Source organism: Anabaena sp. FACHB-1237 (genome assembly GCF_014696225.1).
Classification (GTDB): domain Bacteria; phylum Cyanobacteriota; class Cyanobacteriia; order Cyanobacteriales; family Nostocaceae; genus FACHB-1237.
In genome coordinates this window covers 1-43,039 of the sequence record NZ_JACJPV010000034.1, presented here as the reverse complement: position 1 = coordinate 43,039, position 43,039 = coordinate 1, and the positions used below count along the sequence as shown (strand labels likewise).

Below are 43,039 nucleotides of genomic sequence, written 5' to 3'. Positions count from 1 at the left end.
ATAGGGATCTAAATGCCGCAATTAATTTATCGCGTCTGGCTAAGGCGTGTAAGTCTACTGAGGGATAACCGCTCCCATGCTCCCATTGAAGTAGAAAGTAAAGTCTAGTTTTGTCTAGGTTTTATATGGCAGATAATGAATGTGATTACTCATAATGCACAAACCGTATAATTTAAAGTTGTATTTTTCAATTGCTTTTTTAATCGCGTAAACTAGAACTTGACGACATTCTAATTTAGTTAAGCGAAACTCACGGTTATTACATCTCACGGTAACGTGATAAGAATATTCTGGTTGTAAAATTCTAGATTTTCGAGACATTAAAAAAGTCACAAATCAGGATACCCAGGATTAAAGGATGTACAGGATAGTAATTTATAGATGGTTTATAATCATTTACATACAATCATTTAATAATATCCTAAAAATCCCCAACATCCCCACAAACAAATTTTAAATAACATCATAAAAATCATCAAATCATACAAAAAATTATCAAATAATATCCTGTAAATCCTAACATCCTGGGTATCCTGATTCATAAATTAAAATTATCAAATCCTACAAAAATTATCAAATAACATCCTGTAAATCCTAAAATCCTGGGTATCCTGATTCTGACAAAGATTGTTATAATAAAATTACCAACAAGTAGAGATAAACAATAAAATTATGACATTAGATAACTATTTTGAATTTCTTGCACCAAATGATATTCGCATTAAAGGTCATAGAATAGGTATTGAAACTATTTTACACGAATATCTGTTTAAAGCTAAAACTGCTGAAGAAATCGCTCAAACCTATAAAACCTTAACCCTAGAACAAATTTATGCCACAATTCTTTATTATCTACAAAATCAGGAATCAGTCAATCAATATATAGAAAATTGGTTAAATTGGAGTCATGAACAATGAGAACAACAACGTTTACATCCTTCCCCCATAGTGCAAAAACTGAAACAATATAAAGCTGAAAAATTAAAACAATTACAAGAAAATGCCCATTAAATATTTAATAGATGAAAATGTTGATCCCATCTATACTCTACAATTACGCAAAAGAAAACCTGATTTAACGGTGCGTGCAGTTGGTGAATTAGGAACTCCTCCTAAAAGCACCTTAGATCCTGAAATTCTTTTATGGTGTGAGGAGGAGGAGTATGATTTTATTTTAGTAACAAATAATCGCTCATCTATGCCTGTACATTTAGCAGATCATATTGCTAATAATCAACATATACCAGGTATTCTGATTTTAAATGCTGATTTTAGTATTGGACAAAACTTAGAAGAATTAATTTTGATTGCTGAATTTGCTTTTGCAGCAGAATATCAAGATCAAATCGTCTTTTTGCCTATCTCTTAGCGATTTTTTGAAAGTTCATAGTTCGTAATTGGTAGAATGTGTTAGGAGCGCGAAAAGATGATAAGATATACAAATAAATGAAATACAGGACGTAACGCACCATTGATATTGTCACAAATTAGGATGTCCAGGATTAAAGAATGTACAGGATTAGCTATATTATGACTATTGCTGACCAAATTTACTCACTCGTAAAAACACTACCCCCTGCACAAGCAGCAGAAATTCTCAACTTTGCCGAATTTATCCGTAATAAACACCTCCATACTAATCAAAATATCAATGATTCTCAAAACCTTTCTTGGGAAGAATTAGTTTATTCACTAGCTGGAAGTTGGAAAGATGATTTTCCCAGTTTAGAAGAAATTCGCAGCAGTACAGGAGAAGATGTTTTAAGGGAGAGTTTCTAAAATGTATGTTTTAGATACGAACACTTTAATTTACTATTTTAAAGGTCAAGGAAAAATTGCTGCAAATTTTGCTAAAATACCAAACCAAGAAATTTTAATTCCTACAATTGTTCTCTTTGAATTACAATTAGGAATTGCTAAATCAAATTCACCCGCAAAACGTACCCAACAACTGCAACAACTTTTAAACCGCATTAATTTAGTTGATTTTGATAGAGATGCTGCTTTTACTGCGGCTAAAATTCGCGCTGACTTAGAACAAAAAGGAACTTCAATCGGTCCAATGGATGTTTTAATTGCAGGAATAGCTGTAACATTACAAGCAACTCTTGTTACTCACAATGTTAATGAATTTTCCAGAGTTTCAGGACTGACAATTGTGGACTGGTATTAACTATAATCAATGGTAATTTTTAGATAGTTTGTTTGGTGATGTAAATTTTATTTGTCAGAATCAGGATATCCACTTTCACATTTAAAATATCAGAGTTAAATCATCAACTCCCCACCACAAATCATTCAATAACATCCTGTAAATCCTTACATCCTGGTTATCCTGATTCAGATAAAAAATACTTTTTAGAAAACTTTTTGAAAACCTGACTATGAATGAGCGCACAGATTCCCACCATACCAATACTATAACCGAAACTCGGAAATTTGTCAACAGGTTTTTCAACTTTTTTGCAACTTTTAATCATACCGCATTGGCAATATTTACTTAATGATGTAAACTAAATTATGTAAACTTTATATCTCACGGTGCGTTACCCTTCGCTCAATACTTATGGTGTGTAAATGGTGCGTTACGCTTCGCTAACGCACCCTACGTTTATCAAAAATTGAAAAGTAAAACAATCATGAATAATTATTATGCAATCTACTATTACTCTCACAATTACCACAGGTAAATTATCTGGTAAACAATATATTTTCGATAGTCCTACCACTTGTTTAATTGGTAGAAATGATGAGTGTTATTTATCCATTCCCGATGAAATTGATAAACGGGTTTCTCGCTATCATTGTTTATTAGATATTAACCCACCCCAAATCAAAATTAAAGATTTAGGAAGTTTAAACGGAACTTTTATTAATAATACTAAAATTGGTGGGAGAAAATCTGGCCAAAACCCAGAACAAGCTAGTAAGTTGAATTTTCCTGAATATGATTTACAAGATGGTGATTTCATTACCATTGGTGATACTATTTTCAAAATTAATATTATCATTCCTATAATTAAAACTCCCGAACCTATAACTCCTCACATAATTAAACCAGAAATAAATAAGAAAGTTAATTTATTTAATATTGTCAAAAACTTAATTCAATTAGCAATAGAAGGAAAAAAAGAATTACAAAGATTACGCAATTATCAAATTATTAAATCTATTGGTAAAGGTGGTTTTGGAGAGGTTTATTTAGCCCAAAATTCCCAAAATCATCAATGTGTAGCTTTAAAAGTCATGTTACCAGAAAAAGCCCAAGATGAAAATTATATCCAAATGTTTATCAGAGAAATTGAAAATCTTAAAGCCTTAAATCATCCTCATGTGGTGAAATTATTAGATAATGACTATGCAGAAAATATGTTTTTCTTAGTTATGGAATATTACGAAGCTGGTAATGTTGATGATTTAATAAAACAATTAGGAGGAAAGTTACCTGTAGATATGGCTGTAGATATTATCTTACAGGTTTTAGATGGTTTAATCTACACTCATAATGCCGAAATTCCCTATGTAAAATTAAAAGATGGAGGTTATGGAAAAGGTAAAGGTTTAGTTCATCGTGATTTAAAACCCAGTAATATTTTCCTCTGTAATATTAATGGTAAATTAACTGCTAAAATAGGTGATTATGGTTTAGCCAAATCTTTCGATTTAGCAGGTTTAAGTGGACAAACTTTAACTAAAAGTATTGGAGGAACACCTGGTTTTATTCCTCGTCAACAGGCGTTAAAATTTAAAGAATGTAACCCAGAAGTTGATGTTTGGGCAGCAGCAGCTTGTTTATATAATATGTTAACAGGATATGTTCCCCGGAATTTTTGCAGAGATCCTTTTATGGATGTTATCGAAAATGATCCTATACCCATTTTACAACGTAATCCTCATATTCCTCCAAAATTAGCTAAGGTGATAGATTTAGCATTGGTTGAAAAGCCAGAAATTCATTTTAAAAATGCTGATGATTTTAAAAAAGTCCTGCTTTCAATTTAAAATTAAGACTGACAATTAATCAACAATTAATCAACAATTAAAACCTACCATTTATGATTTCTTTGGCGTTACTAACCCAATATATTCGCCAATTATGGCAACCTAGAAGCGGTTTAGCTATAGCAGAAGCATCTGTGATTGGTATTGTAGCAGCTTTATCTGCTGTATTACTTAAAGAAGCCGTCGGTTGGTTGGGAACATGGCGAGTTCATAGCACACATATATTACCTGCTTGGCTAATCTTACCTATGATTGCTACAAGTTTAGGTTTTTTTGCGGGTTGGTTAGTCCAAAGATTTGCACCAGAAGCAGTAGGTAGCGGTATTCCCCAAGTAAAAGCCACTTTAGCCAACGTACCATTGAAACTATCATGGCGCGTGGCCATAGTCAAATTAATTGCCACCATTATTACATTAGGTTCAGGTTTGACATTAGGTAGACAAGGACCGACAGTACAAATAGGAGCTAGTTTAGCGGCGGGTATGAGTCGTTTAGTTCCTACTTCTCCAGAACATCGTCGACAAATGATCGCTGCTGGTGCAGGTGCGGGTTTAGCGGCTGCTTTTAATGCTCCTTTGGCGGGAGTATTATTTATTATTGAAGAATTATTACAAGACTTATCGGGTTTAACTTTAGGCACAGCTATTATAGCGGCTTTTATTGGGGGGGTAATTTCACGGTGGTTAAGTGGCCGCAGTTTGCAATTAGATTTACAATTAATTAATTATTCTACAAGTTTTTCATTATTAGAAATTCCCGGTTTTTTAATATTAGGAATATTTGCAGGAATTTTAGCTGCGTTATTTACTAAAGGTTTAATTTTCACTATTAAAATTTATCAGCAATTACATATTAGTTTACCGTTAAAAGTAGCTTTAGCTGGGTTTATTTCCAGTATTTTTATTGCTTTATTACCAGAATCTTTTCGAGATAATGCTGGTTTGCGAGAATATATGATCGCTAGTGAACATAATATTAGTTTAGCAGCGATCGCTTTTATTGCCCAGTTTATTTTAACATTAATTGCCTTTGGTTCAGGGGCACCAGGAGGATTATTTGCACCTAGTTTAATTTTAGGTTCTTGCTTAGGCCATATTATTGGTGTGACTCAATTTATCATATTTGATATTGGTTCTCCTATTACCTACACTTTAGCAGGAATGGGAGGTTTTTTTAGTGCTGTTTCAAAAGTTCCTATTACCGCTATTGTGATTATTTTTGAAATGACCACAGATTTTAATTTAGTGTTACCATTAATGATTGTATGTGTCACTTCTTATTTAGTAGCGGAGAAAATTGTACCAGGTTCTTTATATACAAAATTGCTAAATCTCAAGGGTATCACTTTAGAAAAAAATGATGCAATGGTAGGTTTATTATCTCAATTAACTGCTGATAATGTCATGCAAAAACAGGTACAAACCTTAAATTGTGATTTAACATTAGCGGATGTGATGCAAGTTTTTTATCGTTCTCATCATCACGGTTTTCCAGTGGTAGAAAATAATCAATTAGTAGGGTTAATTTGTCAGTCAGACTTACAGAGAGTTAGGAGAAATTTTACTCCTGAAAATACCTTATTAAAGAATATTATGACTACTCAACCAATTACGGTAAAACCTGAAGATAAATTAACTCATGTTCTCTACTTATTAAACCGTTATCATATTAGTCATTTACCTGTAATAGATGGCAAAAAATTAATTGGTATTATTACTTATGCAGATATTATTAAAGCTGAAGCAGATCATATTAATGGTGAAAATAATAGTAATCAAAAAATTACAGGTTTTATCAATGAACCATCTTATATAGTATATCAAACTCGTTCTCCTAGTATTGGTAAAGGGAGAATATTAGTAACCCTTGCTAACCCAGAAACCGCAGAAAATTTATTAGAAATTGCTGTGAATATTGCCAGCGATCGCCATTATGAAATAGAATGTTTACAAGTAATATTAGTATCTCGTTATACTTCCCCCTCGGAAAGTGCGGTAAAAACGGCTAAAAGTCGGCGTTTATTAAGAAAAGCAGAATCTTTAGCTAAGAGATTTAATATTCCTATTCATACCCAAATTCGTGTTTCTCATGATCTTACTCAAGCAATTTTAGAAACCATTAATGAACGACATATCAACTTAATTTTAATGGGTTGGAAAGGAAATACATCTACACCAGGGAGAATTTTTGGTAATGTAGTTGATATGATCATTCATCAAGCGATGTGTGATGTAATTTTAGTTAAATTTGGTGATAATTTCCAATCTCTTCAGCAAACAAAGAGATGGTTAGTACCCATGTCAGGCGGACCAAATGCACCCCTAGCAGTGAATTTATTACCTTCATTAATTACAGCATCTTCTGATACAGAAAATATGGAAATTTGTTTAATCCAAATATATAAACCTTTCATAAATAACCCAGATACCACAGTATTAGAAACTGCAATTTCTCAATTACTATGTTATCCTCAATTGGAAAATGCGGTTATTTATCAATGTTTACAAGCTGACTCTGTGGTAGAAGAAATTATCAATTTAGTCAATATTGAAAATTATGAAATTGTCATTTTAGGTGCTTCCTGTGAAGGTTTATTACAACAAACAATACAAGGAAATATTCCCGAAGCAATAGCTTCTAGTGTTGACAGTACAGTAATTTTAGTCAGAGGGAAAATGAGAGATAATATGGTATAATCTTGTCACCATCATCCTACAGCGATTTTCATTTAGTTCAGCCAGAAAATTTAGAATCCCTAAATGAAGCGATGACAATCGCAGTTAATTATATTACAGAAGATGATGCCGTCAACTGGTTCAACCACTGTAGCTTATTTACATGAAAACTGCTATAATTACGAAAAAATACCGATCATTGTGTAAATTCTTGTTAATAGTATAGTTGTGAACTATTGGTAGGGACAATTCATGAATTGTCCCTACATCTTTTTCACAAGATGTCTAATAGCTGACTCCTGAATTCTTGGGCAACCACAGAGGGTTTGCCGCTACCGACATTAAAATTTATAACTCAAAGTTTGAATTTCTGTAGTTTCTGGTAAACTTTTAGCATTAATCACCATAGTATCAGTATTATTGCGATTAACTTTAATATTAGGCATTAAATTAATAAAATCATCTACTGGAGTAATATCACATTTAGCCTTATCCTTATCAGCCGCTTGAGTGCGATAATGGGTAGGAATGATGATTTTTGGGTTTAATGCTTGAATGTTTTGTTTTGCTTCTTGAGCATTATAGGCTTTAGCACTACCACCTACAGGAATAAATACTACATCAGGAGTACTCATAAGTATCTTTTGTTCTAAAGTAATAGGTGCTGCTATTCCCCCTAAATGCAATAGGTTGACTCCTCCCATAGTAAATTTCCATACTATGTTTTTACCAAATTTTTTGCCATTATAACGATCATGATCAGTTGCAATACCCTCAATTTTCATACTGCGAAATTCGTAAACTCCTGGCTGATATACTAGTTTAGGATTTCCTGGTAATTTTTCAACGAAACCTTCATCTAATAATTGACTACTAATTAATACTAAGTCTGCTTGTACTTTAATAGGACGATATCCTGCGGTACAACCAATGGTTTTAAAGGGGTTGATGAGAACCTTTGTATTATCAGCAGTTAGTAAAAAACAAGTATGGCCTAACCATTGAATTAATACATTGTTTTTTTGAGCTTTTGTTTGACCATTAACTGGTTGATTCCCTGTAAAATTGGCGAGGATCACTGTCGTTAAACCTGCACCTGTATAGCCTATTAATTCACGTCGCTTCATTATATACTTACACCTAATTATGCCAATTGTACTAGAAAGTTTCTGAGTAAGTCTTTACCCAAAGAAGTTAATACGCTTTCTGGATGAAATTGGACTCCTTGAATATGGGGGTAGTTCCGATGTCTCACACCCATGATTGTACCATCTTCTACCCAAGCTGTAATTTCTAATATTTCTGGACAGGTTTCTTTTTCTATGACTAAACTATGATATCGGGTAGCAGTGAAAGGACTTTTTAATCCTTGAAATACTCCCACTCCAGTATGATAAACTGGAGAGGTTTTACCGTGCATTAATTCTGGGGCTGAGATAATATTACCTCCGAATATTTGTCCAATGCTTTGATGTCCTAAACATACTCCCAGTATAGCTATTTGTGATCCTAATTGAGCGATCGCTGCTAAGGAAACTCCCGCATCTTCAGGACGGCCAGGACCTGGTGAAATTACTATAGCATCAGGTTGTAATTGTTTAATTTCTTCTACAGTAATTTTATCATTACGAAATACTTGTATATCTTGAGCAATAGGAAAATCTCTGGCTAATTCTCCTAAATATTGCACGATATTATACGTAAAACTATCATAATTATCAATGACTAAAATCACAATTTTTACCTAATTTTATTGTAGTTGTCAGGAGTCAGGAGAATATTTTACCAATTACTAAGCTAATGTGCAGCACTCACTGTATAATTAAAAAACCTGAAGTTACAGTAGCACAAGCATCTTGCTTGTATTAATTATTCAAGTTAAAGGTACAACAGCTTATATCCCCAACGGGAGGCTACCGCCAACACGAATTACCAATCACCAATAGGAAAGAATTAAAGTAGCTAAAGGTGGTAATAATAGAATACCTCCTACTAATAATGCTGCCATAGCGGAAATGAGTACAGCACCCGCAGCGCAATCTTTAGCAATTTTGGCTAATTCATGATAAGACTGTTTCACAGTTAAATCTACTATAGACTCTATAGCAGTATTTAATAGTTCTAAAGTCATAACTAAACCGCTAGTAATAGCAATTATGGCTATTTTTACTGTTTGCAAATGCAGCAATACACTTAAACCAATGGCTACAATACACATCACTACATGAATGCGAAAATTCCGTTGTGTCTGTAAACCATAGACAATACCCGCCCAAGCATATTTAAAACTAAGAAATAAGTTAGTGGCTATTTGCCAGGAAAGTCGTCTATCGTTAGACATAACTTTTGCTAGGTTATTTGGCAAGTCACTAGTTGTATGTGGTGTGGAAACTTTCTGGGACATAGAGAAAAGTATAACTATGTGGGGAAGACAAAGCGCGGTATGATCATCAATATAGCAGGGAATAATTGAGAATTGACAATTGATAGTTGATGTTTGACACAATTGTAACAATTGCAGTCATAACAATTACTACATTTACAAATTACAGATCATTCCCAAAGCTGAATACTGAAAGCTGACGGCTAACTACTATAAGTCAATAATAATACTAACTCCTTTGAGGAGGGTAACTTGTTGATTGAGCATTGACAAGAGTCTTTCTTCATCGGGATGGTCCCAACCCAGAAGATGTAATAAGCCATGAGCCGCTAACCATGCTAATTCTGTAGATAGGCTATGTCCCTGTTGTTGAGCTTGACGTTTTGCTGTATCTATAGAAATGATGATATCTCCTAAATATAAGGGTAGAGAGCTACGCATTTCCTCATTTTGTGGTAAGTCTGTTTCTAGGGATGCAAAAGCTAAAACGTCTGTAGGCTGATCAATAAGACGATATTGAGCATTTAAGATTTGAATGTCTGAGTCATCGGTTAAGCGCAAACTCAGTTCATAACTAGGTGCCGGTGGTAAATCGTTATTAAGCATTTCTAACCACTGATTAAACCATTCTTGCCAAGTTTTATCAGTTATTGTTTGCTGTTTTTGATTGTCTATTAAATTATCCAGGTATAATTCTAATTCTATTGGCACTATTTTTCCTCGGTTAACGGGTAAGGTAGGCCAAAGCAACTAGGACTGTTAATAGTCCTATAGTGGTAAGTCCAAAGTGTAGCAGTGATTTACTACCTTTTCTGACCATGTTTCGCATTGCTAGTTTAACATAGCTAGGTTGTGGTTCTGGACGACTGGGTGTATTTTCCATAGTTTCTGGGTAGTTTATTGGTGATGGATAATATAATAAGTCATTGCTAATTTTTTCAAGGCAGGACTTATACAACTAGTACAGCTTGGCGTAAATAAACAAACCATTCTAAATCGTCCAAAAGCCTATACTGTCTTGGTTTTGAACCCATGATTTTTGAATGCACGACTTCCACCCTGCGGTACTAGCGCGTTGGTAGCTTGCGTCAGACATCAAGAATCTGTTTATTTGCATGGTTTATGGTTTCTAACCTACCCTACAACAGATTTTTAGTGTAAGACTTGCGTAAGTCCTGAAAATCATTCTAGCATATAAATGATACGGATTATAAAATTATTGATGGTTATTATAGTTGGTTAATTACACAAGGATTTAATAACTGTGGAAAATGATTTACAAAAATTGGATATTAGTAACAGTGAATTGGTAGAAATTACTAATTTACCTGTGAATAATAAATTGATTATTATTACTGCTCATCTACAAAAAATGCTTAATAAGCTAGTCGCTAAAGCTAAAAATACAGAAATTACTACCATAGCTTTTGTGGGACTATCTATAATGGTTGTTGTTTATTTGTTTTTGAAATTGATATCAATATTTTTTCCTGTGCATCCACTAATTTTATTAATTATTATTCTTTTTTGGGTGGGAGGAATGACTCAAACTATCTTATATATTTTCTGGATGATGCGAAATAAAACGTTGAAAGAAAATAGCAGTAATTCTTTAAGAATTTTACTAGCTGAAGTAGAAAAGTATAATGCTATTATTAAAGCCATAGATATTAATGATCAAATTGAATCTGTGGGCAACCCAACGGTGGCAATTCAAGAAAGAGAAAAAGTAATTATGGCTTTAAAAATGACTAGAGATGATCTAATTCGCGCCCTGAAAACTGAAAGAATTATTCGAGAAAATAAGAATTTTATTATTACTAATTCTGAGTTATTTGTTAGTAATTTGGCTTCTTTAGCAGCTATGCAGGTAACGGAACAGGCGACGGAACATGGTAGGTTACTCAATGAAGCGTTACAAATTTCTCTGGATGTGCAAAATGAGATGAAACAATTACATTAGGACTTACGCAAGTGTCACACTAAAAAATCTGTTGAGTGGGTGTGTCAGATATCAACAATTTGGTTATTTACATGATTTATACTGTCTGACGTGGTTGGTAAGCTTGTGGAACCACACCCTACCAATGTGCTGGATGTGCAAAATGAGATGAAATAATTACATAATTAATTGAGAGTTGAGAATTGGTGATTGATTGGTGTTGGCGGTAGCCTCCGGTTAGGGATATGGTGATTGGGTAAAATATAATTCTCCTGATAATTCTCCTGACTCCTAACATGAGCCAGGGAATGAATTCTCTGTCTAAAAGCTAAAGTCGCTTAAAACCGACTAATTTTACTAATTATCAACTTCCAACTCCTGACTCCTGACTCCTAAAAATTATGAACTGGAAAGAAATTAGAGGTAACTGGGTTCTTATTCCTCGTCATCCTATCGGTATTATTCACTTTTTGGGTGGTGCTTTTGTCGCTACTGTGCCTCATGTTACCTATCGTTGGTTATTGGAACATCTGGCGGATGCTGGTTATGTGATTATTGCTACTCCTTTTTTGAATAATTTAGATCATATAGCGATCGCTAAATCTGTGTTAATTAACTTTGAACGTACTTTGGAAAAACTACAAGACTCCACTAGCTTAGGGGAACTATACCTCCCCATCTATGGAGTAGGACATAGTATGGGTTGTAAACTGCATTTACTCATTGGTAGTCTTTTTTCTGTAAAACGCGCTGGTAATATTTTCATATCCTTTAATAATTTTGCTGTGAATGAGGCTATACCCTTAGTAGAACAGTTTAATTCTAATTTAGATATTGAATTTACACCTACACCCACACAAACCAATGATATGATCTATGAAAGTTATCAAATTCGGCGCAATTTAATTATAAAATTTAATAATGATACTCTGGATCAATCAGTAGAATTAAAAGAAATATTGGAGGATATCTTCCCAAATATGGTGACATTAAAAATTTTACCAGGTAACCATACTACACCCTTGGGACAAGATATAAAATGGCAACCAGGAACATCTTTCAGTGCTATTGATGCTGTGGGACAATGGTTTAAACAAGAAATATATCGTGATTTAAGGCGACTTAAACAAGTCCTATTATTTTGGTTGAATCCAGTTTCATAATCCTGATTATCATTGATCATAATTCTAAATTATAGAGAATTATGATCCAAGTGGTAAACCACAAGAATTACAATTGATGCAAATTAAAATTTATCAAATTTGTCTGTTTGTTTATTGTACTTCACTGATATTAAATTTGATATTAAATTTTGTCCTATGTCTTGCAAGTTCTGAATATAAATTATTTTTCTTATGATTGAAATCTTAGTAGTTGATGATGATAGATCAATCCAAGTATTTTTGAAAAGAATATTAGAAAAACAGGGTTATCAAGTTATTAGTGCGAGTACAGGAGAAGAGGGAATTTTAAGAATATTAGATTCACCACCTGCTTTGATTATTTGTGATTGGATGATGCCGGGTTTGAGTGGCTTAGAAGTTTGTGATATTATTAAGAAAAATCCTCAATTATCCACAACATTTTTCATTTTATTAACATCTCTTGATTCTACAGCAGATCGAGTTAAAGGACTAGATGCTGGTGCTGATGATTTTATTAGCAAACCTATTGAACAAAATGAATTACAAGCAAGGGTAAGGGCAGGTTTACGTTTACATCAATTAAGTGAAGATTTACAAAGGCAAAAGAAACTATTAGAAGCAGAATTAGCAGAGGCTACAGAATATGTCATATCCCTTTTACCACCTCCGCTACAACAACCTTTAAATATTAATTTTAAATTTTTGCCTTCTCGACAATTAGGAGGAGATTGTTTTGATTATTATTGGTTAGACGAAAACTCTATTGCTATCTACTTATTAGATACAGCAGGCCATGGACTGAAAGCTACTCTCCCGGCAATTTCTGTATTAAATTTATTACGTTCTCGTGCTCTTAAAGAACTTAATTATTATCGGCCTAGTGAAGTTTTAGCAGCTTTAAATAACACCTTTCAAATGAATTATGAAAATGATAAATATTTTACTATTTGGTATGGAGTTTATAATATAGTTAATCGCCAATTAATTTATTCTAGTGGTGGCCATCCACCTGCGATATTATTATCAGGAGATTCGATCATTAATACTCAAGTACAAAAGTTAAAAACTCCTGGTATGCCAGTAGGTATGTTTCCTCAAACTAAATATGTGGATGCCATTTGTCAAATTCCATCTTTTAGTACCTTGTACATTTTTAGTGATGGTAGTTATGAAATTACCCTAGCAGATGGTAGTCTTTGGAGTTTAGATAAGTTTATTGAGATTCTTGTGAGTTTACAATATTCTGTTGATTCTCAATTAGATTTTATTCTTAACTATTTAATTAGTTTAAACTCTAAAGATACGTTTGATGATGATTTATCTATTTTGCAAGTTAAGTTAGATTAGTGCTTTGATTAATTCATATAGCGGTATGCACGCTATATGAGATACAACAAGTTGAGAAAAAACCTAGATTATAAAGTCTGTACAAAATTTTACATTTTAATGACAGTAGCTCTGTGTAATAATGTGCCATTTTGCATATAACCAACTCGACGAACTTTAACTAGTTCTCCAACTTGAGCATTTCCCTCCACTAATTGATGTAATTGCGGATTATAAGATATTTCTGCACCCACAGCTCCAATTTTTGTGACTTCCCAAGCTTGTAATAGTTTTTCTAAGGACTGAGTTACTAAAGGTAATATTTTTATAGCTGTTAATTCAGGATTTTCACTAACTTTATAAACTACCGTTGGCCATTGTAATAATAAGGACTCTAGTATTTGTAAACTAGATTGTTGGAATTGTTGCTGTAATACTTCTTGTTGTTGTGATAATGTTAATGAAATACGTTGATACTCCTTTTTCATTTCTTCAATTTGTTGTGATAAATACTTTTGAGATTTGGCAGCGTGTTCATCAGAGGAGAAAATTAGCAATAATTCATCTAGGGATATTTGTAATGCTCGTGATATATTTAATAATACTGATAGTCTAATTTTAGCAATATTGCCTTGGCGTAATTGGGAGATTTGCCATTGGGAAACACCAGCGACACGACTAAGAGATTTAAAGCTAGGGATATTAACTTTGTGCATGAGGTCTTGTAATTTTTGGGTAAACATATATAAATAACAAAATAGGAGCAAGAAAATAGGGAATAATCAGCATTTTACCAAGATTTTAGGCAACAAATAAGGACTAATTATCTCATAGGTAGTTAAAACCTGACTAGAATAGACAAAAGGTAAGTATAATCAAGTATCTATGAAAATATTTTTTTGGCGCTTCTGTTACAGATTAATGACACCATTATGTTTATTGGGGTTGACTGCTGCATCAGAACCAGTAAGTAAAGATCAGGATGTGGAATTACAAATTGGTATAATACAAAGATTTGGAACTAGATCTAACAGTAAAGTGGAATTATCTGCCACCAAGAGCGATCGCTTAACATTAAAATTTACCACAGGTCAACAGCAAAAAACACTAATTACTGATCAACCAGTGCAATTAGAGCCAACAATGGAAAACTTACCTCAAGCGCAATTGGAAGAGGTATTAGTTTTAGGTGATTTTCGCACTTTTGAAACCGCAGAATATAATGCTAATAAATGGCGTTATCAAGGTATAGAAGTAGAAATAGCTCAACCAGAACGTTGGCAAGTATGGGCAAAAAGGGATGTGTATAACACTCCTTTATTGAGAAGATTACTATTACAAACTATTAAAAACTCGGGTAATCTCAAGCCTTATTTAGATACTAAAATACAGCAACAAAAACCGAAAATCACCTGGAAGATAGATGGGAAAAACTACACTCCTGATTATGTAGAAATTAGCACATTTAAAGATTTAATTAGAGTCAATCAAACGGATGTTTCCCCAGAACAAAACCAGAAAGCAAGTCAACGAAAATATCTTTATCCTGGTAAACTTACTTTTCAACCTAATGCTTATGGAACATATACTTTAGTAAATAAAGTACCATTAGAAATCTATTTGCGAGGAGTTGTACCCCATGAAATTGGCATCAATGCTCCTCAAGCATCTTTAGAATCTCAAGCGATTATTGCTCGTACCTATGCTTTAAAAAATATCCGCAGATTTGCTGTGGATAATTATCAATTATGTGCAGATACTCATTGTCAAGTTTATCAAGGATTAACTGGTACTGCCAAAAATACTGATCAGGCAATTACAGCAACAAAAGGCATGGTACTAAGTTATAAAAATGAATTGGTGGATGCTTTGTATTCTTCCACTACAGGAGGAGTAACTGCTAATTTTAGTGATGTATGGGATGGGGAGGATCGTCCATATTTAAAACCAGTAATAGATAGTCCTAATAATATTTGGAATTTAGCAAGTCAGGATTTAAGTCAGGAGGAAAATTTACAAAAGTTTCTCAGTCTCAAAGATGGATTTAATGAAACTGGTTGGGATGTATTTCGTTGGAATAAAGAAACCGATATAGAGCGAATTACTAAAGATTTGCAGAAGTTTTTACGCTCTACTAAAAATTCCTATGCTAATTTTCAAAAAATTATCGCTATGTCTGTAATTAAACGCAGTGCTAGTGGCAGAATTTTAAAGTTAGCAGTGAAAACAGATATTGGTACTGTAATTTTAGAAAAAAATGATGTTCGTAGTGCTTTTTATGCTCCTGTGAGTACATTATTTTATATTAGACCTTTGAATAAAGGTGGTAAAGATATTTGGGGATATGCTTTTATTGGTGGAGGTTTAGGACATGGTGTGGGTTTAAGTCAAACTGGAGCGCAGAATTTGGCTAAATTGGGTTGGAATTATCACAAGATTTTACAATTTTATTATCCCGGAACTGAGGTGAAGGTTTTGAATCAAAACATCAAGTAATGGACAGTTAATGACTGATAAGCTAATGTGCAGCACTCACTGTATAATTAAAAAACCTGAAGTTACAGTAGCACAAGCATCTTGCTTGTATTAATTATTCAAGTTAAAGGCACAACAGCTTATCTGACTCCTGACTGCCGTAAACAAAATACACTCGTAGATATTTATGCGCTTAACTACGAGTGTACAAGTCTATCAACAATATTGTTAAAGTAGAAGATTTATTTAGTAGAGTTCTTCTTCTTTGTGAGTTTGGATAGTAACATCAGAAGTTGGAGAAGCTATACAGGTTAATACATATCCAGCTTCAATTTGATCATCATCTAAGAAAGATTGCTCAGATTGATCCACAGTACCAGAAACAATTTTACCTGCACAGGTGGAACAAGCACCTGCACGACAGGAGTAAGGTAGGTCTAAACCAGCATCTTCTGCCGCATCTAAGATATAGGTATCATCAGAAACTTCAAGAGTTGTATTTAATCCTTCAGTTTCGTTAATGAGTGTGACTTTATAAGTAGCCATTTATTATTCCTCTATTGTGTACTCGGCAGTATAAGTAAGTTATCCTAAAGCAAAGCATACAGTCATCTTAACGGGATTAACTGTTGATTGCGATTTACTTCAATTCTGATACTAAAGGAAAAGTTAAAATTTATAACAAAAAATTCATCACGATTAGTAATGAAATTTAGTTATGTATTAACAATAAGTTTTAGTTATATAAAATCTCTATTCAGGGAGATGTCAAGGGGATATGGGAAAGTATTGGTAATGATCTCTATTGGTAAACCTGATAATTGGTGATCTTTTATGTCTAGTTATAAGTTACCTGTGTCTATAAGAACTATTGGTGTGGGTTTGGTGGGTACTGGTTATGCTGCTAAACTTAGGGCTGAAGCAGTAAAGGCTGATCCCCGTGCCAATTTGCTGGCCATAGCTGGCCATGATCCCCAAAGAACTGCTAATCTAGCATTACAATATACCACCCAAGCCATGAGTTCTTGGCAAGAGTTGGTACAACGTCCAGATTTAGATTTGGTGATTATTTCCACGATTAATCAAGATCATGGTAAAATTGCCCAGGCAGCTTTGAATCATGGTAAGCACGTAGTTGTGGAGTATCCTTTATCTTTAGATGTGGACGAAGCTAAACAATTAATTGCTTTGGCCAAAACTGTCAATAAGTTACTTCATGTGGAACATATTGAACTTTTAGGAGGTTGGCATCAAACTGTTAAAGAATATTTGCAGCAACTTGGGGACTTATTTTATATCCGCTACAAAACGGTTAATCGTCAAAACCCAGCACCTCGCAAATGGAGTTATAACCATGATCAGTTTGGTTTTCCCCTGATAGGTGCTTTATCTCGATTACATCGCGTTATAGATGTATTTGGTGAAGTTTTTAGTGTGAACTGTCATCAAAGATATTGGGAAGTAGAGTCAAATTATTATCAAACTTGTATATGTACGGCAGAATTATGTTTTAGTAGTGGTTTATTAGCACAAGTTGTTTATGGTAAGGGTGAAACTTTATGGCAGTCAGAACGTAAATTAGAGATTCATGGACATAGCGGGGGGTTAATTTTAGATGGGGATAAGGGAATTTTATTACAAGGTGAAGAATCTCAATTAATTGAGGTTGGTACTCGTAGAGGACTATTTAATAAGGATACAAGTATGGTTTTAGATCATCTATTTGATGATCACCCTTTGTATGTTACGCCGGAACAAAGTTTGTACACTTTACAAGTGGCAGATGCCGCACGTAGAGCAGCAGAAACGGGATTAACAGTATTTTTAACAAAAGAGTAGAAAAGAGTTAATGAAACCTGAAACAATTGTCATTCTATCACAAAGAGAAATAGCAAAGATGCGCCGGGCTGGTAGTCTAGCGGCTCAGTTGTTACAGCATTTAGAACCGTTGGTACAGCCAGGTGTAAGTACCTTAGAACTGAATGATGAAGCGGAAAGATGGACTAAAGCGCATAATGCTAAAAGCGCACCTTTAGGTTATAAAGGTTTTCCTAAATCTATTTGTACTAGTGTTAATGAAGTAATTTGTCATGGTATCCCTAACGCAAAACAGATTCTTAAAGATGGGGATATTATTAATATTGATGTAACACCAATTGTAGATGGTTATCATGGGGATACGTCAAAGACTTTTATTGTGGGTAATGCTCCGCCAAAGGTGCAAAAATTAGTGGAAGTTACGGAGAAGTGTTTGTATTTGGGTATTGCAGAAGTCAAACCAGGGGCAAAAATAGGGGATATTGGGGCTGCTATTCAAGAATATGCGGAGTCTTTTGGTTTCTCTGTGGTGCGGGAGTTTGTGGGTCATGGTATTAGCAATGTATTCCACACTGCACCGGATATTCCGCACTTTGGCGTTAGGGGTAAAGGTAAAAAATTACGCCCAGGTATGGTTTTTACTATTGAACCGATGATCAATGAGGGAACTCATGAGTCTAAAATGTTAGCAGATGGATGGACTGCGGTAACGCGCGATCGCAAACTTTCGGCACAATTTGAACATACCGTGGCAGTTACGGAGGATGGTGTAGAAATTTTGACTCTTCCGTAGTGGAGTGCGGAGTGCGGAGTGAAAATTCTGACTCCTGACTCCTGACTCGGTGACAACTTAGACTAATGCTTTTAATAAAGCCTGTAATTTTAATTGTACTTCAGCAAATTCCTTTTCCGGATCAGAACCAGCAACGATACCAGCACCAGCATATAATCTAGCGCGATCGCCGTCAATTAAAGCCGAACGAATACCCACGATAAATTCACAATTTCCTTCGCTATCTACCCAACCTAAAGGACCTGCATATAAACCTCTTTCAAAACTTTCATAGTTAGGAATTTCTGCACAAGCAATTTCTCTATTTTCTCCTGCTACTGCGGGAGTTGGATGTAACTGATCAACAATTTGTAAAGGATGAATATGGGAAGGAACTACTGCGTTAATTGGTGTCCACAAATGTTGTATATTGGCTAATTGTCTAAGTCTTGGAGTTAATACTTGCGGAATTAAACCTAGTTGAGATAAATGTTGAGTAATAAAGTCTAATACTAATTTATGTTCGTGTTTTTCCTTGTGACTATTTAATAAGATATTGGCTTTTTCTGCATCTTCCCTAGCAGTTTTTCCTCGTGGTGCTGAACCTGCTAAAGCATCAGTAATTAATTGTTGTTTATGAATGCTAATTAGTCTTTCTGGACTTGCACCTATAAAATTTTGTCCTTGACCATTACTGGTGGAAAAAATATAACAATTGGGATGTAATTGTCGCAGATTATGTAAAGATTGTACTAGGCTAAAATCATGATGACAACTAACATCAAGAATATCCGCTAATACAATCTTTCTGATATAATTTGTATGAATTATTTCTAATGCTGATAAAACTGAAGTGGGAAATTTATTAGTATTTTTAGTAATTATATGATAGATTTTGTTGGAAAAATTATCAATCTTAATTGTTTGATTTTGTAAAGATGTAACAATTTGTAAATGTCGTTGTAAATCTTCTAAAATTCTGGTAATATTAGCATGGCAATTAATCACTACATTCATTGTTAATAAACAACGATTATTTTTGACAGATATTTGCCAAACTGGTAAAAAAACGGTAGCTGGGGGGAAAGGATAATCAGATTTTTGATACTGATCAAAAAAACTAAAGGAACAAAAAAAACGAGGTAAGGAAGAAAGATGATCACAATGAGGAAGAGTAATGATATTTTGCAGACAATTGTTAATAAATGCCTCAGCTTGAGTAAATCTATTTTTACCACTTATTTGTAACTTATCAATAGTATCAACTCCAACAATAATTTCACCTTTATCTCTATTTTCAAAGTAAAAGTTTATGCTATGAGAATGAGTGAATTTGTTCAAAACCAGTAAAGGATCAATTAAAGGAGTTTCTACAGGAATACTGACTATTTTACTATGATGATGAATGAGACAATTCTCTTGAATCTCTAATAGTAATTGATGGAGGTATTTGTAGTCTACAAAGGTATTAATGGTACATGGTGAAATTGTCATGGATGTATAAGTTAATTTTTTTTAAGTTATCTTTATCAAAGGTAATAAACTATGGTGATATTTAATAGGTAACATATTTAGTCACCATTGACCAACAAAAGACTTAACTAAGTTTTGGGTTTATCCCAAATGTAGATAGGTCGGGTTTTGTTTTGTCCATTTGCAAAGAAAAGAGTAGTTTCATGTAATGTACCATTGTTAAGTGTGATGTAAAAGTTATATTGTAGATAATGTTGTATAAATTACAATAAAATGTTAAAAAACAGAAATATAAGTCTGTAAATTTGTCTTTGCTTTGATAATCTATTACTAATCAATCATCATTGACTTTGGTAAAGTTATAATATGATTTGATGAAAGCTGATGAGGATAGCTGAATGCTGAATAATTTTTAGAATAATTTTTAGAATAATTTTTATAATTGGTATGATTTACTAGTGTTGAAAAACTGATAAATTATGATAACTTAATTGAGATAAAGTAGATGGATGAACAAAGATGATAAAAACTAATATAAACGATGTTTCAGAAACTAAAATTAATCAAGTTAGTAAAGCAAAATTATGGATGTCCGCTATTAAACCACCAATGTATAGCGTTGCTATTATGCCGATATGGGTAGGAAGTGCAGTAGCATTTGCAGAAAATCATACCTTGAATTGGCAAATATTTACATTGTTTATGAGTGCAGCAATTTTAATTTTAGCATGGGAGAATATTGCTAATGATGTTTTTGATTCAGAAACAGGAATTGATAAAAATAAACATCATTCTATTGTGAATTTAACTGGAAATAAGTCGTTAATGTTTTGGTTAGGAAATGTGTTTTTAGGGTTAGGTTTATTAGGAATATTAGCGATCGCTTTTTGGCAAAAAGATCCTACAGTAATAATTATGATTTCACTATGCTGCTTTTTAGGATATATGTATCAAGGTCCTCCCTTTAGATTAGGATATCAGGGTTTAGGGGAAATTTTGTGTTTTTTTGCCTTTGGACCATTGGGAATGAGTGCAGTATATTATAGTCAAACTCAAACATGGTCAATTACTAATTTAGCAGCTTCGGTAATTTTAGGAATTGTCACTAGTTTAATTTTATTTTGTTCACATTTTCATCAAGTTGTGGATGATATTGCTGCGGGAAAGCGATCGCCTATAGTGCGTTTGGGAACAGAAAGAGGTGCTAAAATTTTATTGTGGTTTACTATTAGCATTTATCCATTAACCCTCTTATTTATCATTTGGAAAATGTTTCCAATTTGGACATTATTAACCTATCTTAGTTTACCTTATGCCTATAAATTATGTCGTCATGTTTTAGAAAATCATAGCATACCAGATAAAGTGAGTAATTCTAAATTTATTGCTGTTGCTGTGCATTTTTTCAGTTGTTTATTTTTAGGAATTGGATTTATTATTTAGTGAAAAGCAAAGATACCGGACTTCTTTAAGAAGTCCGGTATCTGAATCAGAATATAATATGATTTATCAATTTGATTTTAGGTTATTTTCCCAAAAATTCACTCATCCAATTATTACTAATTATGGAATTTGGGAAACTCGTGAAAGTATCATTATTCGCTTAATTGATGAAGATCATAATATCACTTGGGGAGAAATCTCTCCATTGTCTTGGTTTGGTTCTGAAACCATCACACAAGCAGAAAGTTTTTGTATTCAATTACCTAAAAAAATCACTAAAGATATCATTTTGAATATACCAGATAATTTACCTAGTTGTCAATTTGCTTTTGAATCTGCTTTACAAAAATTTCCTGATGAGATAATATTAAATTTGGCATACAGTGGTTTATTACCCACAGGAAAAAAAGCATTATCACAATTAACAAATCTTTATGAAAAAGGATACAAAACCTTTAAATGGAAAATAGCAGTTAATGATATCAATGAAGAATTAGAAATTTTAAAAACACTGGTTTCTCAGCTACCAACAGCAGCAAAATTAAGGTTAGATGCTAACGGAGGTTTAACCTATTCCCAAGCTAAATTATGGCTAGAAGCCTGTGATCATTATTTAGATAAAGTTGAATTTATAGAACAACCTTTAGGAGTAGATAGATTTTTAGAAATGCAGGAATTAAGTAATAATTATTATACAGCGATCGCCCTGGATGAATCAATAGCAAACCTCAAACAAATAGAACATTGTGTTCAGCAAGGGTGGCCAGGAATATTTGTCATTAAACCTGCTATAATTGGTTCACCTTGCAAATTACGTCAATTTATTAAACAACATCCTATTGATGTGGTATTTTCATCAGTTTTTGAAACTAATATTGGTAGAAATGCAGCTTTACAATTAGCATCAGAAGTATATCAAAACCTACCTAAACATCGGGCAGTTGGTTTTGGTACTCATCACTTTTTTCAGCAGGAACAAAATTGGTTACAAATGTTATGGAACAATTAATAAAAAATCTACCAATACCTGTAAATTATGATTGGTTAATTTGTGAAAATAGCGATAAACTATCACAAATTATCGCAGAATTATCTTTACAATTAGCGAAGTTAAATAACCCGAAAATTATCATTGCAGAAAAAGAACCAGTAAGGTTTTTAGCAAGTTTTATCGCAGCATATAACATACCATCTCATATTTTTTTGTGTAACCCAGACTGGGGTAAAAAAGAATGGCAAGAAGTGTTTAATGTACTACAACCAGATATAGTTTGGGGTTTAGAAAAACAATATCAATATCAATATAATAATTCAACTTCTGAAACTTGGCAAATTAATGATTTAGCAAATAAACACAAAAATTTAATTATGATTCCCACAGGAGGTTCATCTGGTAAAATTAAATTTACCATTCATACTTGGAAAACATTAACCGCATCTGTACAAGGGATGAAAGAATATTTTGCATTAGATAAAATTAACTCTTTTTGTATTTTACCCTTATATCATGTAAGTGGTTTTATGCAATTTTTCCGATCATTTACCACAGGAGGTAAATTAGTCATTACATCATTTAAAGAATTAGAAAACATAAAAATTAATAATATTCAATCACAAATTAAAGCCGAGGAATTTTTCATATCATTAGTTCCTACCCAATTACAAAAAATCTTAGAAAATGACAAATTAACACAATGGTTATCTCAGTTTAACACAGTTTTGCTAGGAGGTGCGCCAGCATGGCAAGAATTATTAATAAAAGCGCGATATTATCAAATTAGATTAGCACTTACTTATGGTATGACAGAAACAGCTTCACAAATTGCAACACTCAAAGCAGAGGAATTTTTGCAAGGTAAGAATAACAATGGTCAAATTTTACCCCATGCAGAAATTACCATTAATGAAAATACAGGAAATATCAATATCAAATCTCAATCTTTAACATTAGGTTACTATCCGCAAATATGGGAAAATACAGATACTTTATTAGTAGATGACATTGGTTATTTAGATGAAGAGAATTATTTATATATTATTGGTAGAAATAGCGATAAAATTATTACTGGAGGTGAAAATGTTTATCCTGGAGAAATAGAAGCAGCAATAAGAAAAACCAACTTAGTGATAGATGTTTGTGTAATTGGTATGGATGATAAAATTTGGGGACAAGCAATTACAGCAATATATATTCCTCAAGATAAAAATATTGATGAGATTGAGATAAAAAATCAAATTAAAAATCAACTACAACAAGAAATTAGTAAGTTTAAAATTCCCAAATATTGGATTTCTGTACCAGAATTATCTAGGAATATTCAAGGTAAAATAAATCGTCAAGAATTGCAGAAAATAGCACAGGAATATATAATGTTAGATCCCGGACTTCTTTAATAAGTCCGGGATCTGAAAATTGGAAGAAAATATGATCAAAAACAAATTAAAAGCTATAGAATTATTTGCGGGTATTGGTGGTTTTCATTTAGGTTTGAAAAATGCCAATATTGAAACTATTTGGGCTAATGATATTAATGAATTAAGCTGTCATAGGATATCATCTATTAATATTCGTATACGAAAAAGTTGATAATCATAGTTCTTTAACTGCTAATCTAAAATTTCAGAATGTTGTTTTTGTATCCAAGGAACGTACTGGAGATTATCAAACTAGTTATGGCATAATAGAAATCTTAGGTCGTCATGGTAATAAAGATGATTTAATAGCTTTTTTAGAAGAACGCAATTTTCCATTAGATGAAATTGGACGTGAAGCACTAGCAGAAAAAATTCTAGGAATAATGTTTCATAAACCAATATTTAATATTTGATAGATTTTAGTAACTAGTAAATAAGATCCCCGACTTCTTTAAGAAGTCGGGGATCTGAACCCTTTGATATAATAACTATTAACCTGATTAACCTTGCCAACCATTAGCAAGTGCTAACAATATCACTATACCAAAAGCTAATCTATACCAAACAAACACAAAAGTATCCTTAGTTTGTAAGTAACGCATCAAAAAAGCAATGGAAAGATAGGAAAAAATGAAACTAGAAATAATTCCCACAATTAACAATATCACAAGAGTATGATCCTGTGAAAACAACTTAACTATTTTCAAACTTTTGTATAAAGTCGCTATAGTTAGAGTGGGAAAACCTAATAAGAAAGAAAACTTAGCTGCTGCATCTCTTTCTAACCCTAAAAATAAAGCCGTTGTTAATGTTGAACCAGAACGAGAAGCACCAGGTAATAATGCTATTGTTTGTCCTAAACCTACTAATAAACCATCTTTAATTTCTAAACTATCAAACCCCTTTTTCCTACTCCCAAATTTTTCTGCCAACCCTAATAACACAGACATTACTAAAGACATAATACCAATAACTAAGGCATTTTCAGGAATAGCATCTTTAAATAAAAATCCCAAAATTAAAGCTGGTAATGTACCCACAATAATACCTACTGTAATCTTCCATTCTTCTATTGTCCAATCTTTCGTTTTTACAGCCTTAATTGCCCCTTTAATTAAACCTGAAATTACTGACCAGAAATAAATTACAATAGCAATTACACTACCAAATTGAATCGCATCTACAAAATCTTTAGAACCTAATTCTTGCCATGCAAATATTTTCGTAAATATCAATAAATGCGCTGTACTACTAATAGGTAAAAACTCTGTAATACCTTGAACAATTCCTAAGATGAAAGATTGAATTAAGCCTTGTAATAAACTAACTTGATTCTCCACTCCTAATATTTGATTCCACACCAATAACAGCATATCTGTATGGTATGAATTACTGTATAAATTAAAGTTTTCAATTACTATCATTAAATTATACTCCTACTATAGATTCATAAGTAGGACTTAAGCAAGTGTCACACTAAAAATCTGTTGAGTGGGTGTGTCAGATATGAACAATTTGGTTATTTATATGATTTCTACTGTCTGACGTGGTTGGTGTGCTTGTCGAACCACACCCTACCAATGTGCCAGTTGCGTAAGTCCTGATAAGTTAAGCCATAAGTCAAGTAATAAGTTCCGGTAAGTTCAGCAAATTATTCAACTTAATTGTCTAATCATCCACCTTATTATCACAATTTATAGAGTTTACACAGCAATTCATCATTATTTTACCTCCGCCTACACCTTAACCGTGTAGGGGTAAGGCCCAATGCTAAACCCCTATAGAACTTCCAGCATCCTATTTATTCCCAAAATCATGTATAATCAAATATGCCCCCCAGGGGGATTTTCCACTGTGATATTGTAAATTAAGTAAAGTTTCGTAACAAAATATTAAAAACTTTGATTAACCAAACATTACCCTCCTATAAACAAACTAACGCTACGCTTTTTATCGCTAACACGTCCTGCAATAAAAGATGGTTAGTATTCGCAGCAGCTGTATTTCTCGTATCCGTACCAGTGTTCATAGAGGCTCCGTTAGTCCGTAGTTTACCTATCCTCAGCCTACTATTAACAGTGTTTTGGCTGTGGTTAAGTATTAAATTAATGTCATGTTCGCCCACTAATTCCCCAACCAATTCCCAGACTTATATCTGGGGAGACTTATTATTTGGGTTTAGTTGGACTTGGTTGACAGGATCAATATATTGGGGCTGGTTAAGATTTGAACCAATGTGGCATTTACCCATAGAAGCTATAGGTCTTCCCTTTGCACTATGGGGTTTAGCCAAAAATTGGGGAAAAATAGGCAATTGGTTTTATTTAGGTTCATTATCAGGAACAGTTGTCACTGATATTTATTTCTACTTAGTAAATTTAATACCTGATTGGCGACAAATCATGACTAGTGATCCCACCTTAGCTTCACAAATCTTACAAAATGCCTTAACAAAAGTACAAACTCCTTGGGGGCAAAGCTGGGCAGTCATTTTAGCCTTATTACTTATGACTTTGGGAGTAGTTCCCCTTGTGCAGAAACAATCCCATTGGTATGCCTTTAGTGGAGCAGTTTTGAGTACAATCTTAGTGGATAGCCTATTTTTAATAGCAGCAACCATAGCCTAAAATTCCTATCCTGCATACAAAATAGGAAGAAAACCAAAGCAAAAAAGCTACTAGGGAAGATATTTAACAAAATTTCATCAAACCTAACAGTAGTAAATATTGTGGATATTGATACGCTGTATATTAGTTTCTTATAGTCTAGCGTGACGGAGACTATTGACTTTTTTAGGCTGATACCGATAGCGTAGCTTGGCGCAAGCCATAAACTTCGGTAACACAAAGGCATATAATTTGCTATTACACGAAAATAAATGTGTGATTGTAATTTACAATAGCCTATTTCGCTTATTTATATAACCGTTGTCTTGGAAAGAGGTAAAAATCGTGAAAAAATTGGTGCGTTTATTAACAGTGTTCACATTGTTGCTAGGTTGCTGGGGATGGTTGGGAAATACCGCCCAAGCAATGAGTTTAAATAGCTTTATGGGCGTTCAAGGTTCTGTATTAGCAGTTTCTCAACTAAATAAAGCGGATGCAAAATTAGCAACAGAATTTGGCAAAAAAATTGATTTGAATAACACCAATATTGCTGCTTTCCAACAATATCCAGGTTTTTATCCCACTTTAGCTAAAAAAATTATCGCTAATGCTCCTTACAAACAAGTAGAAGATGTATTCAGCATACCTGATTTAAGCGATCATCAAAAAGAACTCTTACAGGCGAACTTAGGAAATTTCACTGTGACAGAGTTTGAACCCAACTTTAATGAGGGAGACGATCGCATTAATAACGGTATTTACAGATAACCGCAAACTAGCGATATTTCATTAAAATCAGCAGTAGGAGATGATATAATTCAATATATTTCTCCTCTGCTTGCCTATTATTATTCCCTTACTACCCACACCCCACCTTGTCTGACATTCCTCCTCAATTTGATATTTTAATTGTCGGTGCTGGTGCGGCTGGATTATACACAGCCCTCTGTTTACCCGCATCTTTAAAAGTCGGCTTAATTACGAAAAAAACCGTTACTCTCTCTGCAAGCGATTGGGCCCAGGGAGGTATTGCGGCAGCGGTTGCTAAAGAAGATTCTCCTACTTTACATATTGAAGATACGTTAAAGGCTGGTGCAGGTTTATGTGATATTCATGCTGTACAGTTTTTAGCAGAACAAGCTCCTAAATGTATTCAGTCATTGGTAAATTTAGGCGTAGCATTTGATCGCCAAGGCGATCGCCTAGCTTTAACCTTAGAAGCAGCCCATTCCCGTCCTCGCGTTCTCCATGCAGCTGATACCACGGGCCGGGAAGTTACCACTACCCTGACATCCCAGGTTTTACAACGGGACAATATTACCATTATTCAGCAGGCGTTAGCTTTAAGTTTATGGATAGAAACAGATAGTGGTCGCTGTCAAGGGATCAGTTTATTTTACCAGGGTAATGTTAGCTGGATTCACGCTAAGGCAGTAATTTTAGCCACTGGCGGGGGTGGACAGGTTTTTGCCCAAACCACTAACCCAGCCGTGAGTACAGGGGATGGTGTGGCTATAGCGTGGCGTTCCAGGGCTATTTTGCGGGACTTGGAATTTGTGCAATTTCATCCTACCGCTTTAAGTCGGCCAGGAAGATTTCTTATTAGCGAAGCTGTACGAGGCGAAGGAGCACATTTAGTAGATGATACAGGAAGAAGATTTGCTTTTGATTATCATCCATCAGGAGAATTAGCACCGCGAGATGTAGTGAGTAGGGCAATATTTAGCCATTTACAAAAAACCACAACCGATATGTCTACTGCTAATGTGTGGTTAGATATGCGTCCCATACCAGAGGAGAAAATTCGTCATCGTTTTCCTAATATTATTAAAGTGTGTGAATATTGGGGAATTGATGTTTTTAATCAGCCTATTCCTGTATCTCCTGCTGCCCATTATTGGATGGGAGGAATACTCACAGATTTATATAATAGAACAAATATTCCGGGATTATATGCCTTAGGAGAAACTGCTAGTACGGGAGTACACGGGGCAAATCGTTTAGCGAGTAATTCTTTGTTAGAATGTATTGTATTTGGTTCACAAATGGCCAAAATAGATCCAGAAATTTCACATCTAAAAAATCCAGATATGGATAATTCCCGTGTTGAGAAAATTGTGAATTTTACTTTGAGTGTAGAACAGTGGGAAAAACAACAAATTAGTTTAGAAGAAATAAGAGAACAATTACCGCGTGTAGTGTGGAAAAGTGCGGGAATATGCCGAGAAAAGGAGATATTAGAACAAGCGATCGCCCAAATTAAAACCTGGAAAACACAATTTAATCATTTACCATTAAGCCAATTTTTACTACAATTACAACCACAAGAAACAGTAAAATTTGCCGGAGATACGGGAGATAATTATCAGGAAGAAATAGAAAAACAAGTTAAATTATGGGCAGAAACTCGTAACTTATTAGATATAGGATATTTAATTATTAAAAGTGCGGCTTTTAGAACAGAAAGCAGAGGAGGACATTACCGTTCCGACTATCCAGAAACAGATAAAAACTGGCAACTACATACATTAGTGAAAAATGATGATTGGTGGAAAGAATGAAGTAATAAATATGTTTGTGGGAAAATATGAAGATTAATATATCTTTTGTGTGTTATCAATGATAAATGGCGATTATCTACCGTCCATAGTTAAAACTATCCACACAGATAAAGAAGATTTCTATCAGAGGAAGTAAATGATTAGGGTGTGTACTACGAGAATCTAAAATAATAAAATAATTCTCAAAATTTTATCTATGAAATTCTGCTGGTAAGGTAGATTTTTATCGGCTGTGATAAAAGCATAAAAAGGATGTTTTATGGTTTAAGTTTTTGTGGTTTAGGACTTACGCCATTGGCATATTGGTAGGTTCTGGTTCGACAACCTCACCAACCACATCAGACAGTATAAATCATGTAAATAAGCAAATTGTAGTGCGGGCATCTTGCCCGCTAATCCTGTACATCAATCATGTAGATAGAATGTGTTGTATTATCGGAAATAACGGAAATTTTGTGGACCTGTGTAATTAGTAATTTTTGCTAATTCACTCAGATTTTGCACACCGCTATAAATTTCACCATTAATAATCCAACTGGGAAACCCTTGAATTTTGGCTGCAACACACAATTCTGGCTTACCTTTAGGACTTTCCTTACCACATTCTACACCAATATTATCACTAATGATTTTATAGGCTTCTTTGCCAAAAAGTAACTTTTGTTCATGACAATGGGGACACCAATAAGCTACATATTCCTTAGCACCAACTTTAACTAAATGTTCGGCTAAAGCTATTTCTGCAGGTCCTGATTTTGTGGTTATTTCCCAACCAAATTCCGGGTTAGGTTGTACTTTAGGCGTAAAACTAATTTGTACAGGTTTACCATTTATTGGTTCAGCAATTTTATCAGAAATATTAACTCTAGAATAAACTCCTAAAGCACCAATTAATGTCACCATTCCCACAATTAAAGCTGTAAATAAAAGTTGTCCAATATCTTCCCAATCTCTTCCAATTACTGTTAAAGTGAGCATGGTAAAAGCGAAAGTAGCTGATGCAATACAATACCAACAAATTGCTTTTATTTCAAATGCCAGAATATACATTAAATAACTACTAAAAACTGACATTGACACCGCCAAAACAAATAATAATAACCAGGTCAAATTGACGATTTGTTTGTAGTTTTTATTAGTTGTTTCCGAAATTGCTAGAGGCGATAAAGACAAAATAAACATACTCAAATAAGCCAACAAACCAAATAAAGCTAAAGGTTGGCCAAATACCGTACCCCAAGGACTAGAAAGTACATCTACACAACCTTTAACACCTTCAGGAGTGGTACAAATAGGACTACCACCAATGAGTTTTTCAAACAAGAGATAACCTGTGTTTAGAATACCTAAACCAGCGATCGCCCCAATTAAAGGACGGGACCATTTATGAATCCAAGGAGTAGAACGACGACGTATCATAATTATAAAATTAGATGATAGAGTACAAAAAATTCACTAGTTGACAATTGACAATTGACAATTGACAATTGACAATTATCAATTATCAATTATCAATTATTTAAGAATGTAACTTAACAGAAGGAACTGATTTAATTTCTTCCTTAGATTTCCAGTTGCGATGAACAGCTTCCACAAACTGACTCACACGAATAGGATCAATAGGTTGATGAATTTGTCCATGACGTTTTAGGGAACTAGAGACAATGACACCATCTGCTGCTGATAATAAAGTACCTATATTTTCCCAGTTTGCGCCACTACCAATAAATACAGGAGTAGATCCAGCCGCATTAGCCGCTAATTCTAAATCTTCTTGGTTAGGAGGACTACCCGTAGCCCAACCTGATAGAATCACAGCATCAGCTAAACCTCTTTCAATAGTGTCTTGAATTGATACTATAATATTAGGAGAACTTAAAGGAAGAGCGTGTTTCACTAATACATCGGCCAAAATCTTTACATCTGAACCTAATTCTCTCCGGTAGCGTAATAATTCATGAGCTTCACCTTCAATTATACCCTGATCAGTAGCCATGACACCTGTAAGGACATTAATACGGACAAATTGTGCCTGAACGCAACTAGCAATAGCGATCGCACTTCTGCCATCATTCCGTAACACATTTAATCCTATAGGTATAGATACTAAATTTTGTATTCTTTGTACTATGACAGTCATAGCACTGACCACGGCTGGATCAACCTGGTTTTTTGGAAACGGAGCATCGAAAAAATTCTCAATAATAATCCCGTTCACTCCTCCACTAGCGAGGGCTGTGGCTTCTTGTTCGGCGCGATCAATTACTGCTTTGAGACTACCTCCCCAACGGGCAGAGGTTGGCAGTGGTAATAAATGTACTACCCCAATAATGGGTGTTTTGGTTTTAAATAACTGATGTAAATCCACGTCTTTAATTTTTTTGGCACAGTTTGCAGTGCTTACCTATTCGCTTTGCTAATAATCTAGTTTAAGTTGGTAGTTGCTTATTGGTCAAATTGTTTTGATTTGGTAATTGCGGAGTGCCGAGTGAGAATAAAGAATTTTCTCCCTGCTCCCGACTCCTGACTCCTTGATCTCCTCGCTCCGCACCATTCTTGCTGCTTACTTAACTTCCTCTGACCAAAGATGGAAATTAATGTAAAACATTTCATAAGATATGTTAAGATGAAACTTGGTTAAGAGAGTTTGCCACTCAAGAAGACGCAAGGCAGCTAAGAACACTTTAACTGCTTGACCTAGCCCTAACAATGTAGGTTAATCATCAAAGTGGAAATAGCATTAATGCTAAAGCGGTGTAGTCGCCATAGCGATTTCCCTGCGGGTAGCGGCTTCTCAAAACAGACCTTTATGGTCGGCTTCCCAATGGGTAAATTAACAATGGCCACGCTGCGATGATATTTAATTAATATTTAAAGTAGTGACTAGGAAATTGTTAAGACATATTGCTAGTGTTCAACATACCTAGAGCGCTCAATATTACATTGGGGAAAAATTAGTATAAACATCATAACATAAACTCTATAAAAAACATAGGTATAGAGAAAAGTTGTGATAAAAGTTTACTAATAAAAATTACCAGCGATTGACCAGAAACTGGTAAAGGGTGATAATGAAGAAAAATAGTAGGTAAGTTGTGATTAAAAGTTTTCAGACAGCAAAAAACCTACAAATATTTGTTATGACCTAAAAGAAGTACACTTTTATAAGTCACGAGGAAAACTGAAAATTATATAAAGTATGGGTGAAAAACCAACAATAGCTATTTCTCACCTGGGCTGCGAGAAAAACCGCATTGACACAGAACATATGTTAGGGCTGCTGGTAAATGCGGGCTATGGAGTAGATACAAACGAAGAGTTAGCGGATTACGTAATTGTCAATACCTGTAGTTTTATTGAAGCAGCTAGGGAAGAGTCAGTTAAAACTCTAGTAGAATTGGCAGAAGCAAATAAAAAAATCGTAATTACAGGTTGCATGGCGCAACACTTTCAAGAACAATTATTGGAAGAATTGCCAGAAGCAGTAGCAGTAGTGGGAACAGGAGACTATCACAAAATAGTAAATGTGATAGAAAGGGCAGAACAAGGGGAAAGAGTTAAAGAAATTACTCCAGAACCGACATATATTGCCGATGAAACCACTCCGCGTTATCGCACTACCACAGAAGGAGTAGCGTACCTGCGAGTAGCTGAAGGTTGTGATTATCGTTGTGCGTTTTGTATAATTCCCCATTTGCGTGGTAATCAGCGATCGCGTACCATCGAATCAATAGTTGCTGAAGCTGAACAGTTAGCTAGTCAAGGAGTACAAGAGATTATTCTGATCTCTCAGATTACGACTAACTACGGACTAGATATTTACGGAAAGCCAAAATTAGCGGAACTGATTCGGGCATTAGGAAAAGTAAAGGTACCTTGGGTAAGAATGCACTATGCTTATCCCACAGGGTTAACAGAAGATGTGATTGCCGCAATTCAAGAAACATCTAACTTTCTGCCATATTTAGATTTGCCCTTACAACATTCTCATCCAGATATTTTACGTGCCATGAATCGTCCTTGGCAGGGCAGAGTAAATGATGGAATTATAGAAAAGCTGAAAAAAGCCATACCTTCAGCAGTATTAAGAACAACATTTATTGTTGGTTTCCCTGGGGAAACAGAAGAGCATTTTCAGCATTTATTAGAATTTACCCAGCGACATGAATTTGATCATGTAGGTGTATTCACCTTTTCGCCGGAGGAGGGAACTCCAGCTTACACCTTAAGTAATCAAATTCCCTCAGAAATAATGGCAGAACGTCGTAACCTATTAATGGAAATACAACAACCAATTTCCCTAGCAAAAAATGAGCAAGAAATTGGCAAAATAGTTGATGTCCTAATAGAACAAGAAAATCCTGAAACTGGAGAATTAATTGGTCGTTGCGGCAGATTTTCGCCAGAAGTGGATGGTCAAGTATACGTTAAAGGTATTGCTAGACTAGGGACTATCGTGCCAGTGGTAATTGAAAGTGCCGATGCTTATGATCTATATGGTCAAATTGTTAGTAATTAATTAGTCACTAAAAATCAGACTAACTTAAACATTATGTATCGGTCTTACAAGTGCAAATTACAAGTTCAAAAATGACAACCAATCTAGGAGAATTAATGAGTTTAACTTTTCAAGAATTAGGTCTTTCCCAAGAACGTGCTACCCAATTAGAAGAAATTGGTTTTACCGCACCAACAAACATTCAAATGCAAGCCATTCCACAATTATTAAATGGTCGTGATGTAGTTGGTCAGTCCCAAACAGGAACTGGGAAAACCGCAGCTTTTTCTTTACCAATTATCGAAAAATTAGATGTTAATCAAAAAGCTGTACAAGCATTGGTGTTAACACCAACTAGAGAATTAGCTATTCAAGTTCATGCTGCTATGTCCCAATTTATTGGTAATAGTGGTTTAAAAGCAGTAGCTATTTATGGTGGTCAGTCCATAGATAGACAAATCTTACAACTTAAACGAGGCGCACAAATAGTTGTAGGTACTCCAGGACGGGTAATAGATTTACTAGAACGGGGTAATTTACGGTTAGATCAAGTAAAATGGTTTGTATTAGATGAAGCTGATGAAATGTTAAGTATGGGCTTCATTGATGACGTAGAAAGAATTTTATCCCAAGCACCCACGGAAAGACAAACCGCTTTATTCTCTGCTACGATGCCTCCTTCTATTCGGATGCTGGTGAATAAGTTCTTAAATTCACCTGTAACCGTAACTGTAGAACAACCCAAGGCTACACCAAATAAAATCAACCAAGTAGCATATTTAATTCCTCGTCATTGGACTAAAGCTAAGGCTTTACAACCAATTTTAGAAATGGAAGATCCAGAAACCGCGTTAATTTTCGTGCGGACTCGGAGAACTGCGGCAGAATTAACCAATCTGTTACAATCTGCTGGCCACAGTGTGGATGAGTATCATGGTGATCTGTCTCAGCAAGCCAGAGAAAGACTTTTAACTCGTTTCCGTAACCGTCAAGTACGTTGGGTAGTAGCTACGGATATTGCTGCACGGGGTTTAGATGTAGATCAATTATCCCATGTAATCAATTTTGATTTACCTGATAGCGTAGAAACCTATGTACACCGGATTGGACGAACAGGTCGCGCTGGTAAGGAAGGTACAGCTATTACTTTAGTACAACCTTTTGAGCGTCGCAAACAACAGATATTTGAGCGTCATGTACGTCAAAATTGGCAGCTTTTGACTATTCCTACTAAGGCACAAATTGAAGCACAACATATTCAGAAGTTACGCGGCCAAGTAGCAGAAGCGTTAACTGGTGAAAGACTAGCTTCATTCTTGCCTATCATCAGCGAGATGATTGAAGAGTATGATGCTCACGCGATCGCTGCTGCTGCTTTACAAATTGCCTATGATCAAACCCGTCCCGCTTGGTTGTTATCTGGTGTGGATCTACCTGTAGAAGAAGCTGATAGTCCTAAGCCAAGAATCAACAAACGTCGTGATGGTGGTGATTATGGTGATGGCGGAGGTGAGCGTAGTTATCGTGAACGTGGTGAACGTGGTGGACGTCGTTCTTATAAAGAGGGACGCAACTATGATGATAGACGCAGTGTAGCTACTCCTAAGCCTAAATTGAGAACAGCGCAACGCGAACCTTCTATTTCTGGTTAAGTCTTAAATCAGCAACCATAGACTGCATATATGCCATAAAAGTCCGCATTTGCGGACTAAAAAAAATCTATGGTATTGCTGAACTCAGGTATGAAATTGAGAAATTCAAAATTAATTAAATTAAACTAAATTAAATTTGAAACTTTGCGTCTAATGCAAGTGCTTCGCTGATACGCGAAATAAACGCTAAATAAATATCATACCCCAATTCAGCAACGCCCAAAAAACTTAGTCCACTAAAACCTTCCTCTTCTTTAGCGATATCGGTATTAAAACCTCCTGAGAATTAGCAGATATAACCTTAAACTCATCCACATTTTGTAAACAGTCTAAAACTGCCTCTCTAATAATTGCTTCCTTCTCCTGTTTTAACAACAATTGTAAACATTTACCTATATCTTTTTTTGAGTTAACTGTCGCATCTTGACTAAGCAAGTGTTTATTCAGTTTACGTAAAGCCAACAATCGTTTTAAAGGTTCACCACTAGTCAGCTTATCTAACAACTGATCAATATTATCCTGTTCCTGATTTAATTGTAATTGAAAAATTTGCCACAGCAACAATACTAAAGTTAATAGAGTAGTCATGCCTTGAATAATCGTAGCAGTCGCTAACCAGTGACTAGGAGAATCAACCCATATATGTCCTATCATATAGGTAATAAAAGTGACCAATGCTCCGCTAACAATCGCCAAAAATAAACGAGCATTAGTACCGTTTAAAGACCTACGTAATTCTGACCACCATAATTGCCAATTCCATTGTTGCCAGGAATAACTTAGTAACATTACGGTAATACCGATTACTAAAGATAACAATAATTGCCAGTTCCAAACCAACATAGCAACGATAATTGTCAACAACCCCAGCACAAAACCAGGTTCAGAGAAGGTAGTAAAAATGAGTTTTTTAGAGCTTACTGTTTTAATATGAGGAAGTTTATTCATCATTTGTTGCTAAATAACGAGCGTAACAATTTATTCAGTAAAGCAAAATCTAAAGCCATCAATCAATCACAAATGGTCTATCCGCAGCTAAGAAACAGACACTTCTGATATCCTGGGTTGCCACTGAAGCTGATAGCTAAGATCATTGCTTATTGCCAATTCTAATATCAATCACTGAAGCATTAAAATTGTAATTAAACCCTTCTAATTCAAAAGGCATTCCGATTTTCACCTTATTATTCCCCAAAACCGGACCATTTTCTGTAATTGTGGCTTTACCTTCCAAAGTCAACAGAAAATCTGTGCTAAAGTTATTTTGACGAGGATCTGCTAATTCTTTGACAGTACCGTCAGGTTGAGGAATAGTTAGTGTTCTTTCTAACTGTTGAACCGATTTAATTCCAATTTCTCCATAGGGCTGATTACGAATAATTACATTGGTTTTACCACCTTTTGTAAATCCCTGCTTAAATAACTGCTGCGGATCACGAACATTTAAACCACGCACTATTAAGTCTACTTCAATTGGTGCTTTTTTTGTTCCCACTTGAGCTACTGAACCTGATGTACCTGGGAAAATAAAAATACCCACTATTACTAGTAATATTACTAGGGCAGCACCTAGATCTAGTAAATTAATTTTGCCGAATAAACGACCTTTTGTATCTAAAATAGCCATAATTAGGTTTGGACAGGGTTAAAGTAATGGAATTTCTGGTTTTATCTTAGGTAATTGATTGTACTATTCTAGTAACTTATTAAGTCATAAATCTTTACTTTTACACAATTAACAATCCTGTTTAGGAAGTATAGCAATTACTAGGAAGATTCCATCACCATAAATTTTTTTCTTAATAATGTTACAGCAGTTTCCGTTATTATGAGGTACAGATGTTAATGATAAAACCCTTGTAACACAGGCATCTTGCTGTGTTCATAGTGTAGCTCATGTAGATGGAATGTGCTGTAAGTTCTTAGTTATGCAATCCCTGTGTAAAACCTCGAGTCGTTTTTAAGCAACTAATTTTAGTAACTAAATGCAACTTAGTAAATTCAGTTACGTCTTTTACCTTAAAGCCTAATCTCTTTTGCTCATAGTAACACCCTGACATTATGAATAACTATCACAACATCTGGAAACGCTGGTTTTACCCTTTAATTTCTGTAATAACCGCTTTAACTATTTGTTTAACTACACCTCTACCTACTAAAGCTATAGATTTATTACCCTTAATATATCAAGGTATACAAGCATTCAATCTATCCAGACTATCAGATAGTCAAGAAATAGATTTAGGTAGTCAGATGAATCAGCAAATACAAAAAGAAGTACGTATTTCTCGCAACTCCCTATTAAACAACTATGTACAGGAATTGGGAATGAAGTTAGCAGTCAATAGCGATCGCCCTAATTTATCCTATACTTTTCAGGTAGTAGAAGACGAGGCAATTAATGCTTTTGCCACTGTCGGAGGTTTTTGTTATATTAATACTGGTTTACTCTTAGCGGCAGAGAATGAAGCAGAATTAGCTAGTGTCATCGCCCATGAAATGGGACATATTGAAGGAAAACACCTAATTAAACAAATGCGAGAACAAGCTGTGATTAACGGTGTAGCTTCTTCTACGGGATTAAGTAAGAGTAAAGCTGTTGGAATTGGTGTAAAATTAGCCCTCAATCTTCCCCGTAGTCGTAAAGATGAGTATGATGCTGATGCAAGAGGTTTAAAAATTCTCACTCATACTAAGTATGCTCAATCAGCAATGGTTTCTTTTATGAGAAAATTAGAAAAAACTAGCGGTTCTTTACCTACTATTTTAAGTACCCATCCTGGAGCAAAAGATCGTATTGTATCACTGCAAAGACAAATCAGTAATAACCCCAGCAAAGACAATAATGGTTTAGATAACGTCAGTTATAAAGCAAAAATCAGGTCAATAGTCAATTAATCTGTACTTGTAATCTTCATGGGATGATCCTCTTTACCTAGAACGACGACTAGTCATAAAGTCTTCTGGATGAACAGTTTTTACTCCTTCATCCCAGGTTAAAATACGAGTTTTATAGCTAAAAACATTAGCTTGATAAATGAGATGATTAGTGATATCTAATCCTGTTAACCAACCACTACGGATATGATAAGCACCTGTATCTATATCTATCCATCCTTGGCCTTGAGCTAACATACCTGGAATCACACCTGGAAGAGTAAAGGTGATAGTATGACCAGTAATAATCCACTTATCTGGAAAATATGGTTTTTTCATCCTATGAAACTTATCCCTAATCCAACATAATTCTTCCGTAGTTTGCTGATCTACAGTTAAACTAGGATCAACACCTGCATGACTTAACCACACATCTCCTAAGTCTAAATAAGCTGGCAAGTTTGCAAACCAGTCTAAGTGTTTTTGAGGGATATTTGGGGATTTATAACTAGTAATTGTAGCCTGTCCTCCACTATACAACCAGGCTTGCATATCTGCTGAAGTGCTATTTTTATTAGTGATCACATTTAATAGCATTTGTTCATGATTACCTAGCAAGCAAGAATAATTGTTTTCCTGAACAAAGTTTACCACTTCTGAACTTTTTGGACCCCGATCTATCAAATCTCCCAGAAAATAAACTTGATCATCAGATGTTAAAGCTATTTCCTTTAATAATAACATTAGCCCGTCATAGTGGCCATGAACATCCCCAATAACTATTCTGCGTTTACGGATTTCTCTCATCTGATCCTAACTTGAGTAAATAGTTGACTATGATGATAATATTGTAATACTAACATTGTAATATTAACAATTATCTGAAATTCTTGAACGAAGTTCAATTAAACTATACTACAGCACTTTTAGCGTCTACCTGACACAGGTTATATCTGATTTTCCATTGGTAATAAATTCTTATACCTAACCCTTACGCAAAGAGTTATAATCTAATATTTTTCGGGCGTTGCTGAACTCAAATATGAAATTGAGAAATTCAAAATTTGAAACTTTGCATCTAACCCACATCAACTGTCACACAACGAAAATCGGTGATTTAGAAATTGAGAATTGGCGAACTGAACTGCTTGCAGCAGCGCTTTGCTATCGCCACCTAAGATTTAGACTATGTTGTATGAAAATTATCTTCAAATGTATTCAAAAATCCGAAAAAACCGATTGTGACACCGGGATCACTGAAGGTAGGATTTAACGGCTTTGCTGATGCGTGAAATAAATATTATGTTATGTTATTGTACTCCAATTCAACAACGCCTATTTTCTTAACACTTCTCTTAGCTAAACTTCAACAAATATTCATATTTTCTTATATCTCTTGTTTCAATAGCCATAAACCACTGTAAGTCATTCCTGAATCATCTGGTTGTACCACTAAAAAATGTAGTCCCTTGCTTACTTGTTTTTTCTGTTCATAACTCTTAGCTGCATTTTTCACTTCTTTGTCAGTAAAAGTAAGTAAAATATAGCGTTCATTTAAACCTGCTTCTAATATTAAACCATCAGGTTCACCTCTGACATATTTTAATTCTACAGGGTTGGTTTCATCTAACCATCTTGTTAATTTTAAAGACTTTCTACCACCATATATAATCACACCGGGAATAGGTATATTAGATGCTAAACCTAAATTAATTGGTTTAAGAAAATCAGGCATCTGTAAAACTGGAATTGGACACTCTATAAATTCATCTATTATATCACTAGCATTAATTGTTACAAATCGCCATTGTTCTCCCCATAAATTTTCTGGTAATGGCTGTGGAGGTAATTTGTCAATTGTCAGATCATATTTTTTATCTTGTAACCATTTTCGTAAACTAGCAGTTCTACGAGTTGCTGTAATTTTAATACCTAATTTATCAGCAGCAGCAGTAATTAAACTTAAAGATTGAGGACGGAAAACCTGGATAATGTCGGGTAAAATTCCTTTATTGGCTAATTGGAATTGTTGTATTAACCACTTAGAACTAGCTTCAGACTGAGGACAAAGGGATTCATATTTAAACGTGCCATATTCATCACATATTAATAAAGCCCATAATGCTTTGTCTACATTATCTTGTTTAGGAATGCGGTAAAAATCAACTTGCCAAATTAAGCTCATTTTTTTATCTTGATTTTTTATGTTAAATATACTAATTCTATCCAATTTATAGCAACTTTACACAACTTTTTCACAAGTTATCTCAAATTGAGAATTTTTTTGTTAGTCAACAATTGATGATTACTATCATTATAGCAATTTAGCAGCATAGGCGATCGCTTCTTCTAGGTTATTAATTATACCTTCACCTTGGGCTATGGCAATTTCTGTTAACAACTCTCCCACTTTTGGAGAAGCAGGAATTTGCAAGGCTTTCATTATATCATTACCACTTAGTAAAGGATGAGGATGAGCAACCAAGTCTTGACAATTGAGATATCTATTTACCAAAGGTTCATAACTTGGCAATATTTCTGTAGGTGTTTCTTGTGCGATAATATTCTCAGCTATAGCTAATATTAAGACTACTGGAAATAATATAGATATTTCTTGAAATAAAAAATATTGTTCTCGAATAGATATATTAATTAAATTATTAACTGATGTGATTTTAGGTAATAATTTTAAAACGGTGATTACTGCTCGAATTTCAACGCGACTATAGGTCAGTTGTAAAAGTTCTCTTTCTACTAAATCTAAGTTTTTAGAGTTCACTAAACAAGCAATTTTAGCAATTGATAAACCAGAAGTTTTAATAGTATTGCGAATATGATTTTGTAATTCGGATGCTAATTTCTCCCATTTTTGACTAATGAGAATATATGCTTTCTCCACAGCATTTAGTTTTTGCACGCTCTGATAATTGCTATTTTGAAAAAACCTCGTTAATAAACCATCTTCCCAGGCCTTAATTAACCAAAAAGTACCGTTGTTGCTACTTAATAAATAACCAATTTCAACTCGTATTCTTTCTGATGCAACTTTACTTAATTCTAATGCTAAGGAGCGAATTGCTACTTGTGTATTTGGTTCAATTTTAAAACCTAGTTGAGCGGCTTGACGATAAGCCCGCATTAACCTTAAAGGATCATTTTGCAAGTTATCTCGTGAAATCATTCTCAACATACCAGATGCTATATCTTGACAACCTCCTAATGGATCAATAAATTGGTGATTATAGGGATTATAAGCGATCGCATTAATAGTAAAATCTCGTCTTTTTAAATCAGAGTTTAAACTATCTCCATCTTGTTTAGCAAAGTCAGCTGTAGCATTAGCAAAAACTACACGAGCAATATCACGTTCAGCATCTAATAAAACAAAACCTGCTTTACACTCTTTAGCGATTTGTTTCGCTATTTGTATAGCATCTCCAGCAACAATAAAGTCTAAATCTAAATAATCACGAATCCTGCCTAAAATAGCATCTCTTACCGCTCCACCAACCATATAAGCATAATTTGGTAATAAATCTAACCTAAAAGGCCAATTCCTTACTGATAAACGATCAACAGCAAACTGATTCATGGTAATCAAAATCGTCCTCAAAACTAATGCTAAAAAATTTTGTTTAAGCTACATTACTATCAATACTTCTTCAACTATAAATTTTTGTGGACTAGCTTTTATTATGTGTATTTGTGTAAATTGTCACTATGTAGATAGATGTATAACTTACAACGCCGTAGAAACCCAGCACCAACAACCGCACTTAACAGAAACACCCGACTTTGATCCTCAAGAACCATCCATCAACGTTAATATTAGGACAAAAAATGAAATTATAGAAATGGAATGGGATGTAGTTGGGTGTCTAAGTTTTCAGCAAGAAACAGGAAAATGGTCAAAACTACGACCAGGTGAGCTTGTACCCACCTAAGTGATATTGAGCATTTCATCAAAAGTTATAAACGGTAGGTTATGAGATCCTGTAACCTGCCTAGAATTTGTAAATGCCGTTGTGAAGTTAACTATATAATATAGGAAAATAAAATCCCAAATCTAAAAATTCCCAATTACCTGACCTTGATAGAAACCTCACATATTAAACCAAGCAAATACGGTTTAGCACTACATACAACCACACCAGAACTAGGATTAGCCATTAGTAACTTTGTAGACTATCAGCGATCGCAAACCTACCACTTAGCACGGGACTTATCAAGTCATATTCATTATTACCTCAAGGAAATAATTCAACCATACAGTTGGACAGACCTAGAATGGATATCCGTTGCCAAAGGTCCAGGAGGATTCACAGGAACACGTCTAGGAATAGTAATAGGCCGCACCATAGCACAACAACTACAAATACCAATATTTACCATATCCACATTAGCGGCAGTTGCCTGGCGAACCCACAGATCATCATATAAAGATATCTCCCCAACACTATCATCTTCAATCATTGCCGTAGAAATGGCAGCCCAACAGGGAAAAATCTTTGGTGCAATATATCAAATCAACCATAGACAAATCATACCCTTATTAGCAGATAAAGTATTCACACCAGAAGAATGGCAAAAAAGCCTTGAACAATGGCATAAAAAGCATGAGCAAATAGAACAAGTACTTGCCAACACACAAAAACAACAACTAGCGAAAACTGTTACTAGCGTTTTAGAATTAGCCCAAATGGAATGGCAACAAGGTAAACAACCCCATTGGACAGAAGCCCTACCTTATTATGGACAACACCCTGTAGACCTTTAATCAAAATACCTGTAAAGATTGCACAGCAATAGTTTCAGCCAAACGTCAACAATTCCAGAAAAAATCTCGAAAAATTTTTCTCAAAAGGGTTGACAAAGAAAAAAAAGGGAGATATAGTAGATAAAGTGTTGAGGGAAAGAAAAAACCCGCAACCAACTGAACCGAGAAAAAATAATACTTTGAAAGAATAGAAAACCAA

41 protein-coding genes are annotated in these 43,039 nt (G+C 34.4%); 24 read left to right on the top strand and 17 right to left on the bottom strand.

Going from position 1 to position 43,039, the window contains the following annotated elements:
- Positions 1-114 precede the first annotated feature (114 nt).
- Positions 115-321: a transposase gene (locus tag H6F32_RS15425; protein WP_242031153.1), complete on the bottom strand. Its 207-nt coding sequence runs from the start codon at positions 319-321 to the stop codon at positions 115-117.
- A gap of 351 nt (positions 322-672) precedes the next feature.
- On the opposite strand from H6F32_RS15425, the gene H6F32_RS15420 reads away from it, so the two are divergent.
- The 6 genes from H6F32_RS15420 (at position 673) to H6F32_RS15395 (ending at position 6,698) form a co-directional block, all read left to right on the top strand.
- On the top strand, positions 673-918 hold the full coding sequence (locus tag H6F32_RS15420) for a DUF433 domain-containing protein (RefSeq protein ID WP_313926653.1): 246 nt from the start codon (positions 673-675) through the stop codon (positions 916-918).
- An 82-nt stretch (positions 919-1,000) separates the two neighbouring features.
- On the top strand, positions 1,001-1,369 hold the full coding sequence (locus tag H6F32_RS15415) for a DUF5615 family PIN-like protein (RefSeq protein WP_190370196.1): 369 nt from the start codon (positions 1,001-1,003) through the stop codon (positions 1,367-1,369).
- Between the two features lie 161 nt (positions 1,370-1,530).
- Complete coding sequence (locus tag H6F32_RS15410) at positions 1,531-1,779, top strand: DUF2281 domain-containing protein (RefSeq protein ID WP_190370195.1); 249 nt, start codon at positions 1,531-1,533, stop codon at positions 1,777-1,779.
- Between the two features lies 1 nt (position 1,780).
- A complete protein-coding gene (locus H6F32_RS15405; protein WP_190370194.1) occupies positions 1,781-2,173 on the top strand; it encodes a type II toxin-antitoxin system VapC family toxin in 393 nt (130 codons plus the stop codon).
- A gap of 479 nt (positions 2,174-2,652) precedes the next feature.
- Positions 2,653-4,002 (top strand): protein kinase domain-containing protein, encoded by a 1,350-nt coding sequence (locus H6F32_RS15400; RefSeq protein ID WP_190370193.1) that lies wholly within the window; start codon positions 2,653-2,655, stop codon positions 4,000-4,002.
- Between the two features lie 53 nt (positions 4,003-4,055).
- Positions 4,056-6,698 carry a chloride channel protein gene (locus tag H6F32_RS15395; protein ID WP_190370192.1) on the top strand — a complete coding sequence of 881 codons (2,643 nt, stop codon included), beginning with the start codon at positions 4,056-4,058 and terminating at the stop codon, positions 6,696-6,698.
- Between the two features lie 320 nt (positions 6,699-7,018).
- Here the strand turns inward: H6F32_RS15395 and H6F32_RS15390 are convergent, their stop codons facing one another.
- From H6F32_RS15390 to H6F32_RS15370, 5 genes are all read right to left on the bottom strand, one after another.
- The gene (locus H6F32_RS15390; RefSeq protein ID WP_190370191.1) at positions 7,019-7,804 is read right to left on the bottom strand and encodes an MBL fold metallo-hydrolase; all 786 of its coding nucleotides are present in this window, start codon (positions 7,802-7,804) and stop codon (positions 7,019-7,021) included.
- Positions 7,805-7,821: 17 nt separating this feature from the next.
- Positions 7,822-8,412, bottom strand: coding sequence for a glutamine amidotransferase-related protein (locus H6F32_RS15385; protein ID WP_190370190.1), 591 nt, complete (start codon positions 8,410-8,412; stop codon positions 7,822-7,824).
- Positions 8,413-8,613: 201 nt separating this feature from the next.
- Positions 8,614-9,081, bottom strand: coding sequence for a diacylglycerol kinase family protein (locus tag H6F32_RS15380; protein ID WP_190370189.1), 468 nt, complete (start codon positions 9,079-9,081; stop codon positions 8,614-8,616).
- Positions 9,082-9,270: 189 nt separating this feature from the next.
- Positions 9,271-9,765: an rRNA maturation RNase YbeY gene (ybeY, locus tag H6F32_RS15375; RefSeq protein WP_395939622.1), complete on the bottom strand. Its 495-nt coding sequence runs from the start codon at positions 9,763-9,765 to the stop codon at positions 9,271-9,273.
- 19 nt (positions 9,766-9,784) lie between these two features.
- Entirely contained in the window at positions 9,785-9,943 is a 159-nt protein-coding gene (locus tag H6F32_RS15370; RefSeq protein WP_190370187.1) for a DUF3285 domain-containing protein, read from the bottom strand.
- Between the two features lie 381 nt (positions 9,944-10,324).
- Here H6F32_RS15370 and H6F32_RS15365 point away from each other — a divergent pair, with 381 nt between their 5' ends.
- From H6F32_RS15365 to H6F32_RS15355, 3 genes are all read left to right on the top strand, one after another.
- Positions 10,325-11,023: a hypothetical protein gene (locus H6F32_RS15365; protein WP_190370186.1), complete on the top strand. Its 699-nt coding sequence runs from the start codon at positions 10,325-10,327 to the stop codon at positions 11,021-11,023.
- A gap of 380 nt (positions 11,024-11,403) precedes the next feature.
- On the top strand, positions 11,404-12,165 hold the full coding sequence (locus tag H6F32_RS15360) for a DUF1350 family protein (RefSeq protein WP_190370185.1): 762 nt from the start codon (positions 11,404-11,406) through the stop codon (positions 12,163-12,165).
- A gap of 192 nt (positions 12,166-12,357) precedes the next feature.
- On the top strand, positions 12,358-13,494 hold the full coding sequence (locus H6F32_RS15355; protein WP_190370184.1) for a PP2C family protein-serine/threonine phosphatase: 1,137 nt from the start codon (positions 12,358-12,360) through the stop codon (positions 13,492-13,494).
- 89 nt (positions 13,495-13,583) lie between these two features.
- On the opposite strand, the gene grpE is transcribed toward H6F32_RS15355, so the two are convergent.
- Complete coding sequence (gene grpE, locus H6F32_RS15350; protein WP_190370183.1) at positions 13,584-14,216, bottom strand: helix-turn-helix transcriptional regulator; 633 nt, start codon at positions 14,214-14,216, stop codon at positions 13,584-13,586.
- Between the two features lie 142 nt (positions 14,217-14,358).
- Here grpE and H6F32_RS15345 point away from each other — a divergent pair, with 142 nt between their 5' ends.
- On the top strand, positions 14,359-15,969 hold the full coding sequence (locus tag H6F32_RS15345) for a SpoIID/LytB domain-containing protein (RefSeq protein WP_190370182.1): 1,611 nt from the start codon (positions 14,359-14,361) through the stop codon (positions 15,967-15,969).
- A gap of 225 nt (positions 15,970-16,194) precedes the next feature.
- Here H6F32_RS15345 and H6F32_RS15340 read toward each other — a convergent pair whose 3' ends face one another.
- Entirely contained in the window at positions 16,195-16,494 is a 300-nt protein-coding gene (locus H6F32_RS15340) for a ferredoxin (protein WP_190370181.1), read from the bottom strand.
- Between the two features lie 288 nt (positions 16,495-16,782).
- Between H6F32_RS15340 and H6F32_RS15335 the strand changes: the two genes are divergently transcribed.
- Complete coding sequence (locus H6F32_RS15335) at positions 16,783-17,787, top strand: Gfo/Idh/MocA family protein (protein ID WP_190370180.1); 1,005 nt, start codon at positions 16,783-16,785, stop codon at positions 17,785-17,787.
- Between the two features lie 10 nt (positions 17,788-17,797).
- Positions 17,798-18,559 (top strand): type I methionyl aminopeptidase, encoded by a 762-nt coding sequence (gene map, locus H6F32_RS15330; protein ID WP_190370179.1) that lies wholly within the window; start codon positions 17,798-17,800, stop codon positions 18,557-18,559.
- Between the two features lie 57 nt (positions 18,560-18,616).
- Here the strand turns inward: map and H6F32_RS15325 are convergent, their stop codons facing one another.
- On the bottom strand, positions 18,617-20,032 hold the full coding sequence (locus H6F32_RS15325) for an isochorismate synthase MenF (RefSeq protein ID WP_190370178.1): 1,416 nt from the start codon (positions 20,030-20,032) through the stop codon (positions 18,617-18,619).
- A 498-nt stretch (positions 20,033-20,530) separates the two neighbouring features.
- Here H6F32_RS15325 and menA point away from each other — a divergent pair, with 498 nt between their 5' ends.
- The 4 genes from menA to H6F32_RS15305 are packed head-to-tail and all read left to right on the top strand — an operon-like array spanning position 20,531 to position 24,041.
- Positions 20,531-21,454 (top strand): 2-carboxy-1,4-naphthoquinone phytyltransferase, encoded by a 924-nt coding sequence (menA, locus tag H6F32_RS15320; protein WP_190370177.1) that lies wholly within the window; start codon positions 20,531-20,533, stop codon positions 21,452-21,454.
- 58 nt (positions 21,455-21,512) lie between these two features.
- Positions 21,513-22,463, top strand: a complete 951-nt coding sequence (locus tag H6F32_RS15315) for an o-succinylbenzoate synthase (RefSeq protein WP_190370176.1) — start codon at positions 21,513-21,515, stop codon at positions 22,461-22,463.
- Complete coding sequence (locus H6F32_RS15310) at positions 22,451-23,848, top strand: 2-succinylbenzoate--CoA ligase (RefSeq protein WP_190370175.1); 1,398 nt, start codon at positions 22,451-22,453, stop codon at positions 23,846-23,848. The genes H6F32_RS15315 and H6F32_RS15310 overlap by 13 nt, the downstream gene beginning before the upstream one ends.
- Positions 23,849-23,879: 31 nt before the next feature.
- Positions 23,880-24,041, top strand: coding sequence for a DNA cytosine methyltransferase (locus H6F32_RS15305; RefSeq protein ID WP_242031152.1), 162 nt, complete (start codon positions 23,880-23,882; stop codon positions 24,039-24,041).
- A gap of 328 nt (positions 24,042-24,369) precedes the next feature.
- Here H6F32_RS15305 and H6F32_RS15300 read toward each other — a convergent pair whose 3' ends face one another.
- A complete protein-coding gene (locus tag H6F32_RS15300) occupies positions 24,370-25,293 on the bottom strand; it encodes an undecaprenyl-diphosphate phosphatase (RefSeq protein WP_190370174.1) in 924 nt (307 codons plus the stop codon).
- A gap of 480 nt (positions 25,294-25,773) precedes the next feature.
- Here H6F32_RS15300 and H6F32_RS15295 point away from each other — a divergent pair, with 480 nt between their 5' ends.
- From H6F32_RS15295 to nadB, 3 genes are all read left to right on the top strand, one after another.
- Positions 25,774-26,496 (top strand): DUF3120 domain-containing protein, encoded by a 723-nt coding sequence (locus tag H6F32_RS15295; RefSeq protein WP_395939621.1) that lies wholly within the window; start codon positions 25,774-25,776, stop codon positions 26,494-26,496.
- A 324-nt stretch (positions 26,497-26,820) separates the two neighbouring features.
- Positions 26,821-27,243 (top strand): photosystem II complex extrinsic protein PsbU, encoded by a 423-nt coding sequence (gene psbU / locus H6F32_RS15290; protein ID WP_190370172.1) that lies wholly within the window; start codon positions 26,821-26,823, stop codon positions 27,241-27,243.
- A gap of 107 nt (positions 27,244-27,350) precedes the next feature.
- Positions 27,351-29,036, top strand: coding sequence for an L-aspartate oxidase (nadB, locus tag H6F32_RS15285; RefSeq protein ID WP_190370171.1), 1,686 nt, complete (start codon positions 27,351-27,353; stop codon positions 29,034-29,036).
- 432 nt (positions 29,037-29,468) lie between these two features.
- Here the strand turns inward: nadB and H6F32_RS15280 are convergent, their stop codons facing one another.
- Together H6F32_RS15280 and btpA are read right to left on the bottom strand one after the other, a co-directional pair.
- Positions 29,469-30,455 (bottom strand): vitamin K epoxide reductase family protein, encoded by a 987-nt coding sequence (locus tag H6F32_RS15280; RefSeq protein WP_190370170.1) that lies wholly within the window; start codon positions 30,453-30,455, stop codon positions 29,469-29,471.
- Positions 30,456-30,555: 100 nt separating this feature from the next.
- Complete coding sequence (gene btpA, locus H6F32_RS15275; RefSeq protein WP_190370169.1) at positions 30,556-31,404, bottom strand: photosystem I biogenesis protein BtpA; 849 nt, start codon at positions 31,402-31,404, stop codon at positions 30,556-30,558.
- Between the two features lie 831 nt (positions 31,405-32,235).
- On the opposite strand from btpA, the gene rimO reads away from it, so the two are divergent.
- A complete protein-coding gene (gene rimO, locus H6F32_RS15270) occupies positions 32,236-33,555 on the top strand; it encodes a 30S ribosomal protein S12 methylthiotransferase RimO (RefSeq protein WP_190370168.1) in 1,320 nt (439 codons plus the stop codon).
- A gap of 95 nt (positions 33,556-33,650) precedes the next feature.
- Entirely contained in the window at positions 33,651-35,186 is a 1,536-nt protein-coding gene (locus H6F32_RS15265) for a DEAD/DEAH box helicase (RefSeq protein WP_190370198.1), read from the top strand.
- Between the two features lie 228 nt (positions 35,187-35,414).
- On the opposite strand, the gene H6F32_RS15260 is transcribed toward H6F32_RS15265, so the two are convergent.
- Positions 35,415-36,137, bottom strand: a complete 723-nt coding sequence (locus tag H6F32_RS15260) for an armadillo-type fold-containing protein (RefSeq protein ID WP_190370167.1) — start codon at positions 36,135-36,137, stop codon at positions 35,415-35,417.
- Between the two features lie 139 nt (positions 36,138-36,276).
- Positions 36,277-36,813: a DUF4330 domain-containing protein gene (locus tag H6F32_RS15255; RefSeq protein WP_190370166.1), complete on the bottom strand. Its 537-nt coding sequence runs from the start codon at positions 36,811-36,813 to the stop codon at positions 36,277-36,279.
- 434 nt (positions 36,814-37,247) lie between these two features.
- Between H6F32_RS15255 and H6F32_RS15250 the strand changes: the two genes are divergently transcribed.
- On the top strand, positions 37,248-38,084 hold the full coding sequence (locus H6F32_RS15250) for a M48 family metallopeptidase (protein ID WP_190370165.1): 837 nt from the start codon (positions 37,248-37,250) through the stop codon (positions 38,082-38,084).
- A 33-nt stretch (positions 38,085-38,117) separates the two neighbouring features.
- On the opposite strand, the gene H6F32_RS15245 is transcribed toward H6F32_RS15250, so the two are convergent.
- From H6F32_RS15245 to H6F32_RS15235, 3 genes are all read right to left on the bottom strand, one after another.
- Positions 38,118-38,870 (bottom strand): metallophosphoesterase family protein, encoded by a 753-nt coding sequence (locus tag H6F32_RS15245; protein ID WP_190370164.1) that lies wholly within the window; start codon positions 38,868-38,870, stop codon positions 38,118-38,120.
- Between the two features lie 580 nt (positions 38,871-39,450).
- Positions 39,451-40,248, bottom strand: coding sequence for a Tab2/Atab2 family RNA-binding protein (locus H6F32_RS15240; protein ID WP_190370163.1), 798 nt, complete (start codon positions 40,246-40,248; stop codon positions 39,451-39,453).
- Positions 40,249-40,377: 129 nt separating this feature from the next.
- Complete coding sequence (locus H6F32_RS15235) at positions 40,378-41,655, bottom strand: CCA tRNA nucleotidyltransferase (RefSeq protein ID WP_190370162.1); 1,278 nt, start codon at positions 41,653-41,655, stop codon at positions 40,378-40,380.
- 103 nt (positions 41,656-41,758) lie between these two features.
- On the opposite strand from H6F32_RS15235, the gene H6F32_RS15230 reads away from it, so the two are divergent.
- Both H6F32_RS15230 and tsaB read left to right on the top strand, forming a co-directional pair.
- Complete coding sequence (locus H6F32_RS15230) at positions 41,759-42,007, top strand: Ycf34 family protein (protein WP_190370197.1); 249 nt, start codon at positions 41,759-41,761, stop codon at positions 42,005-42,007.
- A gap of 146 nt (positions 42,008-42,153) precedes the next feature.
- Entirely contained in the window at positions 42,154-42,840 is a 687-nt protein-coding gene (gene tsaB / locus H6F32_RS15225; RefSeq protein ID WP_190370161.1) for a tRNA (adenosine(37)-N6)-threonylcarbamoyltransferase complex dimerization subunit type 1 TsaB, read from the top strand.
- Positions 42,841-43,039: the final 199 nt, after the last annotated feature.

Excerpts from the sequence above, each read along its gene's own strand:
- H6F32_RS15425 (WP_242031153.1), bottom strand. The coding sequence starts at position 321 with ATGTCTCGAAAATCTAGAATTTTACAACCAGAATATTCTTATCACGTT.
- H6F32_RS15420 (WP_313926653.1), top strand. The coding sequence starts at position 673 with ATGACATTAGATAACTATTTTGAATTTCTTGCACCAAATGATATTCGC.
- H6F32_RS15415 (WP_190370196.1), top strand. The coding sequence starts at position 1,001 with ATGCCCATTAAATATTTAATAGATGAAAATGTTGATCCCATCTATACT.
- H6F32_RS15410 (WP_190370195.1), top strand. The coding sequence starts at position 1,531 with ATGACTATTGCTGACCAAATTTACTCACTCGTAAAAACACTACCCCCT.
- H6F32_RS15405 (WP_190370194.1), top strand. The coding sequence starts at position 1,781 with ATGTATGTTTTAGATACGAACACTTTAATTTACTATTTTAAAGGTCAA.
- H6F32_RS15400 (WP_190370193.1), top strand. The coding sequence starts at position 2,653 with ATGCAATCTACTATTACTCTCACAATTACCACAGGTAAATTATCTGGT.
- H6F32_RS15395 (WP_190370192.1), top strand. The coding sequence starts at position 4,056 with ATGATTTCTTTGGCGTTACTAACCCAATATATTCGCCAATTATGGCAA.
- H6F32_RS15390 (WP_190370191.1), bottom strand. The coding sequence starts at position 7,804 with ATGAAGCGACGTGAATTAATAGGCTATACAGGTGCAGGTTTAACGACA.
- H6F32_RS15380 (WP_190370189.1), bottom strand. The coding sequence starts at position 9,081 with ATGTCCCAGAAAGTTTCCACACCACATACAACTAGTGACTTGCCAAAT.
- H6F32_RS15370 (WP_190370187.1), bottom strand. The coding sequence starts at position 9,943 with ATGGAAAATACACCCAGTCGTCCAGAACCACAACCTAGCTATGTTAAA.
- H6F32_RS15360 (WP_190370185.1), top strand. The coding sequence starts at position 11,404 with ATGAACTGGAAAGAAATTAGAGGTAACTGGGTTCTTATTCCTCGTCAT.
- H6F32_RS15355 (WP_190370184.1), top strand. The coding sequence starts at position 12,358 with ATGATTGAAATCTTAGTAGTTGATGATGATAGATCAATCCAAGTATTT.
- grpE (WP_190370183.1), bottom strand. The coding sequence starts at position 14,216 with ATGTTTACCCAAAAATTACAAGACCTCATGCACAAAGTTAATATCCCT.
- H6F32_RS15345 (WP_190370182.1), top strand. The coding sequence starts at position 14,359 with ATGAAAATATTTTTTTGGCGCTTCTGTTACAGATTAATGACACCATTA.
- H6F32_RS15340 (WP_190370181.1), bottom strand. The coding sequence starts at position 16,494 with ATGGCTACTTATAAAGTCACACTCATTAACGAAACTGAAGGATTAAAT.
- H6F32_RS15335 (WP_190370180.1), top strand. The coding sequence starts at position 16,783 with ATGTCTAGTTATAAGTTACCTGTGTCTATAAGAACTATTGGTGTGGGT.
- map (WP_190370179.1), top strand. The coding sequence starts at position 17,798 with ATGAAACCTGAAACAATTGTCATTCTATCACAAAGAGAAATAGCAAAG.
- H6F32_RS15325 (WP_190370178.1), bottom strand. The coding sequence starts at position 20,032 with ATGACAATTTCACCATGTACCATTAATACCTTTGTAGACTACAAATAC.
- menA (WP_190370177.1), top strand. The coding sequence starts at position 20,531 with ATGATAAAAACTAATATAAACGATGTTTCAGAAACTAAAATTAATCAA.
- H6F32_RS15315 (WP_190370176.1), top strand. The coding sequence starts at position 21,513 with ATGATTTATCAATTTGATTTTAGGTTATTTTCCCAAAAATTCACTCAT.
- H6F32_RS15310 (WP_190370175.1), top strand. The coding sequence starts at position 22,451 with ATGGAACAATTAATAAAAAATCTACCAATACCTGTAAATTATGATTGG.
- H6F32_RS15305 (WP_242031152.1), top strand. The coding sequence starts at position 23,880 with ATGATCAAAAACAAATTAAAAGCTATAGAATTATTTGCGGGTATTGGT.
- H6F32_RS15300 (WP_190370174.1), bottom strand. The coding sequence starts at position 25,293 with ATGATAGTAATTGAAAACTTTAATTTATACAGTAATTCATACCATACA.
- H6F32_RS15280 (WP_190370170.1), bottom strand. The coding sequence starts at position 30,455 with ATGATACGTCGTCGTTCTACTCCTTGGATTCATAAATGGTCCCGTCCT.
- rimO (WP_190370168.1), top strand. The coding sequence starts at position 32,236 with ATGGGTGAAAAACCAACAATAGCTATTTCTCACCTGGGCTGCGAGAAA.
- H6F32_RS15265 (WP_190370198.1), top strand. The coding sequence starts at position 33,651 with ATGAGTTTAACTTTTCAAGAATTAGGTCTTTCCCAAGAACGTGCTACC.
- H6F32_RS15260 (WP_190370167.1), bottom strand. The coding sequence starts at position 36,137 with ATGATGAATAAACTTCCTCATATTAAAACAGTAAGCTCTAAAAAACTC.
- H6F32_RS15255 (WP_190370166.1), bottom strand. The coding sequence starts at position 36,813 with ATGGCTATTTTAGATACAAAAGGTCGTTTATTCGGCAAAATTAATTTA.
- H6F32_RS15250 (WP_190370165.1), top strand. The coding sequence starts at position 37,248 with ATGAATAACTATCACAACATCTGGAAACGCTGGTTTTACCCTTTAATT.
- H6F32_RS15245 (WP_190370164.1), bottom strand. The coding sequence starts at position 38,870 with ATGAGAGAAATCCGTAAACGCAGAATAGTTATTGGGGATGTTCATGGC.
- H6F32_RS15240 (WP_190370163.1), bottom strand. The coding sequence starts at position 40,248 with ATGAGCTTAATTTGGCAAGTTGATTTTTACCGCATTCCTAAACAAGAT.
- H6F32_RS15235 (WP_190370162.1), bottom strand. The coding sequence starts at position 41,655 with ATGAATCAGTTTGCTGTTGATCGTTTATCAGTAAGGAATTGGCCTTTT.
- H6F32_RS15230 (WP_190370197.1), top strand. The coding sequence starts at position 41,759 with ATGTGTATTTGTGTAAATTGTCACTATGTAGATAGATGTATAACTTAC.